Source organism: Streptomyces sp. bgisy159 (assembly GCF_057707805.1).
Window position 1 is genome coordinate 1 of the sequence record NZ_JBYIQX010000023.1, and the last position, 55,802, is coordinate 55,802.

The window sequence follows — 55,802 nt, forward strand, 5'->3', positions numbered from 1 at the left end:
AAGCGTGGGGCCGAACAGGACGTTGTCGGTGTGCAGGTCTTGGCAGTACGCCGGGGAATTGGTCTTGCCCATGATGACGGCGCCTTGGTGGCGGAGCCGGGCGACGGCGTCGGCGTCGTGTGCGGGAACGTGATCGGCGAGGTCCTCGGCACCGCTGGTGGTGCGCAGGCCGGCCGTCTCGAAGCTGTCCTTGATCGTGAGGGGAAGGCCGTCGAGGATGCCGGTGCTCTCGTTGCGGGCGCGGCGTTCGTCGGCTGCGTGTGCGACGGCTCGGGCCGTGCTGTCGTCGCGGGTGACGACGGCGTTGATCTGGCTGGCGTCGATCTGCGCCAGGTGGAGGTCGAGCAGTTCGCGGCTGGAGATCTCGCGGCGATCCAGGGCCTGGAGCTGGACGTGGGCGGGCTGGTGGGTGAGGTCGGTCGTCATGCGGAGACCTGCTCAAGGTGGGGGGCTCGTGCGGGCTGGCGGGGCAGGTGGCGCGCTACGTCGAGGAGAGCGTCGATGTCGTCCATGGGCCTGCTGGTCTGGCGTTCGGAGTCGGCGAACTCGGTGAGCTGGTCGGACTCCGGGCGGGTACCGGCGGCCCGGGCGGCGATTCCGGCGAGGATCTGGTCGGCGGTGACGGCCGCGGACAGCTCTTCTCCGTGAAGCCCTCGGGCCCGGTGGCGGGCTTCGCTGGCCTCGCGGACTGCGGCATCAAGGTACTGACGGATCACGAACCGTCCGTCTCTGATCTCGACTGCTCGGCGGTAGAGCCGGATCGAGATGCTACGGAAGCGGCGCCTCTGGGCCGGGTCAACTCGGTCGATCGGCAGTGCGATCTCGGGCGCCTCGCTGTAGAACGCCAGCCACAGGGGGCGTAGGCCGTAGTAGCTGCGGTATTGCTTGATCCGGTACTGGAGGCTCTGAGCCTGATCGTTGATGGTGGGCACTAGCCAGCCGATGAGCGTGAGCATGGCGCCGACATCGCCGCAGGTCCACGCGAAGCCCTCCCAGTCTGCGAGCGACGTGTTGAAGGCGCCGGCGATCACGTTGCCGATGCGGACAGCGCTGTATCCGAGCGTGACAGTGGCCCCTAGGGCGACGATGCGCAGGCCGACGCGGACGGACCCGCGTGTGCTGCGGTGGGCCAGGCGCCAGCATGCGCGGGCGAGGGACAGTTCACCGATGGTGTAGGCCGTGACGTACAGGGTGAGATACGCGGCGTACCAGCCATCATGCGCGTAGTACAGCGTGAAGTTGATCGGTCGCGGCGCGTTCGGCGTCAGCAGGACAAACAGCACCAGCAGCCCTGCGATCACAGCGAAGCAGGCGGCTAGCCACCCCCGTGCCCTCCTCCGGGCAACTTCGGGGGGTGATCCCCAGTAGGTGAGGACGATCTGCTGGCAGGCGAGCAGCGCGACCACGCACCCCATCGCCAGGGGTACGGACAGGTTCACCACACCCAGGACATGGTCGAGGTACTGCCACATCAGTGTGATGGAGAACAGGAACGACAGCCCTGACAGCAAGAAGACGGCGGCCAGCGCGGTGAAGGCGGGGTCTCGGCGGCGGGTCGGCACGTCCCGCAGCAAGCAGAGGAAGCCGAGCGTGGCGACGACGAGGCTGATCGGGTGGAGCAGGTCCTTCACGGCCGGGCCACCCGTCGGCGCAGCAGCGTGTGCGTGACCCGGTCCTGCACTTCGTCTCCGGAGGACTCGTCGCTTCGCAGCCACCGGTCGATGATCCGGCGCTGGATCAACGAGGCGAGGAGCTCGGTGTCCCGCTCCTCGTCCTCGTCGTACTTGGTACGGCCCAGCATCATCTCGACGGTGGCCGAGCCCACCCTGGTGAAGATGGTTGAGGAGAGCGCGGACGCCGGGCGGTTCTCATGGTGGCCGAGCAGCAGGTGGCTGAACTCGTGGGCGATGATGTGGTCCTGGTGCAGGGAGCTGGTCCGCGGGTCGTAGTACACGTGGAAGGCACTCTCCGTGACGGCGCATGCCCCGCACACGGAGGGCGCCTGCTCACGGGCCTCCAGGACCACCTTCCGTCCCGTGCGGCGTGAGACCTCGTCGCTGAGGTCGCGGATATTGGTGACATGCGGGAGCTGCAGCTCGGCCAAGAGGTCAGGCCGGCGCAGCCTACGTGCGGACCACATTGCTTTCCTTGATCACTTACTGAACGCGGCCGTTTTACGAGCCAGTTGAGGGCGGCAACCCCTCGGATTTTCGTACGCTCTCGACGATTCCCAGGACGGCATCCTTTCCGTCTGCGGAAACGTCAGACAGGCGAAGGAGAACGTTTTTGATCTTCGTGTCGCGAAGCAGTGCGAGCAACTCAAGTTCCTGCACGGTCTTTTCGGCGACGCCGTCGTCGAACCAGTACGCGGGGTCCACACCGAAAAACCCTGCTAGCGCTTCGAGGTGACGCTTCGTCGGGTTATCTCGCTGCCCAGTCCGCAGGAGCCAGAGGTACTGGGCCGACAGTTTGCCCAGTCCGCGCTTCTCCATGAGTTCGGCCACCTCGGCGTTACTGAAGGGGCCGCGGTCCGGCGGGTGCACTGTGTCGAACAGGCGGTTTAGGCGGTCCATGAGCCCCCTGGGGCTCACCTGGCCTTCGGTCGAGTCTTTCATGATCCTTTCCTGGGTGGACTTCGTCGTCACTTCAAGCACCCTACCCCGCGATAAACGTGAGTTGACGAGCTGATCCACTGTATGGAAAGTTCTTCCTCACCAGCACGTTTCCGTGTGACGCGTACCGCCTGTTTCAGGTCGGCCTGTCCGTTTCTACCGGCAGGAGTATGCCGGGTGGCGGCAGAAGTCCTGATCTGGAAGTCCCGGGTTCTCCCGGTCGGTGAGGTCGAGGATACGGATATCCTCGCCCGCCTTCACGTGGTGCCGGTAGTAGTACTCGAATTCGAACCGAAGGTAGTCCGAGAGCGGGCGGGTCACGACGTGCACCCTGCCGACTCTCTTTCCTTCCGAGGCCCACTGCCGGACCTCATCCATCCAGGCCGATGTGTAATCGTCCGGCGACTTCTCCCCGGCGAGGAATCGCTTCAACTTCTCCGCTTCCTGGGGCATGGTGTAGACGGGCAGCGTCTCCAGCCTCCACGCCTCACGCTCCATGGAATCGAAGCAGTCGTTCCAGGCGTCACCATCCAAGTGCACGGAACGCCTCCCTGAGAACCGCCTCCGGGATTTCCACAAGCCCTTCCCCGGCGGGCGGGGTGAAGGCGTCGGACACGTCACCCTGCACCACGAACGACCCCGCGGCCGTGCGGTACACGTTCGGGCAGTCCTTCTCTCCGCACTCGCCGTTGCCATTGCCCGTGAGCCGGGTGAGTGCCGAACGCTCGGACATGCCAAACCCCCTTGCTCTGGCCCCGATTGGGCCGCCCGCCCATGACGTTAGAGGGGGCGGGGCGCAGCGTCTATGCACGAACACGACTATGCGTGTCCTCGCATAAACCCGTGCGGCCGGAGGGGCGCAGCCGAAGGGGAGGAAGAGGAGCGGCAGGGTGCGGGGGCTGACTGAGGGACCCCGTCCTACCTGCTCCCGGCAGCAGGCCACCCCGGTGCAGGCTGCCTTCAGGGCCGCCTACCACCTCCCGCCCGTGAACGCGGTAGCGGTCGGCACGGACAACCCCGACCACCTGCGAGAGCTGACCAACGCCCAGAGCTTCGCGGTGGACGAGGAGGCCGTCCGCCACTACCGCAGCCTCGTGCGCAACCGCCGTCAGGAGTGAAGCTCGGCGATGAGCCGCGCCGCCTCCTTCCGGGCGGGCTCCAAGCGGGGATCCTGGGGATGGGCGTGCGGCCCTACGACCTTCGCACAGAAGAACAGGGCCATCAGCCGGCCAGACCTGCTCTCCAGGTCTGGCCGACGCTCCGCCCACACTCGTTGGGCCAGGGCGGGGACGGCAAGGGAGTTCCCCCAGAGGGTGGCCGCGTCCAGTCCGCGCGGCGCCATCCCCCAATCCTCCCAATCGAGGATGCAGAACTCGGGCCCGGTCACGTTCGCCCACGTCAGATCCGCATGTGCCGGCGTCCACTCATCCACGGTGGCGTCTACTTCGGGGAAGACTGCTCGGATCGTCCCAGTCACCAGTTCCTGGGTGGCCGTCTCGGTGTCCGGAGTGGCGATGCGGTGCGTGCGCTGCGCGGCGAGTGCGTCCAGCGAAGCATTGAGCGCCGCCCACCAGCCGTCCGACAGTTGAGGATCCTCGATCACCAGGGCGGCTTGCCCTACGGGCGGGGCGGTGACCAGCGCCATTTCGTCTGCCCGCCACATCACCGGTTCGCCCCGCTCGCGCCACGCCAGCCCCGCGTACCACTTCGGCATAGACACTCCATGCAAGACCGCTGCGGCCTCGGTGCCGTTCCAGCCCTGTGCTCCGATCCGGTCGAAGCTGCGCCGCTCAACCCTCACCCAGGTTCCGCGGTCCGTCTGCGCCCCAACCGAGCGCCGCTTGCACAGCACGGTGTCACGGAGCAATTGCATCTGAAGGGACCGCTCCACGTGTTCGAGAACGTCATCAACCGACTCAACGCGCAAGTCCACGGCCCGTGCACCAGGCGAAGAGAGCGTCATCTGGACTCCTTGGGCTCTCGCTGTGGGGTCCTGGCGACCTGCCGTCAGGTGAAAGCATCCGTAAGTTGATTAATGTAGTGGGTGATGTGCGGCATCCTGTGCGGCAGTTGATCGAGCGGGAAGAGGCGGAGCGCCTGGCATTCGCCAAGGACGAGGTCGGTTGCGGCAACTTCCCCCCTCTACGGAGCGAGGAACAGCTGCGGCGGGATGATCTGCGGCAGGAGGGACCGCGGCTGCCCGCGAGACGCTGGATTAGACGGGCGTGTGCTGTGCTGTACGGCGCGGTCTGGTTGAGCGGATCCATCCGGCGACGGGTGTCCACTGCGTGTACCTGGCAGGGGACGCAACGAACAATGATGCGGTTGAAGAGCGGCTTGGGTGGCGAAGAATGCGGCGGGCCTGTAGGTTCTCGATTTCAGTGTCAGGCGCCGACCCTGTGACCTGGATATTTCCCTTGAGTCTCACGTTGTGTCGGCAGGCGGCTGTCTCAGATCGGTGTCATTTCCTCAGGCTGTCCAGCAGGCTGCAACGCGGCCCGGGGCGTCACGAACCTGCATCGGCAACCATCCGTTCCACCCACTCACACACCTTCGTTGCACACGAACGTCCCGAGCGTCGTCGCTGACAAGCGCCTGCGGGACTACGGACGGGTTGATCAGCCCATAATTGGAGTCAGTGCCGAGCGACCCGGCGCATCGCACCCGCCCCGGGTGCACTCACCGCGATCGGAGAGCATCGTGAAGAACAGCGCGTTGTGGCGAGTGGTTGACAACGAGAGTGGTACCCAGTCCATCGTCAGCTCGCCCTCCGAGGCGGTCGCGTTCGTCAACAGCCGGTTCGACACCGATGACGACGACGAGCCGTTCAGCATCACCGAGGTCGGTCCTCTCCTTCCGAAGCCGCTCGGGGTCATCACTGCATGGGCTGCCGAGAAGGACGGCGAGCGAACCGACGGGCGTACTGCCCCGATCACCATCAGGCCGGTTGTGACGGACAACGCCAGCGAGTGCGATGACGTCGTGCTCTGGGGCGATGTGTACGTCTCCTGGGACCACGACATGTACACCGTCGAGGAGCCGGACAGCTCCGAGTACAGCGAGGCTTACAGCGCAGCCGAGTTGAGCGCGATCCTCGACGAGTACGCCGATGACTACGAGTACGCGCCTGAAGGGCCTGAAGGGCCCGACAGCCACAGGTGGCCGAAACCGGAAGAGTTGATCACCTACGGCGCCCAGGAGTGCGCCAAGCGGTTCGGGCACCTCGACGACGACGCCCTGCTGTGGCTCGCTGCCACCCGCATCACGCTCGCCGTGTGGCGCAACACACCCGTCGAGAACTGGCATGCCGGGAAGAGTCCGCTGCACGACGGCACAATGATGCGGATCAACGCGGCAACCACCCGACTCGTGCGCTCGATGCTGTCGTTCGACCATGTCGACTGGATCGGTCTCGGTCTCGCGATCGTCAACCCGTCCCGGGTTCTACCGACCGGGCAGTCTGTGCTCGAGCTCGGGCTGGCCTGCCACAACCCTGACGACCCGGCACACGAGGATGATCCGCGCGTAGAACTCGCGGAGATGGCACAGGTCGCGATCTCATGGGGGCGAAGGTACTGCCTTAGCGAGAAGGAGTTCGGTCTGCGAACCCTGGTCGAATCCTTGTGCGCGTTCGACAACGGCTGGTTCGGAGCACCGAGTTGGGGGCGCATCGTCGATCGGTTCCTTACGGCCGTCGACGACCGGGAGAATGCCCACTGGCGCATACACCGGGACAAGCCTTGGTTCGACGAGTGGTTCACCAACCGGCCGGCCGACATTGCGGACACCACGGAATTTCGTCGGCTGCTCCTTGCCGGGCCCGACCTGCTGTCCGAGGAGGCCGCCGAATGGTGCGTGGATGGCGCCATCGGCTACGTCTGTCAGGACGACCACGCAAACGGCTGCCCGCTGTGCGGTATCCCGCTGGCAACGGAGTCCTCAAACGAGTGACGGCAGTGGCCAGCGATTCTCAATCCCGTGTCAGTTCGGCCAGTCACATGACATCGCGACTGAGAAAATGACACGGGATCTGAGAACCTACAGGGCCGCTTCATGTCCGTCGACACGATCTACCCGCCGATGCTGGCAGCACTGGAGGAAGACGTATGACCGAGCAAACGGCACAAGAGCGACCGGGCATCGCAGCCGCGATCGTGGTCCAGGACGGCGCCGTGCTCATGGTTCGTCGCCGGGTCGCGGAAGGTCAACTGTCGTGGCAGTTCCCTGCGGGCGAGATCGAGGCGACGGAGACCCCTGAACAAGCAGCCGTGCGAGAGACGAGCGAAGAGGTCGGCATGGAGGTGACCGCTCTCAAGGTCCTCGGAGAACGGGTTCACCCCAAGACTGGCCGGAAGATGACCTACGTGGCCTGTGTCGTAGAGTCCGGCGCTCCTTACGTCGCGGACGAGGATGAACTGGCTGAGGTGGCATGGGTCCGGCATGCCCAGATTCCCGCGTACGTGCCATACGGCCTCTTCGACGCGGTGCAGGTATATCTCGACGCCGCACTGAGCCGGTAACACCTCGGTGCGTCCTGCGGACGGAGGACGAGGCAGCGTCGGGTAATCAGACCGCCCTCCCGACGAGCTAAAGAACTGGTCGTGGACACTGAAATCGGCCTGATCTGCCTGCGGTTGGTTAGCGTGGCGTCGCCATTGCCTCGTCGACCAAGTGTTCACTCATGGAGTGCCAGGGCTTCAGGTTGTACAACTCTCGTACCACCTTCGTGTCACCCCGGACCGCGCTCGGCGGCCGACGTCTCATCTGTGTGCGTCCGGTGGCGTAAGACGCTGCCGCCATGGGTGGTCCGGCACGGTTACCGCGATAGCGTTCGCCAACCAAATGCGTTGAGGTTCGCCGAGCAGCGGCAGTACCGCTTCGAAGTCTGTCTCATCCTTCTCCCGCGTCGCCTTCGCCTTGTAGTAGAGCTGCACCTCGGGCGCCAGGTAGGGGATGCCAGTCCCGCTTCTTCGTCCCAACCGCTCGATCGGAAGCCGGATCCGTGGGGTACGCCGAGAGACCCAATGGGTGCCCTCCGCCTCGTCCAGCATGAGCTGCACGGACCAGGGTGCCTCAGGCGTGCGTCGGCACCAGATGTCGTGGAGGGGCGGCTGAAGAGTCTCCCCAGAACGCCACGGGCGCAGCCGCCCCATGCCAGGTGGGTCCGCCACGTACAGGTCCCAGTCGGTCAAGAGACCGCGCACGCGAGCTTGGTCCCGTCGGAGGACGAGGACATCGAGATCGCCGTGCGGGCGTAGCTCACGGCCGACGGCGAGTTCGATCGCGTACCCGCCAGCGATCCACCACGGGAAGTCGGCCGCAGCGAACATGACAGCTATATCTTCGGGACGAGCCGGCACCCAGCGCCCCACTCCCTCAATACTCACCTGTCCATGCTCTCAGTGAACGCGACCCCTGAGGGGAAACCCGACGCTAGGCCAGCCATACACAGAGGCCAGCTATGGGGTGAGCCGGTTCGGTCCGCGGAAGAGGAAGGTGGCCTCGCGGATCGACTCCAGTCCGAGCAAGACCATGAGTACGCGTCCAAGGCCCATGCCCAGCCCGCCGTGCGGTGGGCACCCGTACCGGAACGCGTTCAGGTAGTCCTGCATCGGCTCCGGACTCACGCCCTTCTCGGCGGCTTGCTTCAGCAGCACGTCATAGCGGTGCTCGCGCTGGGCGCCGGTGGTGATCTCCAGCCCCTTCCACAGCAGGTCGAAGCTCAGGGTCACGCTCGGGTCGTCGGCCGGCCGCATGTGGTAGAAGGGCCGGATGCCTACGGGGTAGTGGGTGATGAACACGAATTCGTGGCCGGTGGCCTGTTGGATGTGGGCGCTGATGCTCCGCTCGCCTTCCGGGTCCAGGTCCTCCTTGGTTCCTTCCGAGTCCCAGCCGCCCTTGCGCAGGATGTCGTGCGCCTCGGCCATGGTGATGCGGGGGAAGGGCGTCGTGGGGACGGTGATCTCCACGCCGAACTGCTCCCGGACCGCATCGCCGTGTGCACCGACGACCTTGGCGATGGCGTGGGCGAGCATCTGCTCCTCGAACGCCATAACGTCCTCGACGCCGTCAATCCAGGCCAGCTCGACGTCGACGCCGGTGAACTCGGTGGCGTGCCGGGAGGTGAACGACGGCTCTGCACGGAAGACGGGGCCGATCTCGAAGACCTTCTCGATTCCGGCCGAGATCGCCATCTGCTTGTAGAACTGCGGCGACTGGGCTAGATAGGCGCTGCGATCGAAGTAGCCGAGTTCGAAGACCTCCGCGCCAGACTCCGAGGCGGTGCCCATGAGCTTGGGGGTGTGCATCTCCGTGGCGCCCTGGGCATAGGCGTACTCGCGCATCCCCTGCTCAAGGGTGGTCTGCACGGCGAACATCAGCTGAGCGGCGGAACGGCGGCGTACGTCCAAGAACCGCCAGTCCAGGCGGTGCTCCAGGCCCGTCTGCTCGTCGATGGGCAGCGGTGTCGCGGCCCGGTTCAGGACCTCGACCCGCTCCGGGATGATCTCCAGGCTGTGGAGCTTCACGATCGGGTTCTCGGCGACGCGGCCGGTGATCCGCACCGCGGACTCCGGCGTGAGCTGCTGCAGGGCGGCCTCGATGTCGTCGCCTGCGCCGCCGCGCCGGTGGGTGACCTGCACCATGCCTGTGTGGTCGCGTACGACGACGAACTGGACCTTACTCAGCAGGCGCAGAGTGTGCGCCCAGCCCGACACGGAAACGGTTCGACCCAAGTGCTCGCGCAGGTCGGATACCAGTACACGATCGGTCGTATGGATCATCGCAGCCCTCCAGGGCGTCATGGTGATCCCTTGGGGGCGCGGGCGAGAAGGGGACTCGCGGTTCCACCACGCCTTCACCACCACTCGACAGTGGCGGCCTCATTCGTGGCCGGTAACGGGGCCAGCCGGCGGGGCATAGGACCACATGGCCGTTCCTCCCCGCACTCAGGAGGGTCTTCGCCCTGGGGCGCGAGTCTGCCTTCCCAGCTGCCAGCAGCTCTCTCGGCTCGCGTGATCCCGGGCTACTCGTCTCCGTCATCGCGTTGCGACGGAGGATAGCGAGCCGGGCCTCGAGACGACAGCGAGATTTCTGCGTAGATCATGATCGTGCCAGTGGGCAGGTTCGGAAGCAGGTGCGGCCACCCGACGATCAACGGCGCCAGGAAGGAGGAGGTGCAGTCGCACTGATGATGACGCTACCCGGGGCGCAGCCTACGAGGCTCAGTCAGCGAATGCACGGACACGGATCCGCGTGACAATTTCGTGGCGCCGGGAAACACAGCTCCCCCATCCTGACGGAATGCCCGACATCATCACCTCGCGCCTTCAGTACAACGCCACAGCGGTACGCCCAGACTGGAAGGACCTCCCACAAGACGTTCGCCAGCTCATCACCCGACGCCTCGGAGGCTCGGTACATGCCGGGCGCAGCGCAGGGAGCGGATTTACCAGCGGCTTCGCCGCTGTACTCCGCGGGGCCTTCGGACCTCTGTTCGTCAAGGCGGTCAAGAGCCTGGACAACAGCGTGGTGGCCGACTCCTACCGCAGGGAAGCGTTGATCAACCAGGCGCTCCCGGCAGAGATTCCGGCGCCACGCCTGCAGTGGATTGAGGAGCACGACGGATGGGTCGTTCTCGGCATCGACGCTGTCCCCGGTGGCCGCATGCCCACCACACCGTGGAAGCCTGATGAGCTAACGGCCACTCTCGACGCGTACAGGATCACAGCAGAGGCACTCTCCACCCCACCCACAGCACTCCAGCATGTGGGCCTCAAGCCGGTGGGTGACGGCGGTGACTTCGCCGACTGGCGCAACCTCGCCCGCGGCGCCACGCCCACGAACGCCCTGCCTTCCTGGGTACCACTCGACCTACTGGACGTGCTGGCCAGCCTGGAAAGCGGATGGCGGGAGGCCGTCGCAGGCAATGCCGTCCTCCACCACGACCTACGACAGGACAACGTGCTGATCGATGCGTACGGCGCCGCGTGGATCTGCGACTGGAACTGGCCCTGCCTGGGTGCAAGCTGGTTCGACCTCGTCCTGCTCCTGGCCACCGCCTACGCCGACGGACACGACGCCACCGCCCTGTTCACCCAGCACCCCACCGCCCGCGGAGTCGCCGACGAACAACTCGATGCGGCGCTCGCCGCTCTCTCCGGTTTCTTCCTCACCTCCGGCGGACAGCCCGCAGCAGACTGGTCACCGCATCTTCGCCAGCACCAGACGTGGTGTGGAGAGGTCACACTGCGATGGCTGGCCAACCGGCGTGGTTGGGCACTCTGACCTGGGGCCCACCCGTTCAGTGTTCGACAGACAGCCCGCTCAGCTCAGGCCGAGGGCGGTGCTGTCAGGACGCCGCTCGGGATCCACTTGTGCAACACGTCGGGTACTTCCACCGTGCCGTCGGCCCGCTGGTGCTGCTCCAGTAGCGCGGGCACAAGCCTGCTCGTGGCCAGACCTGAGCCGTTCAGCGTGTGGACGAACGTCGACTTCCCCTGTTGGGGCCGGTAGCGGATGTTGCCACGCCTCGCCTGGTAATCGCGGGCATTCGACACCGAGCTGACCTCGACGTACGCCTCGATGCTCGGCAGCCACACCTCGACGTCGTACGTCTTGGCCATCGCTGCGCTGGTGTCGCCGGCCGCGAGTTGCGTGATCCGGTAGTGCAGGCCCAGTCCCTTTACCAAGTCCTCCGCTCTGCCGAGAAGCTCCTCGTGTGCGGCGTCCGAGGCGTCAGGGCGGGTGAACTCGAACAGCTCGACCTTGTTGAACTGGTGACCGCGCAGGGTCCCCCGCTCAGCCGTGCGATAGCCGCCGGCCTCCTTGCGATAGCACGGCGTGTACGCGACGTACTTCCGAGGCAGCTCCGACTCGGGCAGCGTCTCGTCCCGGTGCAGATTGACCAACGCTGTCTCCGCGGTCGGTAGCAGGAACCGCTCCGGACCGTGCTCCCCCTGCTCCAAGGCGAAGACCTCCTCCGCAAACTTGGGGAACTGGCCCGCCGTGTACCCGGCCGCGAAGGTCAGGATGTGCGGTGGCAACACGAACTCATAGCCGTCCCGCACATGAGCCTCCAGGAAGTGGTTCAGCAGCGCCCACTCCAGGAGCGCGCCGTCACCCCGGTAGATCCAGAAGCCGCTGCCGCCGAGCTTCGTGCCCCGCTCATAGTCGACCAAGCCCAGAGTTCGAGCGAGCTCCACATGGTCCCTGGGCGTGAAACCGAACTCCGGACGCTGGCCGGCTTCACGAATGACCTCGTTGTTCTCCTTGCCCCCGGCCAGCACGTCCGCGTCGGGTAGGTTCGGCAGCGGATCAAGGAAGACCTGACGCGCCTGCTCCAGTTCGATGAGCCGCGCCCCGACGGCGGTCAGCTGCTCGCCCACGGCCGATGCTTCACCGTGCAGACTTGCCACGCCCTCGCCAACCCACTGCCGTTTCGCGATCTCGCCCGAGATCCTCTTGCGCTCCCCACGGAGGCGTTCCATCTCAGCCCGCACCTGTCGGTAGTCGTCGTCCAGTCGAAGAAACTCGTCGAGGTCGACGTGGACCGCCCGCTTGGCTAGCGCCTGCTGGACACGGACTGGGTTCTGGCGAATCAGGGTGACATCGATCATCCTGCCGTGCTCCGTTCGATCAGTCATCATGACGTGATCCCTTGGGAGCGCGGGCGAGAAGGGGCAACTCGCGGTGCCACCGCGCCTTCGCCACCAGCAGATGGTGGCCTCATTCACGACCCGGTCACGGGGGTCAACCGGCGGGGCATTGGACCTTCCCTAAGGCCGTTCCTCCCCGCACTCGGGAGGGGATTCACCTGGGGCGCGAGGCTGCCTTCCCAGCTGCCAGCAGCTCTCTCGGCTCGCGTGATCCCTAGCTACTCGTCTCCGTCAACGCGTTGCCCGGAAGGATACGTACGCGGCGATCAGGTCCGCAATCGAGAATCGCTTCAGCGGCTCCCGCAGCGTCCAGGCTTCCCCTTTGCTCACGGCCACGGATGCCCAAGACCTCCTCGCCGTTGCTGCCATATCCTCCCCAGGTGGCAACGACCAAGGTTGACTGGGCGTACGAACTGGCTGGTGAGCTGCTGAGTCGCAGCCTCCCGCGCCGGTGGGCACACTCGCAGGGCGTTGTCGCTTGCGCCCAGACGCTGGCGCCGCTGGCCGGTAACAGCGCGGAGGTGCTGGAAGCGGCTGCGGTGCTGCATGACATCGGCTACGCGCCCCCGCTCGTCTCTACGGGATTCCATCCGCTGGACGGAGCACGGTATCTCCGGGACGTGCACGGGGCGGAGGGACGGGTTGTCCGCCTGGTCGCGAACCACTCGTATGCGCTGCTCGAAGCCGCGGAGCGTGGCCTCCGGACTGAGCTGGCCGACGAGTTCCCCCTCCTGGATGATCCGCTCCTCGTGAACGCGCTGGTCTACTGCGACATGACCACGACGCCGGACGGCCGACGGACGACGCCCCATGAGCGGCTGCAGGAGATCTTGGGCCGCTACGGCGAGGACAGCGTGGTCGGGCGTTTCATCCGCCAGGCCGCCCCGCACATCCACGCGAGTGCGGATCGGGTGCGGGCGGCTGCGGTCGAGGCCGGCGTGGAGCTGTAAGTCCGAGCAGTCAGCCGAGGTAGGGGTAAGCCCCGGTCAGGTAGTGGCCGATCTGCTCGTGCATGCTCGGGTGGATGTCGAGCTTGTCCAGGTCGTCCGGGTGAACCCAGCGCACGCCGTCGGCCTCCTCATTGACGGTGGGGTTCCCCCCTACGGGGCGGCCGATGTACACGGCCTCGTACTGCTGCCGGATCTCGCCGTCGGTGTACTCGATGATGTGCTCCGGGTTGGAGTAGACGCCGAGGAAGCCGGTGACCGCCGCGACGATGCCGGTCTCCTCCTCGCACTCGCGGACGGCGCACTGCGCCGGGCTCTCGCCGATGTCCTGGGCTCCTCCGGGCAGGGCCCACTGGCCGGTGTCGCGGCGTCGCTGGAGAAGGATGGCGCCTTCGTCGTTGACCACGAGCAGGTTGCTGGCGGGGATAAGGGTGTTGGCCTTGGGGGCCTTGGGGTCGTGGTAGTACTCGGTCCTGCCCACGGCAGTGCTACTCCTGTCTGTCGGGCGCCCAGGGGCGCGCGGATGCCCACACGGCCTCGAAGCTGTCGCCGTACCGCTGGAACCACTCCCCGCCGTCTATGTTGCGGAGCTGGAGTAGCGGGTTGGCGCTGGCCGGCTGGCCCCAGATGCGCGGGTTGACCATGAGGTGGTCGTCGTAAGGGTGAACATGGACGAACGATGGCACTCCGGTCTGACAATCGGGGCGAGATCGTGGAACGCATCGTCTGGGCAGGCAAGATGGCACTGCTGGTGGGGATTACGGGTTCTGTCGCCGCTGTCGTCACATACTGCCGTCACGGTCCGAACCCCTCAGCGCACCGGCAAACACAGCAGCATGAAGCCCGCCCTTCCCGAAATCGGGGAGGCCGGGCTTCATGCGTCGAATGAAGGACGGACACCGGCGTTCAGCCAGCCGGGGCGCGCAGGAGCCGGTCCCGCGTGCTCGCCGGCAGCACCCGGCGCAGGACCGGTGCGGTCGAGCTGAGCGAGGCGGCGAACGCGGCGACCAGGTCGTGCGGGACGCTGGCTGCGAAGGACGCCGCCCACAGGCACTGCGTGCCCAGCGCGGGCTCGGCCCATGCCTGCCATCCGGCCGGTCCCGCAGCGTCGGCCTCGGCGACCAGGGTGCGCGGGTCGGCGTCCTGGATGAGCGGCGGCACCTCGCCAAGGCTGATGTGCGAGGTGAACGTCGGGTCCGTCGCTGCCGCCTGGGGCTGGTCGATGTCGCGGAGCCAGCCGTGTGCGGCGACGGTGTCGAGGACCAGCTCGGGGCCGGCGAGCGGCAGGGCGGGCTGGTCGCGGGCGTCGAGCGCGACGAGGAAGTCGGTCACGGCCTCGCCGGGGACGTCGGGGGTGAAGTAGGCCGACCACTGGGCGAGCGGGTTGTTCGTGTCCGCACGGGCGGAGATCTGCCAGGCGATCGGCAAGTCGCCCAGGTGGAACGGCTCGTCCGCCAGGCTCCACTGCGCCCAGCAGCGCGCGTCGGGGCTGATGTGCAGGACGGTGCTGCGCAGGACCTGGCGGTCCTCGGGTGCTTCGTCCGGCTCGTGCCGTCCACGGACGATCGTCAGGCTCGTCCAGCCCAGGCCGGCGAGCGTGTCGGCGACGGTGTCGTAGAGGCGCCCATCGTCACCGGCCAGGTGCCGGGGGCCGACCCAGAACGCGAGCTGGCCGCCGCGTGGAGTGGACGGGTTGGGCGGGAATTCGGGGTACAGGGGCGCCTCCAAAGGGCTCGGTGCGGGTCTAGTTGCCGCCGGCACGGCGGCGGGGGCGGCGCGGCGGTGCCTGCGTGTCGCCCTGCCAGGTCAGAGCGACGGCGACCTCGGGCGGCAGATGGCCGAGCTGTGAGCCCTCGTCTCGGTCTTCGGCGAGGTAGACGACGGTTTGGCCGGTCTCGTCCACGGACTGCACGACTTGCGCCAAGCGGTGTGCCATCGGAAAGAACGGGTTCATGGCCTGGCGGACGGGAGCACTGCGGTCGCAACCAGACAGCAGGTCGATGAGATCGCCGACGGTCATCTCCGTGGACGTCATGAACGGCCTCCTTGGGTGAGGAAAACGGTGAGCGGTGGAATCAGCCGGCGGCCTGGCAGTCAGCCGGCCACCCTCCCAGCGAGGACTACGCGTGGGGCACTGTCATACGCGACGTGAGGTTTCCAGCACGCGCGCCACGGCGGCAGCGACGATGTCGGCCGGCGTCTCGGTGTCGAACGACAGCTGGTAGCCGGGTACGTTGGCCGTGCCGGTGACGGCGATCTTCCATCCCTCGCCGTCGGTGCCGGGACGACCGAGCGGGAACCAGCCGAGGTAGAACCGGCCGTCCTTGGAGCTGACGTGTACGTCCGCACGGTCGTCCACGATGAGGTTGAAGTCCTCCGCGGAGAACTGGTCCATGACGAGCGTGGGCTGGCCAGGACCCAGCTGCCACTCGCGCAGCCGCAGGGCTTCGACGGTGGTGGAGAATCCAGGGCCGGCGGGAGCCACGGTCACGGGTAATCACCTCTCTGACCTGGGGTTTCTTGCAAGGTCGTCTACGTTGACATGCTCCCGCGCAGGTTGGCCAGTCTTTCTGTGATCTTTCCTGTCTGCCCCCGGCGAACTGTCGTCCTTGGACAGTGAAGCCAGTCGCCCTGGCATCTGATCCAGGCGCTTGACAGCGAACCAAGTCGTGGGGGCTTCCCACACCGCCACGGGCCCGAGGAAGTCAGCGGGAACGTCGCGATGCGGGTCTCTTGTCAGCGGCACCTCCTACACTCCGCAGATGCGACAGCCCAGGATGATGAGCTGCCTGGCCGTGGCCCTCCAGGCCATCAGGGCTGATGGGCATGGCGTCTGCCAGGCGCCTGCATGTCCCACAGGTCGCCGACAGCACGCGCCGGCAGAGCTTTCACGAGGACGGTCTCCGGTGCGGATGTCGGAGAGGGTTCCATTACCGTCCTTGTCTAACAGGGGGATTAAAGCTGTGCCTTCCGCTACTGGCTTGACCGACCTGCGCGAGCAGTGGATCCAGAAGATCTGCGCGGGGATTGCCACCTCTGTCGGTCGCCACCACCCGTTGCTGGATCCGGCGCGGATCGTCGGTAACCCGAGTGACCTGGATCTATTGCGTGCCCTCCTGATCCTGCGGATCGCCGTCTTGGACGCGCGTGGCCGGTCCACCGCGCACATCACGGGACTGCTGGCAAAGCACCCGGTCTTCGCCGATCCCAAGCCTGACACGGATCAACTCACCAGCCTGGTCGAGCATGTCCGCCGGCACGTGGAGCGCGACGGCCTTGTCGGTTCCGTCCTGCTGTTCGGCCTCGGACTGCGCGCTGCGGATCCAGAGAGCACGTATGCCCTCCTCCTGGACCACTGGTCACGTCGGTCGTCCCGCGCGGCAACCGCCGCCCAAGTGGCCAGGGAACTGGCCCGGCACTGGGGCGTGGAGGCTCGCACCGGAGAGGCTCTGGTGCCTCTCTCAGTCATATCTCTTGATGCGTACTCCGACACCATCTGGTCCAGGCTGGAAGCGGAACGCGACGCTCATGTGCGGCATGCCGCCTCAGTTGCCTTGATCAGGAAGGGCAACGACGCTCATCGCCTGTGGCTGGCGCAGTTTCCCGCCGACGAGGCCAGGCACCTATGGAAGTTGGGCGCAGATGTGGCCTACTGCACCGCGGCCAAGGAGCACCTTCGAGAGGTAAGTCGACAGCTCCGGAAGAATCACGCTCTGCGGCCAGTGATCGCCCGAGCCTTGAAACTGGTCAACGAGCAGCTAGAGATGCTCGGCGAGGCGATCGGCTGCCTGAGCGACACAGAGCGCGACATGCTGCGGGCACGCACCCATCAGGAGCGCTTCCAGGACGCCTGCATTCAGACCTTCCTGAACCACTCCCTCGACTTCCGGCAGTCGTACCCAGGCAGTTCCTGTGTTCCTGATGCCGAAGCGGTACATGGCACCTTCGGCCCTCTGCCCTGGTGGAACATCATCGTCCGAACCGCAGCAGAGGCGGAGGCTGCCCTCGCCGCATTCACAGAGGGGGTGCTGCCCCTCGGTTTCGAGCGGGATCCCGAACATCGGAACCGCCTTCTACTCATCTGCCGTAAGCCCAGGACGGAGTCCCCGGGCATGCACGCCCACTTCGTCTTCGACCTGGACAACCCAGGCCACGCCTGCGAGCTGCTCCTCATCGCGAAGCGTGCCGGCGTCCCTATCGACCTCTATGCCCAAGCACACAACGAGTACGACGAAATCGAGTCCACCCACCTAGGCACTGTGTACGCACACATCGGTCCGGAGCTCGCCAGTCTGATCACGGAAGCCGCCACCAATGCACTGGCCCGATCCCTGCCAGACTTCCGTAACCGCAACTACGACGAACATGAGGGGATCGAACCGCTCGAAGAAGCGTTGCGCTGTCTGTCCCGCGCTGAGGTGGAGCACTTCTTCTCGGGACGCCGCATCACCGTCTCATCCCGTCACAACCTCGAAGGTGGGATCGAAGTACTGTCGTCCGACCCGCCAGTCACGCTCTCCGGATTCTCCAGGGGCACCAAGAGGCACCAGAAAACCGGCAGCTCACGGAAGACGGGCAACGGGACTCCTCTGCCCTCTCCTCGGACCACTGGGTTCGTGTACGTCCAGCGGAACCCTGCCTTCCCGGACATGCTCAAGATCGGCTACACAGACCTGCTCGCGGAGGACCGAGCCAAGAACCTGTCGGGCACATCGGTCCCCTTCCCCTTCGACGTGCTCTTCAGGGCCCACACATCCCGGCCCAAAGACGTCGAACAGGCTGTCCACCGCCTCCTCACCGCCCAACGCGTTAACGCAAGCAAGGAGTTTTTCCGCGTCTCCCTTGACACGGCCATCGAGGCGATCCGCCGGTGCCAGAGGGAGGTAACCGGTATCAACAGCTGGGAGCCGATCCCTGCGCTTCATCGCCTGCCCGCGAATGACCGAGTCGTCCTGCCACTGAGGGCAGGGCAGTTGTTCGTGCTCACCGCGTACCCCCATCTGCTCAGCTCGTCCGCTGAGGTTCTCGACATCTGGATGGCCCACGCGGACGGCGACCTCCTGGAGATCCACTCCACGCATGACCCCGGGCACGTGGCCGGAATCAGCGACAACGATCCCGGCGCTTACGAGGACCCCGTTCCCTTCCTCGACAGAGACGGAACCGTGCGGAACGGCATGCTCCATGGCAGGGAGCGCCTGGTAGCCGGCGACCGGCTGATCTGGTTCTCGGACGAGGAGGGGCCGACCGACGCCCGCGGCGTCGTCTTTGAAGCGAACGCGTCCTGCCAGGTCACCTACCGGACATCAGCCCCCCGACGGGGCCCGCTGGGTATTCCTCTCCTGCTGAACGATCCTGACCGGGACCTTCCTGATGCTATGGGGGCACTCGTCAAGGATGTCCTCGCACTGCGCCCACCGCGCACCTGGGCTCCCCGGAACCCTCAAGAAGAGGACGGCTGGGCGGTAGCAGCCACGGATCCGCAGCCGCCCGAGCACTGGCTCCCTCAACTCGAACGACGGCGAAACGACGTGCGCCGGGACCGACCCTGAGTACCGTGCGGTATGGGGGCCAGCTCGACGTGTCCATGTCCGGCGCCAAGACTGAATTACCAGCCGGATCGATTGCGCCGCGGCTCCGTAGACGGCTCGATACCCGGCTCCGGGAGCGGTCTGAGCACATGCCAGAGTGAACCGCATGATCCCCGCGCACATCCCCGACGAGCCGCCGCTGACCTACCCCGACAGCTTCGACATACCAGTCCTGTTCCGAAACGGACCCGCGAAGAAGCCTCGGCGGCAGTGGCGGACGGCCAAGCACAAGGCGTGGGCGGGATCGGACGGGTTCCCGGCGGCCGACGGCTGGTACGCCCCGACCACCACGTGGCGGGAGATCATCAAGGCTGCCACCGAAGTCGGCCGCGACGTCACCCCGCACCTGCAGAACCAGCCGCGCTACGCACACGGGGAACTGGTCGCTCGGGTCTCTCCGCTGTACGCCTACCTTGGCGCGCACGTCGTCGAGCCCCGTCACCCTGTGCCTGGGGCCAAGGGCCGGCGCCTGACCTGGAACCCGGTGTACGCGCACGGCACCGAGCGCAGCGCGAAGAACGCCGCCGGCTACCGGCTGGGCATGACGATGACCGAGTGGGCCTGCCGTTCGTTGCTGGGCCTCGGCCAGACCGAGCACCTCGAACTCGGCGGGCCCATCCCCGCTCTGTACGACACGTTCAAGGACCCGAAGAAGAAGCTGCCCGACCTGTGGGGGCGCCACGAGGCAGAGGAGAGGTACTGGCTGATCGAGGCCAAGGGTGGCGACGTCGGCCTGGGCACGCTCCGCAAAGGGTGGGCGCAGCTGGCGGCCGGCAGCAAGATCCTCGGCGCGTATGCGCACCGCACCGTCCTGGTCGGAGCGTCCGTACGTCCCGGTGACGATCTCTTCCTCACCATCGACCACGACCTACACCCTGGCCAGCCGCCCCTCAGCCCTGATGGGTCTGGCATCGACGAGGAGGCGGCGGGCGCGGGCAACCTGGAAGACCGCCTCGGCGACAGCGACGACGCGCTCATCGGCGCGGCCCGCGCCCAGATGCTCACCTACCTCGCCTTGCGCTCCGCTCCCGTCTCGCAACTGCGCACCGTGCCCGTGCCCGCAGACCGCACTTCTCGCCGTCGGCGCACCGGACTCACCACGCCCCTGGAGCACGACGGCCTCACCCTCGCCATGCGGGCCGATGCCCGCGGAGCAGCGCTCCAAGCCGAGCAGCACACCTTGCGCGCCGGTATCCGCTCCATAGGGCTCGACGACTTCCTCACCTGCCGCATCCCCGGAACCGAAGTGCACCTCGGCATGTCCCGGAAGCTCTTCGCCGCCTGCGAGCGCCTCCATGAGGAAGACCTCGCCATCGCCCGGCGCACTCCAGGACTGCGCGCCGAGGACGAGCCGAGCGGTGACCAAGAGCTCAGCGACGAAGCCCAGGAAGAACAGCGGCTCACCCAGCGGCGGATCTTCCGCGAGCAGCAGGAGGAAGCCCGCCCCCGGCTGCGCCTCCTGCTCCGCGACGCCTACGAGCGGGGTGCGACGAGCGACTGGAGCAGCCTGCTGCGCCGATCCCAGGAGCCGGCACTCGACCTGGAAGGCGACGAGAGCCTCCTCGAAGCGGCGACACCAGAGACCTACCTGGCGGTCAGCCGCTACGACCTGCCCCCGGCACGCGCCTAAATCTCCACATCAGCCGATACCAAGCGTTCGGGGGTGCGCCAAGGAGCGGCTCCCCTTGCCGGCATGACAGGCGGCAGCTGGCGCCTGGCGGTTGGAGCACCGAACGCACAGAGACGATTCGCTGATCTTGGGGCGCGGCCGACAGTCGTAGGCGGGAACTGATCACCGGCCGCTGGTCCTCATCGGCACCCCCAAGGGCGGTCCGAAGCGTCAAGGGCATCACGGGCCGCTGGTGTGGCGGGAAGTTCCCTACCGATTGTGCGTCCGTGAGCGCCGACTGAGCGTCAGCGTGCGTGGTGCTCAGGTGCTCACGCGCCCGCCCCTCAGTTTCCAAGGTGGATCACGACTGCGTGGCGGAACGGCAGTCTACAGAACCGCCGGCTGCACTCTGTTGGTCCTGGCGGACACACAACTCAAGCAGCGTCGCGAGGCGCAGATGGGGCCTCCTCCGGATGGCGCCGCCTCCCATCCGGGCGAAGGAAGTATCGCGTGCGCCGCCCGTCTCGCTCCCGTGTGAGGTAGCCGACTTGTTCCAGGTCCTCGATGATGCTCTGAACGGTGCGGTTCGGCGTCGATAGACGCAGCAGGCCCCCGGATTCGCTTCACGGGGGCCTGCGGCGGTGGTTGATGTTCGGCTAGTTGGTCTTGCTGTTGTCGTCGGGCTCGGACTCGGTCGTCGTACGACGGCGGACGGCGAGCAGGGTGACGACGCCCGCGATGACGAGGATCCCCGCGCCTGCGGCGATCCAAGGCGTGGCGTCGGCACCGGTGTGGGCGAGGGAGCCTGCCGGGGTCGGCGGCAAGGAGTCGCCGTCCGGGGCCATGGCTGCGGTGGACGAGGAGTCAGCATCCGCTGTGCCGGTGTCCGGCGCTGAGGGCTTGACCCCGCCGGTCCCGTCGCCCGGCGTGTCCGCAGGAGTCGGGGTGCCGGTGGGCTTGGACGTAGGCTTGTCCGAGGGGTGGGGCTTCGGGCTGGTGGCGGCTTTGGTGTTGGTAACGGTCACCGTCACCGGAGCGCCGGGGCCCGCGGTGAATGTCTTGGACGGCTTGTAGCGGTCGTATCCGGCGGGTGCCTTGACCTGCTTGACCCAGAACTCCATGTTGCGGCTCGACACCGGCAGCGCCCCTGAGGCCGTGCCCTTGTCCCCGGTCGTCAGGGTGAGCAGCGTCGATGTGCCGGTGCCGATGTTCACCGTTGCGCCGGGCAGGAGCTTGCCGGTCTTGTCGTCCTTGGCCTGCAGGAGAACCTTGGCGGCCTTGAATGGTTCGGTGATCGTCAGTCGCGTGGTGGCGCCAGGCGTGATGATGACGTCCTGGTCGGCGACAACCTCGTGGAGCGGGCTGTTGGAGGCGGTCTCCTTGAGTCGGTAGATGCCCGGGGCGAGGTCGGGGAAGGTCAGCTTGCCCTGCGCGTCGGTTGTCCCGTGTCCGGCCTCCTGGCCAGCTGAGTTGAGCAGCAGGAACGCGGCGCCGGGGAGCCCATCGCCGGCCGTGTCCCTGGTGGTGATCTCGACGCTGCCCGCGTCCGGGGCCGGTGTGTCGGCAACGGTGGCCGACGCGGAGGGGGTCGGTTCGGAGGGTTGGGCGTTCGCGGCCGGCGCCCAGGTGAGGGTGCCGGTCACTGCGGCGACGACTGCGGCGGATCGGACGGCGCCACGGACGAAATGAGCGTGCACGAGGAAGGGGGCTCCTTGATCGGTTGGTGGAAGGTCGGTCACCGCACGGGGATTCAGCGGGTGCGGGCTTGGCTGCGGGTGGCTGGCGGGGCGGGCGCCCGGTGCGCTGCGCGGCTCGCCGCGGGGCTTGGCGTGGTCGCGGCCCAGGCGCCGGGGAACCAGACGGTGGTGTACTGCTCGATGGCGTCGCGCAGCCCGGTGGTGACGGCTCCCTCCCAGGGGGGCCGACCGGGGCGGCGGTTGGTGCTGAACGTGCCGTACTGCTTGGTGTTCGGCCGGGTGTTGTGGGCTTCGTCGCGGCGGTGGAAGGTGCCGTGATCGAGGAAGCTGAGGGAGACCACGTCGATTTCACCGCGGTCCGGGTGGATGACCGCCACACGAAGTCCGCCGTAGGTGTCCGCGTGGATGGTGGCGGTGAAGTCGATCCGCAGCCGCAGCGGTGCGCCCGGGACCGGGGCGGCGAAGTAAGTGGCGCCCACGACGGCGTGGTCGTGGAAGGGGAGGCACAGTTCGGCGAAGAACTCGGCGGCGTGCAGGGACAAGGGGGATCTCCGGTCGGGGACGGGCCGGCGCTATCGGCGCGGGCCGGGCAGGGCCGGTCGGCTGTTGGTGCTCCACCGAGGGACACTCGCAGCCGGCAGCGCGGCCGGCCGGCGAGAGGCAGCCCGCTGCACGTCGAGCGGAGTTGGGGCCTGCGGCTGCGGTGGGATGATGGGGGTGAGCTGGGCCATGCCCTCGATGTAGCTGAGGGTGTCCTGGCGCCACCGGGGAAGCGGAGCCGGATCGGCGACGCACTGGGTGACTGCGGTGAGCAGGGCGACGGGGGTGTCGGTGCTGGCCGTCGCGTACCAGACGGGCCGGTCGATGGATCTTCCCGCCCACAGCTGCCAGCGAGCGTCACGGGTGGTCAGCTCGGCTTCCCGATCGAGGTCCCCGGTGGTGAACTCCAGACCGGCGAGGCCGTCCGGGGCCTGGACGGCGAACACGCCCCAGCGGGGACGGTCGATCTCCCAGCCTTGTTGCAGGAGAGGCACGACGGCGAGGAAGGGATCGTGCTCGTCGGTTCCCGAGACCGGTCTGGCGAGGTAGGCGTCCGGCCCCTGTTCGTAGGCGGTGGCGAGGGCGGTGGTGAACGCCTGGACGAACTCGGTGGGGACGCGGTCGTTGAAACAGACGCCCCATGTCGGCGGGCCAAACTGGTCCTTGTAGGCGTTGATGCGCCAGAGCCCGTCGTCCTCGCCTTCGGGCAGGTAGCCCAGGCGCATGCGCCGGTCGGGAGCGTTGACGTACACGTTGCCGAGGTCGTCGTGCTGGACGTCCCAGCCATGGTCGATGAGCGGGGTGAGGGCGGGGTCGCCGGTGTTGGTGCTGCTGGCGAGATGGCGCGGTGAGACGAAGACGTCTCCGTCAGGCGTGTGAGGGTCGTCGTGGAGGGACACGGGTTCCTGATTGGCGGCGTGGGCGGATGAGTCAGTCAGCGGGCAGCAAAGCTGCTCGTAGGGCGTCGGTCGAGCCGGTGTAGTGCAGCGTGCGAAGGCCCAAGCGGGCGGCGGCCTGGCAGTTGTCGGGGCGGTCGTCCACGAACAGGACACGTCGTGGATCACCGGCCCCGGTGGCCGCCAGCGCCTGCTGGTAGATAGCCGGGTCGGGCTTGCACAGCTGCAGGCGGGCCGAGTAGAGCGCCTGGGTCATCATTCGGCGCCAGTCGTAAGTGTCCAGCACCGTACTGAGGTGGGTGGGTGCGTTGGACAACAGCACCATCGGCAGTCCGGTGGCATGGGCGCAGCGCGGGACGGACAGGACGCCCTCGTCGGTCGCGGTCCACATGTCGGTGTCTGCGGCGAGGAGTTCGCGCAACAGGCGGGGGCCCGGATGGAAGCCGAGGACGCGGGCCCAGTACGCCAGGTCGCTGAGCTGGCCGGCGTCGTAGAGGTCGCGGGCGTTCCAGAAGACGCGCTGGAATGCTGCGAGATCGTCTTCGGGCCAGGAAGCGGTACGGGCCAGCCGTAGCCACTGGGCGCGGGTGGGCTGCAGGCCGAGGACGCCGTTGTAGTCAAGGATGACGGCGTCGGGGCCGGTGGGGCGGGTCAAGGGGCGGTGTTCTCCAGGGCTCGGCGGGTGAGGGCGGCGAGAGCGGCTGCGAGGAGCGCGGGCAGCAGCAGGGCCGTGGGCAAGGTGGTGGCGCTGGCGAGGGCGCCGATGACGGCGGGGCCGGCGAGGAGGCCGAGGTAGCCGGTGACGGAGACCGTGGCGACGGCCCTCGGGCCGTGTCTGCCGGCGGCGGTGATCAGGGAGGGGACGGTGCTGGACAGGCCGAGCCCGAAGACCGCCCAGCCGGCCAGCGCCGCAAGCACGCTGCCGACCAGGACGCCGGTGGTCAGTCCGCCGGCGGCGAGCGCAGCGCCGGTGCGGACCACGGCAGGAGCGCCGAAGCGGGTCGTGAGCCAGTCGCCGGTGAGCCGGCCGATCGCCATGCCCATGCTGTAGAGGGCAGACGCTGTCGCGCTGAGGGCGGATGTGGCGTGCAGCGTGTGCAGGTGCACTGCGGCCCAGTCGGCCGCCGCCCCCTCCCCCAGCAGGCTCGCAGCCGCCAGCGCACCCAACAGCCACACACCTCCCGCCCGGCCCTGACCGGCCCCCTGGGGCTCCGGCAGCTTGGGCTGGTCGGCGCCGCTCAGCGCGAGGGTGCGCGGCCCGGCGACGAGCACGGTCGCGGTCAGCGCGAGGCCGGTGGCCATAAACAAGGCGCTGTGGGCTGTGCGCGCAGTGGCAGCGGCCATGGCGGCACCGCCCAGGGCACCGATCGAGTACGCGGCGTGCAGGGAGGACATGACCGGCCGGCTGGCGGCGTTCTGGCAGCGAACCGCCGCGGTATTGGCGGCGACGTCCAGGACACCGTGCGCGGCACCGAAGGTGACAGCCGCCGCGAGTAGTGAGGTCAGCGTCCGGCACTGCCCCAGCACGGCGAGAGCCGCTCCCAGTGCGACAGCTCCGCCAATCAGAAGCAGGGGAAGTCGGTCGGGCCGGGCGAGTCGGCCGCCGGCCTGCAGTCCGGCAACCATGCCGACAGCGGCGGCGAGCAGGACGAGCGACAGGCCGGCGGTGGTGAGGTGAGCGGCGTGCTGGACGGCCGGCATCCGGGCGCCCCAGACCGCCATCACCACGCCCAGGCCGAGGAAGTAGCTGGTCAGCAGGACACGGCTGCGGCGCACGGAAGCGTCGGCGCGGGTCATGCGGGGCGGCCACCCGCAGCAGGCTCGTCGGCCGTGTGCGGCACCAGGGCGACCTGCAGATGGCGCACAGCCTGCTTGGCGCGGGCCTGTGCGAGGTCCGCGGTGGGCGCGGTGGTGATCAGGTAGCCGATACGGGCGGTGAACATGTTGCCGCCGTCGGCCGGGAGGAGCAGCTGGTCGCCGACCTGGTGCTGGAAGTGCACGCGTTCCAACCAGCGCGGGCTGACGCCGTCGAATCCGAGGCGGAGCAAGGTGCCGGAGGTGTCAGGGTAGAGCAGCAGCATCGCGGCGGCCGAGGACCGGGTCGGGGTGAGGTCGGGGGCACGGCCGCAGGCGATGTCGGCGGCGGTGCGCGGCAGGTCGATGCCGGTGGCGAGCTGGACGAGATGGCCGATCATGTCACCGGCGATCCGGCCGTTGACCTCGACCAGCCGCGGCCGGCCGTCGACCAGCCGCATCTCGACATGGGAGACGCCGTCGGTGATTCCCAGGGCGTGGATCGCGGCGCGTGCCGCCGGTGCGACCACGTCGAGCAGTGGGTCGGCGGCGTCGACCGAGTGGGCCAGTTCCTCGAAATACGGCGGGGCGCTGACCGTCTTGCGGGTGACGGCCACCACGGTGGTCTCACCGCCGTAGGTGACACACTCGGCCGACACCTCGGGTCCGTCGAGATACTCCTCCACCAGCACGCTGGTGGACTCGAGTCCCAGCCCGGCCGCCTGGTCGGCGAACGCGAAGGCGGCGGTGAGCTGTTCGGGGGTGTCGGCGCGGATCACCCCGATGCTGGCCGCGTGCGCGGCGGGCTTCAGCACGACCGGGTAGCCGATCCGCTCGGCCGCCACCTGGGCCTCGGCACGCGTGCGCACGCTCACCGAGGCTGCCGACGGAACCCCGTGCCGGGCGAACAACGTACGGGAGGTGGCTTTGTTGCGGCATGCCTGCATGGCTTCCGGGGCAGTGGTGGGCAGGCCGAGCTGGCGGGCGAGGCGGGCGACCGGGACGAGGTACCACTCGGTCCAGGTGAACACGCCGGCAAGGTCGTAGCGGTCGGCCAGGTCCCGGCCGGCGGCGGACAGCGCCGCCTGGTCGGTCGGATCGGACACGACCACGCAGTCCCGCAGGTACGGCGTCTCCCACGAGGGCTCTTCGCCGGTGATCAGGACGACGTCGTAGACGGCGGCCACGGACTGAAGGCAGTACCCGCGGTACGCCTCGGCCTCCATGTCGGATGCGGCGACGACCAGGACGACAGGACGGTCGGGCAAGAACAGGCTCCTCAGAATCTAAAGAGGGGGGCAGGGATATGTGGACGGCGGCCCTCGGCGGCGCAGGGCCGCTGAGTGTCCGGCGAGCAGCCGCCGCGAGCGGGGCCGGCGGAGCAGAGCGGCGAAGTCGGTGCCGGCCGAGGATGCTTAGGCGGGAGGAAACCGAGAGCTGTCAGTCGGCACGACGGCGGCGCAACTCGAACGCCGCAGCCCAGTGCGGGTTTTCGCTGATCAGCCGACGGGCGTAGAGGGCGGTGAAGTTGTTGTTCAGCCCGGCGACCCCGTACGGGAGTTGGCGGCGCAGGTCCTCGAAGAGGTCCTTCACGCCGACGCGTGTGGCGCCGGAGGCCAGACGGCGGGCGGCCATGCGTTCCAGGGCCCGGTAGACGTTCGGGTTGTGGGCGTCGAAGGCGTGGAACTGCTCGGTGATGGTGCGACCGGTCGCGCGGTGCGATCCGAGGGCGGCGATAGACATGAAGTTCTCCACAGGCTGAGGACGCAGCAGGGTCAGGTGCGCAGGACGGGATCGGTGCGAAGGCGGGCGAAGGAGCAGAACAGGCCGATGGCCTGCAGGGCGGCGCATGCGGTGATGACGTGTCCCAGTGCGTCGGGCGGGGCGAGCGCGGTGAGTACGCCGGCGACGGGGAAGGGCAGCAGGAGGATGAGGATGGTCGCCGACAGGGTGCTGCCGAACTTCTCCGGAGGGATCAGGCGGGAGCGCAGGGTGCGCAGGACGACCGTCATGCCTCCTTCGCCCGCCATGAGGACCGCGACTAGGACGAGGTAGGACCGGTAGTCGGGGGCCTGGGCGGCGGCGAGACAGCCGAGTGAGGCGAGGGCGGCGCAGGCGGCGCCGACCGGCCACAGACCGAGGCGGTCGATCGCAAACCGGCAGAATGTGACGCTGAGGAGCGTCGCTGCGGCAGCGGCGGACCAGACGAGGCCGACGGCGGTGGTGGACTGCCCGAAGTGCTTGACGACGATCACGGGGCCGGCCGCTTGGAGAAGGCCGGTGGCGAGGTTGGACAGGGTCAGCCCGGTCACGAGCCAGCCGAGCGCGGGCAGCGAGCGGATGGTGCGCCACCCGGTGAGCAGTCCGGCGCTGGACTGTCCCTTCGGCGCGCGGGCCGGTGCCACGGGCGAGGGCGGGGTGCGCAGGGCGAGCATGGCAGCCAGCAGCGAGAGCACGCTGATCATTGCGAGCATCGGCGGCGGCCCGGCGAGCAGGAGCACTGCGGCGAGCGCTGGCCCGGCCATGGTTGCGGTCTGGTCGATGCCGAGCAGGACGGCCTGGACGCGGTGGGCCCGCCGTCCTGCTCGCCGTCCGGCGGCGGCGCCCGCGGTCTCGGCGGCGATATAGCTGAACTCGGTGAGCACGCCGGTCGTCGCCGCCAGCACCATCACGGTCGCGCTCGCCACGGTGCCGGACGGGTGGAGGTGGAGCAGGACCGCGCCAGCGGCGAGGGCCAGCGCCCTCCCCAGGGAGGCAAGGTGGAAGACCACCGAGGCACCGCGCCGGTCAACGACCGAGCCGGCCCATCCGAACGCAGCCAGCCGCGGAATCCACTCCAGGGCGAAGGCGGCGCCCGTCAGCGCAGCGGATCGCGTCGTGGCTAGGACAAGCAGCGGGATGCCGTAGGTGGACATCGCGAACGCCAACGCGTCCGCCGTGCGCGGCAGGTAGATGCTGCGCATCAGCCCGCCGGTGTGGCGTGCGTGCCGCGGTGTGACCGCTGCGCTCACGCGACCGGCTCAGGCTCGGGCACCCTGGCCACCTGGGGGTTGTCGGCCAGCCACTGGATCAGGAGGGTGCGGGGACGGGCCAGCCCCGCCTCGGCACCGTCGCCGGTCAGCGGAGAGAGAGCGTCGGCGCGCTCGGTGGAGAGCGACGGTGCCAAAAGGTCGAGGACGTACCGGATACGGCGGCTGAACTCGCAGACTGGGGCCGGGACGGCGTGACGCCGGGCCCAGCGAGCCATCGCGTCGTACAGGTCGGTCAACTCCGCTCCTGCCTCGGTAAGTTCGAGACCGGAGCCGGGTGCGATCCGGACGAGGCCGTGGGCGCGGGCCGTGTCGGAGGCGCTTCGCAGTTGGTGCGTGGAGAGGTCGGGTAGGGTGCCGGCCAGCCGTCGCGGCGGTATGGCGCCGTTGTCGTCGATCTCGGTGACCAGGCGGATCAAGGAGCGCGAGGCGAGAAGTTCGACGGCGTGGCGTACTTCGGCAGGGGTGAAGGGGGTGCTCATCGGCGCGGGCCTCCCGCCGGGATGGCTGCCTTCGGGCGGGCGGTCGTAGCGTGCGAGAAGAGATCGCGGTGGTGCCACGCCGGAGAGGATGCGGTCGTGCGAGCGGGTGGGAGCGCCGCGGGGGTCGGCCGTGGCTGGCTGCTGAGCCACGGCCTCGGCGCGGGCTTCGCCTGCGGGTGTCCCCAGACCGGGTGTTGGGCCGCCTGGTCGAGGCTCTGCCCGGCGGACCAGGCGGACAGGGCGCCGAGCACGGGGCCAAGGCCGTCGCCGGCTGCGGACAGCCGGTAGGGCTGGCCGATGCCGTCGGTGTCGACCAGGCCGTCGGCGACGAGCTGCCGCAGCGGCGGATAAATGTTGGTCCAGTCGCTGCTGGGCATCACGATCCGGGCCAGAGCCCGGCCGCTGACCTCCTGTCGGGACTTGAGCACCCACAGGATGGCGGCGGCGTGGCGCCGGGTGAGCAGGGTGAGGCTGTCCTCGATCTGCTCGATCGCGGGCAGCGGACCGTCCGCCTTCTCCAGGTGTTCCTCGGCCCAGGTGACGATCACCGGCAGGACCGGCAGCAGGGCCGCGCCACGTTCGGTGTGGCGGTAGCTCACGTGCCGTGCGGTGTGTTCGGTGCGTTCGACGAGTCCGGCGTCGCACAGAGACTTGAGCTTGGGGTGGAGCTGGCCGTTCTGCAGCCAGGACACCTTGGCCGCCAGCTCGCTGTAGCGCAGCGGCGGGCCGGAGAGGGCCAGGAGGATCCTCACGTTCCAGCGTGGGGTGATCATGGCGAGGGCCTCGGTGACCCGGGCGATGTCGGCGTCGGTGTCAGGGGGCAGAGCGGTGATGGCCAAGGGAGGAACTCCTGGGTGAAGGAAAGAGAGAGATCGCCTGGGTCAGCGGCTGTGTGCCGGGCTCGGCACCGGTAGAGGCGGAGCTGGAACGGACGGCGAGGGAGCCGGCGGGGCAGGCGTCGGGGCCGGGACGCGGGCCAGGCTCTGCAGGACGGCGGCGACCGACTTGGCCTGGACGTCGCGGACGGCGACGGCTTCGGCGAGCCGGCGTGCACCGTCGAGGAGGTGGGAGACCTCGTGCGGGTCGATCTGCCGCTCGGGGTGGATGAGCCGGGCGAGGTGGTCGCGGTGGACGTCGATGCTGCGCTCGGCGAGGGCGAGGTCGTCGTGCATGCCGAGCAGGGCGGAGAGCATGCCGGGCGGCTGGTCCTGGGCGTGGGCTTCGAGGTCGGCGAGCGGCGCGCCGTACAAGTCCTCGATCCGTCCGGCTATGTCGGTGGACGTGAGGTGGGGCAAGCGTGGGCTTTCACGGTCGGCGGGCCCGGGCCGCCCCGGCACGCTGCGGTGCCGGGGCGGCAGACGGGGGCAGGGTTGCGGTGGCCCTGAGCTGAGCCGTTCGTACGGGCCGAGCCTGCTGGGCAGGCGGGGGCATGGTGCGCAGCAGTCCGCCGAGGGCGGCGCGGTAGCCTTCGCGGGCCTCCAGTGCGGCTTCCAGCCACTGCGCGTCGAAGCGGAGCTTGTCCGCCGACAGTTCGCCCATGTCGCGGTCCGGGTCCATGTCGGCGTGGACGCGGTCGCGGACGCGGGCGACCTGCTCCTCGGTGAGCGCCAGGAACGAACGCAGCTCCAGGGCACGGGCGAGCGCGGGCGAGGCACCTGGGCTGGCAGCCGTCTCGTACAGCTCGGGTAGCGGGTTGCCGAAGACCTTCTGCAGGTCGGCGTCCATGGTGCTGGCCTTGTCCCGGCTCATCGGGCGGTCCTTGCCGGCCGCCACGCCGATGCCGGTGCGGCTGTGCCGGCGGGCCGGTGGGGAGCGCTGGTCTGCACCGCCGGGCCGGTTCGGGGCCGGAGGCGGGCGAGGCGCTGGGCGGCGAGGTCCTTCTTCCCCGGGGCGTCCGGGTCGAGGAGCCAGCGCACGACCATGGCTCGGCCGTCGCGGGCGGTGACGGCCGCGTTCACCCGGTGGGCGAGGCCCATCGTCGGATCGTCGATCTCGCTGGGCTGGGTTTGCAGCGCAGCGAGGAGGTCGTCCTCCGCACGCTCCAGCACGGACTGGGCCTCGACGAGAAGGCCATGCCACTTGACGACGTCGCTGGCATCGGGATTCGCGGTCGGCGCGGCGGCGACCGCGGCCTTCAACTGGTTCATGCCCATGTCGAAGCGCGCTTCGATCCGTTCGGTGAGCACGCCCACGACATCCTCAGACTCATCGGATATGCTATCGGGCAAAGGGAAATCTCCTGTTCTGGAAAGGCCGATCCCTGGGGTGGGAGGGGCTGCCGTACCCGGTGGCTGAGCCGCTTACGGGCACCTGCTGGGCTCTGTCAGTCCAGGCACATTCGGACGTCGCGGTAGACGTACGTGCCGGAGACCCAGCCCTTGACCCCGGTGGTCTTGTCCGTGATGTAGAGCCAGTTGCCGCTCTTCCTGTGCACGGTGAACTTGTGGTTCTTGTAGAGCACGCCGAGCGCGGTGGACTTCGTGGTGGCCTTGGACCGGATGGTCACGGCCTTGGTGTGTACCTCGTACGGCAGCGGCGGCTGGGACGAGCAGCTGCTCGCGGGGGTCGCGCTGGCGGTGGTGGCGGACAGCACAGGCAGAGCGAGTGCGCCGAGCATGGCTGCGGATATGGCAATTCGGGTGGAGCGCATGCGGAAGAAACCTCCGTGAAGGCATAGGGATTGCGGGGAAGGTGCCGCGGGTGTTGTCCCGGCGGCTGTATAAGAGTCCGGATATTCGCCGGTTTGGCTAACCGGCGATCGTCGGCTATGTTGCGCCGCCCTGGTCGGCTTTGACGCTCAGCGTGAGCGGCCGGGCGGGCGCGGGGCAGGAGCCTTCGGCAAGCCGGCCGGGCGGCTAACTGCGGCTGCCGGGCGGACCGGCGGAAGAGGGCCGGCCTCGCCCGCGAGGCGGTCGTCGCACCACTGCAGTGCCTCGCCGAGCGTGTCGAAGCCGCCCTCGCGCAGGGTGTGCGTCCACGTCTCGGTGTCGACCTCTTCAACCACGACGCGGAACGGCGAGGGAGCTCGCTCGTCCAGGGCACGCAGGGCCACGACGATGACCATGTCGTCCGGGTCGTCGCTGGTGTAGGAGTAGCCCATGGCGTAGTGGTCGCCGTCGCCGGCGAGGCGCAACTCCAGCGCGCGCGTGGCCTCGTCCGCTGGCGGCGGGCCCAGTGGGGCGAGGGCGATGGCATCGGACGGACAGCCACGGTGGATGAGCCAGGACTGCGCCATCGCGGGCAGCGGCAGAGGGGCATGCTCGAAGCTGAACGTCCGCTTCTCGTGGTCCCGTTGCAGATGCACGGCGAGCACCTGCGGCATGCCGGGGTGTCCCCAGGTGGCGGTGCGGTCGAACAGGACGTAGTAGCTGTGCGGGCCGTCGTGGTGTTCGGCGAGGGGAACGAGCATGTCCTCGTGGACGGCGACCTTGCGGTAGAAGTCGAGGTACTTCTCCTCGTCGGCGTCGAGGTCGTCCAGATTGAAGTCGACTTGGGGGATGGACTTCCGGTCCGGCGCCGGGTCAGTGGGAGACAACAAGAGCCTTCCGGTGAAGTCAGCGCCGCTGCGCCGGGGTGGGCCGCGATGCGCCGGGGCGAGCCGAGACCTTCGGCGCCTGCACCGTGGGAGCCCGGCGGGCGGCGAACAGCGCGGCCCGTCCGGCGTCGGTGAGCGCGACCGGCTGGCCTGCGTGCACGGGGTGGCCGGTGTCCCGGACGACCAGGCCGGCGTCCTCCAACTGCTGCAGCTTGGCGTGGGGGATGCGGGTACCGGAGGCGGCTGTCACGGACATCCGGCCGGTCAGCAGGTGTTCGTAGAGCTTGGCGCCGCCGGCGATGGCGAGCAGCGCCGCCTGGTCATCCGTCGAGAGCTGCCGTGCGTCGGGCGCGGAAGCCGCCGCTGCGGCTTCGATGGGCTCCAGGGCGGCGAGCACCGCCCGGGCGGCGGCGTCCCGCGCGGCGGCGGCCTCCTCCAGCTGGTCCACGGTGCGGTCGATGCGCGTGAACAGGGCGCTGTCGACGTCGAACTCGCCGCTGGACAGGCGGTTGAGGAGCCGGAGGTAGAAGGTGACGCTGGTCTGGGCCTTGGCCAGTTCACGGTGCCGGTCGGCCAGGTGGGCGTGCTGCTCGTCGAGGACGCCGCGGTCGCGGTAGGCCCACAGGGTGTCGATGTCGTGCCCGGTGACGGCTTGGAGGCGGTGGTCGAGCGGGGAGACCGCGCGCCGACCTGGTGTCGGCGCGGGTGGAGGGGGCATAGGCGGACCTCGGTGCGTTCAGCGGGTGTGATGGTGCGCGGGGTTTGGGGCGGGACGGGGCAGCCCCGGCAGTGCGGTGGGCGGCGGACCGGGCCGGGGCACGGGAGCGCGGGTGGTCAGCTGCGGGGAACGCGAGCGTGCCGCGTGGGTGCGGGCGCTCAGCGGCCGGCGGGTCATCCCCAGGCGGCGGCCGACCTCGTCGTAGACGTCGTTGCCTGCTCGCGGCCGGATGGCGACGACGTGGATCTCCTTGGGATGCGCGGACTCCGCGGGTGCCGGGCGGACGCCGTAGACGACGCGCCAGTCCTTGCGCGAGTCCACGAACAGCTTCCGGAATCCCTCCAGGTCACCGTCGAGACGCAGACCGAAGCGCTGCGCGTTCACGACTTCCTGCAGGTAGGCGAGGGTGAGGTCGCGGATGTCGCTGGGGGCCTGGAGGAGATCGGTCAGCGCGCGGGGGTCGAAACTGAGTCCGAAGGCGGGCTGTCCCGCTCCCGCGGTCATGACGTCGGCTCGTCCGGTTCGGCGGCTTGTGTCGTGTTCGCCGTCTCCGTGCGCACGGACGGCGGCGGACCGGGCAGAAGGCGGTGCGCGGGCCGGTCGGGCGAGGTCATGCAGGCCGACAGCGGCCCACCCGGCGCGCGGATCGCCGCGACGGCGTGGGTGAGGAAGTCCCGGTGCCACACGAACAGGCCGGACAGCCCGGCTTCGGGATCCTTGTGCTGCTGGTAGGCGAGCCATAGGGCGTGGAGCCAGGCCACGACGTCGTCGTGCTCCTGCCACTGCAGGCACCAGGGTGCCGCGGTGGTGACCTCCGCCCCGTACACCGGGAGGAAGAAGTCATCCACCCAGTCGGACAGGGCGTCGAGTTCGTCCTCGCGTTCTTCTCCGTCGAGTTCCAGGATCGGGCGGGGCTCCGGTGGAGCGGCGGGAGGCGGCCCGCCGAGTCCTGGCATACCGAAGGCGGCGAACGGTGATCCGCTGGGCGGCGGGGCGGACGCGAGGTGGTCGAGCTGCTGAGCCTGTTGCGCCGACTGCTCCATGAGCCGCCGCACGCTCGCCTCGATTCCCTCCAGCTGTCGATCCGGAATACGAACCGGCTCCAACTCGCCATCGTCAGGCGACTTTGTTGATTCGGGCATTGAAAAGCTCGGCCTCCTACGAGACACGGGATGAGAAAAGGACGGAAGCGTCTGCGCGCGGCCCATCCGGCGAGCTGCACGGCCACTGCGGCGGTATTGCGCCGGCGGCTACGCTTGGGGAGCCGGTCGCCTTGGCAGCAGGCAAGGACGGGGCTCAGCCGGTAAGGTCCACGTCGTCCTGTTTGAGGGTTTCGCGGATCGTCTCGGTGAGCCGGTCGGCCGCGATCGACGCGTAGTGCTCGGTCTTCTCCACGCCGATGAAGTCCCGGCCTTCCAGCAGAGCGGCCACGCCCGTGGAGCCGGAGCCGGCGCAGAAGTCGAGGACCGTGCCGCCCTCGGGGCTGATCTTGACCAGCTCGCGCATCACCTCGACCGGCTTCTGCGTGATGTGCCGGCGCTGCGCGCCCGAGGGCTGCGACGCCGAGTACATGCCGGGCAGATAGACCGGGTTCCGGGAGCCGTCGATCGCCCCCTTCGACGCCCAGACGATGAATTCGCAGTTCTGGGTGAACCGGCCCTTCTGCGGCCTGGCCTGCGGCTTGTGCCAGGCCAGCACACCGCGCCACAGCCACCCGGCGGCCTGGATCGCGTCCGTCGTCGTCGGGAGCTGACGCCAGTCGGTGAACAGCAGCGCGGTCCCGCCGGTCTTCGTCAGACGGTGCGCTTCGGTCATGATCTGCGTCAGCCAGAACGCGTAGGACCTCTGGTCCATGTTCTCGCCGGTGAAGTCTGCGAGGTCGTTCTTGGCATCGGCGGAGGTGTACTTCTGCTTCGCGGAGCGGGTGGTGCGCTCCTTCGCGGTCCGGCCACCGCTGTTGTACGGCGGGTCGGTGATGACGGAGTCGACGCAGCCGTCCGGAAGGCCGGAGAGAACGGCAAGGGCGTCGCCCTGGTGAAGGGAAAAAGGCAAAGAGGGGCCCCTATTCGGGTGCGGATTCACGGTGGGAACTAGCCGCCTCGCACAGGAGTCCTCGCAGGCCGGAAGTGGGCGTGCAGAAGCCCAGGGCCGCAGACCGAGGAGGCGAGGGGAGTCCAAAAACTGTAGAGGCGAATCCGCCGACGACCAAGAAGTGCCGTGCGAGGGTGCCGGATTCCGGCACCTCGCGCCAGCTTTTTGGTCAACCGCCAATCCGCATCTACTGTTTTTGAACCGCCCGGCGCACACCGCCGCTGGCTACTCCCCCGCCACACCTCACGGAGGTACCCCCTTGCCCCGGCACACCTAGCTCACGGCCCGGCCAGCTGGGAGCGAGCGGCAACTCGCCCCACATCGGTCCGCCTTGATCGCCCACCCCGGCCGCCGCGCCCTTCCACCACGCCTCGCGCACGCGGCACGCCGGACACCGCACCCCCGAAGGACACGCTCATGACGTCTCGCTACCCACCCCTGCCCGACCTCGCTGACCCACGAGCGGTCCGCTCCGGTTGAAGGCGCTCGCCGCCGGCATCGGCGTCGTCTTCCTCTCCCCGCTTCTGCTCGCCGGCACCGGCATGATGATGGCGTCCTCCGCAAACGCCGTTCAAAGCAGCAGCAGCTTCCTCATCTGCCTGAACGACATCAACACCGGCAAGGTCGCCGAGCAGGTCACCAAGATCCTCGACGGGGCGTCCGGCAAGAACGTCCACGTCGAGGGCCTGGACCTGCCCGCCGAGCAGGTGCCCAATGCCCAGACGATCGTGGCCACCGGTATCAGCCTCGACGTCCCCAAGAAGGGCCAGGTCATCGCGCTCGCCACGGCGATGCAGGAGTCGAGGCTGCGCAACCTCAACTACGGCGACAGGGACAGCCTTGGGTTGTTCCAGCAGCGTCCCTCCCAGGGCTGGGGCACCGCCGAGCAGATCCGTGACCCGACGTACGCGAGCGAGCAGTTCTACAAGCACCTGCTCAAGGTGCACGGGTGGCAGCAGATGACCGTCACCCAGGCCGCCCAAGCCGTCCAGCAGTCCGGCTTGCCGGACGCCTACGCGCAGTGGGAGCACCTGGCCACCGCGCTGCAGGAAGCCATCGCCAAGACCTTCCCCGGCGCCGGCAACAACAAGGACGCCAAGGAGCCGAACCCAGGCAAGGACCCGGGAGCCGGCACTACCGGCTGCGCTCCAGGCCAGGACGGCTCCGGCTTCGGCCCGATCCCCGAGGGCAGCGTCCCGAAGGGATACAAGATCCCCAAGGACGCCGACCCGAAGGCACGCAACGCCATCGAGTGGGCGATGCACCAGCTCGGCACCCTCTACCAGTGGGGCGGATCCTGCACCAACGCCCACGGCCCCGACCCGATGGGCCGCTGCGACTGCAGCTCGCTGATGCAGCAGGCGTACGCACACGCCGGCGTCACCCTCTCCCGCACCACGTACACGCAGGTCAACGAGGGCAAGGCGGTCTCGCCCGCCCAACTCAAGCCCGGTGACCTCATCTTCAGCCGCGGCACCGCGAGCCGTCCCGAGCACGTCGGCATGTACATCGGCGAGGGCCTCGTGATCGAGGCACCGCGCACCACCAAGCCGGTCCGGATCACCCCGATCAAGGACTGGACGATTCTCGCCGCCCGCCGCGTCATCTGACGCCACCCGCCCGGACACCGCTCCGGACAGGCCGGCCGGTCACGGCGATCTTCCGCGCCCCGCGCGCATCTCCCCGCCCCCCCTTTGCTTCCCCTCTTCTCGCCGGCCCCTCGTCTGGCCCGCGTATGCAAGGAGCCCCGCCACACCTATGTCCCTCCCTCTCGCAGACCGCGTCATCCAGCTCGCCTACGACCCAGGGATCTCGCCCAAGGGCGGCGGCCTGCCCGGCCTGAGCGTGCTGAAGAACGTCGTCAACAGCATCAACATGTTCGGGATCATCGCCGTCGTCGGTGCCCTCGCGGTCTCGCTCGGCGTGTGGGCCTGGGGCCACCACACCGGTGGCCACCAGGCCGAGGCCAACGGCAAGAAGGGCGCCGTCGTCGCCGCGGGCGCCGCCCTCGGCCTCGGCGCCGCGAACGGAATCGTCGCGTTCTTCTCCACCCTCGGCTCGCAGGTTCACTGATGCGGAACCGATTGCCCACCCTCTCGCTGTCCTCTTACGGCGTCGGCTGGTCGGCCAACCGGCGCGTCGCCATCGTCGCTCTGGTCGTCACCGTCCTGCTCACCATCGCCGCAGCCGTCGCCTGGCTGTCCGGCAGCGGCAACGCCCACCGGGATCCGACCGCTGCCGGGCCGGCCGCGACGCACAGCCCGTCCTCCTCCGAGGCCCCCGCCCCGAAACCCGAGGCCGACTCCGGTTCCGTGCCCAAGCCTCCGCAGATCGCCGAGCCGGTCGCGTACGCCAAGGCAGCAGCCCAGATGCTGTGGTCCTACGACACCCGCGAGACCAGCCGCGACCAGCAGCTCGCCGGCATGCGCCCGTGGATGACCAAAGAGCCCGCCTACGCCGACTGGGCGTCCGTCTCCGGCCAGGTCCCTGATCCGTTGCTGTGGTCGCGGATGGCCGACCAGGACCAGCACGCCACCGCCCGCGTCACCGAAGGCCACTACCCGGGCGCGTTCAAGCAGGCCCTCGCCGAGGACCCCTCGGCGATCACCGAGGCGTACGTCTACGTCGTCACCGTCAACGGCACGCAGCAGATCGCCTGGAAAAAGGGCGGCGGCGGAGCCGAGGACCGCGCCGTGACCCTCGCCGTGCAGTGCCGCCCCGGCCACGACTGTGCCCTGGCCGCCATCGCTCCGAGCGTCACGCAGTGACCCGCGCCTGACACGATATAAGGAGGAGTAATTCCCCGTGGGTTTCTGTGATTACCCCCTGGCGGACAAGCTCTGTGCCGTCGGCGACGCGGTCGATTTCGCCTCGGACCCTGGCAAGGCCATCGGTGACTGGATGGCGAAGTCCGCAGGTGAGCTGGCTGCGGCAGCGGCCGACTTGGCCACCAAGGCGGTCAACACCACCACGAGGGTCGACCTGAACGCCGGATGGTTCCGCGACAACTACGAGATGCTGCTGCCGTTGGGCCTGGTCCTGCTGGTCGCCACCTTCTGCGCGCAGCTCGTCCGGGCCGCCGTCAGACGCGACGGACAAGCCCTCACCCAGGCGTTCACCGGCACCATGTCAGGGGTCCTGTTCGCGTTCTGCGCCATCGCCCTGACCACGGTCGCCGTCGAAGTCGTCGACGCCGTCAGCGACGGCCTGTTCAAGACCGCGCACCTGAGCATCGAGTCGGCCGTGCGCCGCATCGTGAAGGTCAGCCAGATCGGGTCCCTGGCCGGACTCGGCTGGCTCGTCCCGGTCGTCGTCGGTCTCGGCGCCGCCATCGGCGCCTTCCTCTACTGGTGCGTGATGATGGTCCGCAAGGTCGGCATCCTCGTCATGGTCACCCTGGCCGTCTTCGCGTCCGCCGGCGGCGGCTGGGAAGTCGCACGCCGCTGGCGCAAGGGCTGGATCGAAGCCACCGCCACCCTCGTCGTCAGCAAGCTGCTGATGACTGTGATCTTCGTGCTCGGCATCGCCGCCATGGGCAAGACCGACGCCACCGACGGCATCGCCGCCCTCGCCGACGTCATGTCCGGCATCGTGATCATGATCCTGGTGCTGCTGTGCCCCTATGCCGTCTTCAAGTTCGTGCACTGGGCGGCCGACGGCACCGACGGCGAGTCCATCCACCGCGCCGGCGGCGCAGGAGCGCAGATCGCCAAGGCCCACGCCGAGAACGTCGCCCGCAAGGCCGCGGCAGCAGCCGCCACCGCCGGAACCGGCGGCGCGGCAGCCGGAGCGGGTGTCGCCGCCGCGCAAGGCCCCGACGCCGCAGGCGGAGGCGGATTCCCCGGCGACATCGCCGCCAACCCGACCGGCGACAGCGGCGGCGGCAAGGACGCTTCGCAGGGTGGCGGAACGGGCGGCTCGCCCGGTGGCGGTGCCATGAAGTCCGGCCTGGAGAAGGCCGTCCAGCCCGCGCCGACGAGCGTGTCGGATGACACCAGCGGCCAGGTGGGCGGCAGCCCGGGGCCGGGTGGATCCGGCGTGAGCGCCGCGTCCGGCCAGCAAGGCGGCTGGCAGTCAGTGCCGCCGACCACGACCCCGCCGCCGCAGGGCGCACCGCCGTCCCCTGGGGCACAGAACGCCACGCCCAGCGGGACGGCCTCACCGCCGCCGCCTGCGACCGGCCTCTGATCCCCTGTCCGTCTACCGGGGGCGGGACGTGTACTGCACCCCCGCCCCCGGGTTTCCGCCCGCGTCTTCAGGACCCGCCCCTTGACTGATCTCTCCGTCGCTCCGGTCACGGTGAAGTTTCCGCACCGGTCCCGCCGCGGCATCCTCCTCGGCCTCTCCCTGCCGCAACTCGTCCTTGTTTCCTGCACGCTGGCGCTGCTGCTGATGACGGTGGTCTCCACCGGGCTGGTCGGCGCCGTCGCCCTGGCACCGCTGTGGGCGGCTTCCGGTGCGCTCGTGGTGATCCGTCGGCACGGACGCTCCCTGATCGACTGGGCGCCGATCGTCACCCGCTACGCACAGCGCCGACGCACCGGCCAGACGCTCTGGCTCGCCCGGCCCGTCACCCGGCCCCGGCAGGATGGCATCCTCCACCTGCCCGGCACGGCCGCCTCCCTCAAGGTGGTCACACCCGGCGACTCCGCCAACGGCGCCGCGGCCGTGCACGACCCGCACCGGCAGACCCTGACCGCCATCGCCCGGGTCAGCAGCCGCGCCTTCGCCCTCCTCGACCCCGCCACCCAGACCCACAATGTGGGCAGCTGGGGACGCGCGCTCGCGGGCATCGCCCGCACCGGGCACATCGCCACCGTGCAGGTGCTGGAACGCACCGTCCCCGACAGCGGCGACACCCTCTCCCGCCACTGGGCTCAGAACGGGCAGCCCCAGACACCGGTCGCCGGACAGATCTACTCCGAACTGGTCGCCTCGGCCGGTCCCGCCGCCGCACCTCATGAGACCTACCTCGCCATCTCCCTCGATCTGAAGGCCGCCCGGCGGCTGATCTCGCAGGCTGGCGGCGGGCTGCCCGGGGCGTTCACCGTCATGGAGCAGACCACCGCGTCCATCGCCCAGGCGGCCCGCAACGCCGGACTGATGGTCACCGGCTGGCTGACCGCGCGGGAGATCGCTGCCGTCATCCGCACCGCCTACGACCCGGGGGCCCTGGCCGCACTCCAGCAGTGGTCCGACACCGGCCGCGCCGAGGCCGATCCCGCAGCCTCAGGTCCCGTCGTCCAGGTCGAGGAGTACGACCGCCTCGCCACCGACAGCGCGCGACACGCCACGTACTGGGTGGAGAACTGGCCCCGCACCGAGACGAACGCCGGCTTCATGCACGGCCTCATGTTCACGGCCGGCGTGCGGCGCAGCCTGTCCCTCATCTACGTGCCGCAGGGGCTCGAGTCCGCGCTGCGGGACGTCCAGCGCAAGAAGGCCGCGATCATCGCCGACGCCAACGAGCGCGCACGCCGCGGGCAGGTCGACAGCGAGGAAGACTCCGTCGAGTACGCCGACGTCAAGCAGCGTGAGCGCCAGCTCATCGCCGGGCACGCGGACGTGGCCCTGACCGGCCTCGTCACCGTCACCGCCGAGACCGACGCCCTCCTGGACGCCGCCTGCGCCCAGATCGAGACCCACGCCGTCACCTCGGGCGTCGACCTGCGACGGCTGAACTACCAGCAGCCCGACGCGTTCGCCGTCGCCGCACTTCCCCTCGCCCGCACCACCCTGTAGCTGCCAGTTCGCCCCCGCACCCCGCTCCCGCCTCTTTGGCGGCAAGGACCTCCCATTGATCCCTCCCCGTCCCAGCGAGCCCGACGCGCACCCCTACCTTCGGGCCGCCACCGCAGGCGTCCGCCACCACGCTCGTGCCCTCAACCGTGCCGCGCCCCCGGATCGCGGCCACCTCGACACCCTCCACGCCCACCTCACCGAACTACACCGGCTCATCGACCAGTTGGCTGAGGTAACGCGGCCCCCGCATCCTGCAGCAGGCCGCCACCTCGCCACCGCGCACACCCGGTTGTGGCAGGCCACCACCGAGATCCACGCCGCCTTCCACCTGCTGCCCGGCAACCCAGCGCAGGCAGACACCGAGACGAGCGCGTGCCATCCGGAACGGCTGCCCGAAGGGCCGCCCGTGCTGACCATCTGCCAACGCCACCTCGCCGCCGGGCACAGCATCCGGCGCAAGACCACCCCCACCGACCTCCGCCCGCACACCACGTCCTGCGTGCGATGAGCACCACCCGCAGAATCGAGGGCCCCCGATGAGTCACCGGCCCGCTCGCCGCGCCCGCCGCGCCTCCGCCAGCCCGCTGTTCACCCCGCACGGCACCGACCGGGCCAGCCGCAAGGCAGCCCGCCGCCAGCTCGCCGAAGCCACCGCCAAGGCCCGCGCCGAAGCCAGCGCCCACCAGGCAGAGAGCACACCCGCCGAGCACGAGATGCCCGCTCCGCTCTACCCCCCGAGCGGACGCCCCGGGCCCGCCTCCGCCCGCAACAACCGGCTGAAGCTGCCCGCCCACCGCATGACCACCGCCGTGGCCGCCGGCGCCTACCCCTTCCTCGCCGAAGGCGGGCTCGGCGCCGAGGGCATCTACATCGGCCGCGACGTGCACGCCGAGGCATCGTTCGTCTTCGATCCGTTCGCGCTGTACGGCAAGGTCGAGGGCTTCACCAACCCCAACCTCCTGCTCGCTGGGGTGATCGGCCAGGGCAAGAGCGCGCTCGCCAAGTCCTTCGCGCTGCGTTCGGTGGCCTTCGGCTACCGCGTCTACGTCCCGTGCGATCCCAAGGGCGAGTGGACACCGGTGGCTCAAGCCCTCGGCGGCCGGTCCGTCGCTCTCGGCCCCGGACTGCCCGGACGCCTGAACCCCCTGGACGCGGCCCCGCGACCGGACAGCGTCACAGAGGCCGACTGGGTCGGCGAGATCCGCAAACGGCGCCTGCTCCTGCTCGGCTCCCTCGCCCGGACCGTCCTGGGCCGGGACCTGATGCCCATGGAGCACACCGCCCTCGACGTCGCCCTCGACGCCGTCGTCACCCGCGCCGCCGCCACCGGCCGCACCCCGCTCCTCGGCGACGTCGCCGCCACCCTCAACACCCCCAGTGCGCTCGACGAAGCCGCCGGCGTGATGTCCGGCCAGCTCGGCGACGCCGCCCGCGACCTGGCCCACGCGATGCGCCGCCTCGTCCACGGTGACCTGGCCGGCATGTTCGACGCCCCATCCACCGTCGCCTTCGACCCGCACGCGCCGATGCTCACCATCGACCTGTCCCGCCTCGGCGGATCCGGCGACGACACCGCCCTCGTCCTGGCCATGACCTGCGCAAGTGCCTGGATGGAGTCCGCCCTCTCCGACCTGAACGGCGGCCGGCGCTGGATCGTGTACGACGAGGCGTGGCGACTGATGCGGCACGTCGGCCTGCTGCAGCGGATGCAGGCCCAGTGGAAGCTCAGCCGCGGCCTCGGTATCGCCAACCTCATGGTGATCCACCGGCTGTCCGACCTGCTCACCGCCGGCGACGCCGGATCACAAGGCCGCGCCCTCGCCGAGGGCCTCCTCGCCGACTGCAGCACCCGGATCATCTACCGCCAGGAGACCGACCAACTCCACGCCGCCGCCGCCCTGCTCGGCCTGACCTCTGTGGAAATGGACGCCATCGCGCACCTCAACCGGGGCCGTGGTCTGTGGAAAGTCGCTGGCAGATCCTTCATCGTCCAGCACCTGCTGCATCCCAACGAGCTGGCGCTCTTCGACACCGACGCCCGAATGCATTGAAAAAGCGTCTAGTTCACGAATCCTGACAACACCCCATCGAAGGACTCTCGCATCTCCCCGCGTGACCCGGACTTCGACCTGTACGACAACGTCGGCCGCGACGCCGACCAGATCCACGCCGCCCGGTACAACCTCGCCACCCGCGGCGACCTGAAGCGGTGGGCGCGACGCGACGCGCAGCCCTTCCGCGACGCGCATCCGCTGCCGGACCAGCCGTGGCCCGCACCTGATCTCACCCCCTACCTGGACGCCCTCGCCGCGGCTCAGACTCCGGCAGAGATCGAAGCAGTCACCGACCACGTCCTGGACGCCGCCGAACCTGCACTGCGCGCCGTGAGCGACTACCTCGTCGCCGCCGCCCGGTGGCGGCGGGAGAACCGCGGTGCGGCCAAGGGATCTCCCTCAAACCTGCTGATGACGGCGGCCAGCCGGGCGCTGTCGGTCCTGGCCCTCGCCGACGAGGCCGGCCTGAGCAGGCTGCGCGCCGCCTACGACCCGGCTCCCACCCCCGCGACACCGACCGGCGGCCAGCCTGGGGCCAGCGCAGGCGTCCCGCCCGCTCCTCCGTCCCCCGGTACCGCACCCCGCCGATAGCTCTCTTTCTGCGGTTCCAGTCCCGCCCGACTCTCGCAAACGCGATCCCGAGGGACCACCACTGTTGATCGACACGGCACCGCCACCGCCTGCACACGGAGTCCTCTTGAAACGTCCCCCTCACCTGAACGCCACCGAATGGGCCGAATACCACCAACGCCGAGCCGAAGTCGACGACCTCATGGCACAGGTCGCCGACCAGGACGCCCAGATGGAACACGACCTGATCGCCACCCACGACGAGTACGAACTCGGCTTCAGTCAGGAGTCGCAGCCGGGAGTCACCCCCACTGGACGGACGCCTCCACCGCACCGATCTCCCGCCTCCTCCCGCGGGAGGAACCGTGGCCGCTGACGAAGCGAGCACCCCAGACTCCCGCCGCGTTGCCTCGCTCGCACCGCTTCCCGACCACCGCAACGTGGACACCCCGTGGTGGCAGGAGCTGTGGCGTCGCCACGCGCACATCACCACGCCGCTGCGGGCGCGCGGCCTGCAGTGCGACATCGAGTTCGGCCTCAGCGCCTACATCGTGCGCGTCTCTCTCCCCGACGACAGTTACCTGATCATCGGTCCGCCGCAGGAGCCGTCCTCCGAGCGCCCGCCCGGAGACCCCGAGGGCTGGATCGCGACGCGTGAGCACCCCGACGACCCGTCGCTGTTCGAGGTCCTCTACGACTCGGCCCCCTCCGACGACCCCGGCGCTCCTCAGCGGCCCGAAGCCCGCCACGGCGGCAGCGCCCAGCCCCTGATCGAGGCGATCAACCACCGCCTGGCCAAGCTCGGACTGCTGCCGCACCCCGTCCTGCCCGGCGAAAGCCCACACGTGCACTCAGCCCAGCCGACGCCCCCGCCCCAGGCCCAGGGCGTCCCCGGCACATCCGACGACGCTCCCATCTACGTCTACGGCGACGCGCTGCGCGCTCTGACCGACCGGCTCAACGGAGCGGAGTCGCATACGGATGCCGCTGCCCTGCTGCACCAGATCCTGGAGCCCACCGACGGACTGCTGGCGCAGCTCGGCGAGTTCTTCGAAGCAGCCGGGGAGAAGGCCAAGGAAGCGGAGGAGGACGACGGCTTCGACCTGTCGTACGACCTCGCCGACGCCGCCGCCGAGATCCGCAACCTCGGAGAGGTCCTGCACGTGGCCGAGGACAGGATGCGGGCCCTCACTCCGCTCGCGTCGGCACCGCGCCTGCCCTCCAGCCCGGCCCGTACACCGTCCCTGCCCCCGCGAGTGCTCCCGCCGGCACAGCCGCGGCACACGCGCTGACCCCGGACCACCGCTTCCCTCCCGGAACACATGACTTCACTCCGCACCGACCTGGCCGCCTTCGCCGCCGCCCTTTCCGCGCGCCTGCCCGGCACCTGGACCAGCCAGTACCAGCGCCACTCGCAGTACGCGGACCAGTTCCCCCGCACCGAACAGCTCTGGGACACCGGCCACGTCGACTACGTCGTCAGCCAGTACGTCCTCACCCACGACGCCGTGCTCCACGGGCCGGCCGACCAGAGGCTGTACGTGGCCGACCGCCCCCGCTTTCTGCACCAGTTCGTCGTCGCCCCGCTCGCACCCGACAGCACGCACATCAAGCCCCGCCACTTCGCCGGAGTCGAGGAACCCAACGGCATCGCCGTTCCCAAGGACCCCGCACGCGCGGCAGCACGAGTCGCCCGGCGGCTGCTGCCCCGCTACGAAGAAGCCCTGCAGGCCGTCCTCAACAACGCGGCGCACCAGCCCCAGCCACCGCACCGGCCCCAACCGCCACAGGTCGACCAGGTCCTCACGCTGACCCTCTACAGCGACGGCGCCCTCGGCGCGCCGTACGAGAGCGTGCCGGTCGATGCCCGCATGACGCTGTACGCCCACGGCTTCCAGTACCACCCGCACCAAGCAGCGTTCCTCCTGCCCACCGCCTACGGGGACACCGGTCGCGCCCTTCGCGTCCACGCCGTGGTCCAGCAACTCACCGCCCAGGGCATCGGCGTGAACCTGCGCCACTCGGCGCCCACCACCAGCGCCGCCCTTCCGCCGGCGTCAGCGAAGGCCGCGTCCCCGATCCGCCGTACGCGCTGACCCGCCCCGCCCCCAGACCTTGGAGTCTCCATCCGCATCACCCGCCGCACCCTGCCGCTGCTCGCCGGCGCCGCCTGCCTCGCCCTGGCCCTCACCGGCTGTGCCGACGACGAAACCGCTGTCGCCAAGCAGACGCCCAGCGCCAGCAGCGCGCCGCAGCCGGCACCTGCCCTCAGCGCCGCCCAGGCCCGCGCCGTCATCACCCACTACTCGCAGATCAACAACGAGGCCAACGCCGACCGCAACCGCGCCCTGCTCGACACCATCGAGGACGGCCCGCTGTATGCCATGTCCGTCTCGGACTACACCGAGACCGAGGGGCTGCCCGCGGCCGACCGCACGCCCTACAAGCCCTGGTCCTACGACACCGCCAGCGCCAAGCTGTACATCCCGCGCCTGGCCGCTGGACAGGACCGCTGGTTCGCCGCCGCGCTCTCAGACGACAAGGAAAAGGCCCCCTCGCGTCTGGCGGTGTTCGCGGAACGACCCCAGCACAAGCGCTGGGAGCTGGTCTCCGTCGTCGACCTCGACAGCCCGAAACTGCCGGACATCGCACTCGACCACGACGGGTACGCAACGGCCGTCGCCGCCGACGGCAACAAGCACCTCGCCGCCGACGTCGGCGTTTTGCGTGCCGCGGTGCTCGACAACTTCGCCACCGGCGGCACGCACACCGGGACGAAGGTCTTCACGCCGACCACGGCGAGCAAGCGGCAGATCGAGGTCCACGACAAGACCGGCACCCGTTTCGGGGACCAGGGCACCACCGTCTTCGCCGGCGCCGCCAACCGCTACACGGACGCCTACGCTCTCAAGACCGCCGACGGCGGCGCGCTGGTTCTCTTCTCCCACATGCACACGCAGACCGACGCCGTCGCGCACTCCGGCCTGCAGATCAACCCGGGCAAGGAGGACCGGGCCTGGCTCCACGACGTGTCCCGCACCTCCATCAGGTACACGTTCGTGTGCAACGACGCCGCCGCTGTCCCCGCGAAGGCCGCCCCGTCCCGGCTGATCGGCTACACGTGTGCCCGCACCGATGCCTCCGGCCCGCCGGTCTCGTCCTGGTCAGACCGCGTATAGACGCACCCGCGCGCTACCTGATGGCCGCCGAACATTTCCCGCCCCCTGCTTGCTGCGGAGAGCTCCCTGTCCACTCGCTCCTTCATCGCCCGCCCCACCGTCGGCACGGGCTACACCGGCATCCACGTCCAGCTCGACGGCGTGCCCAGCCACCACCTCCCCCTCCTCCTGGCCGCCTACCAGTACAAGTTCGGACGCGACATCGAGGCCATGTGCCGGCACCTCATCGACGACGTCGCCGTCGGCTGGGACGAACTCGGCACCGATCTCCTCGACGATGCCCCGCCCGCACTAGTGACCGCGCTGACCGGCGGCGAGCACTGGCCCAGCCGAACCCTCGACCACCTGGTCACCCCGGACGGCTCGCCGCCGGTACGCATGTCGGTCACCGACGAGACCGCCGACGACCAGGACATGCAGTGGGGGTACGTCCTGCACAAGGAGGGCGTCGAGGTGATCAGCCTCCTGCACGAGGACATCGGCCCCATCGTGAGCTGGTCCATCGACCCGCGCACCGCCTTCAGGCGACCACCCGGCGGCCTGGTCCTCCCTCGACTCCCCGCCCGCTATCCGGGCATCGCGCAGCACGCCGACTCCGAGCGCTCCTGCCGCAGCCCCGGCGAAGGCCAGCCCCTCTCGCCCCACCGCCCGCCGCTAGCTTTCCCTCGTCTTCCCGGAGCCTTCCCTGCCCCCGCACACCACGCCCCTGATCACCGTCGTCATCGCCAGCCGCCTGCGCGAAGACCGGCTCGACTACCTGACCGCCATGCACGCGAGCCTGACCCGGCAGTCCGTGCCGTGGGAGGCCGTGATCGCACTCGACGGTGCCTCGCCCGACCGCCTGCCGGCCCCGCTCGCACAGGATGCCCGCGTTCGCACCCTGTCGCTGCCCCGGCCGGTCGGCGCCGCCTGCGCCCGCAACCTGGCCCTGAACCACGTACGCACCCCGTACACCAACTGGGCGGATGACGATGACGAGTTCACCGACGATGCGATGGCCGTACGGCTGAACACCCTGGAGTCGACCGGGGTCGGCTGGTGTGCGGGCTGGAGCGAGGACCACTACCCCGACGGCTCGACCACCCTGTGGCGCTGTCCAACGCCGCCCGGCCGGCACGAGGCCGGCGACGTGTGGACGTACTGGAAGTCGCCGGCGGACACCATCCCCATCGGGCCGACCACGATCCTCGCCCGCACCGACCTCGTGCGCGCCGCGCCGATGGGCGGCCTCGTCCAGGGCGAGGACTACTGCGCAGCCCTCGGCGTCACCGCGCTCGCGCGCGGGATCCTGCTGCCAGTGCCCGTGTACAGGTACCGCAAGTGGAACGGGCAGATGACCGCCCAGGTCGGATACGACCAGCTGGAGGTGGCGGCCCGCGAGCACGCCTGGGCGTACGGCCGCAGCCTGCGCTCCGTCCTGCACGGCGAGGACCTTCTAGGATCCGCGAATTCGTGAGCATTTCCGCGTGATCATGAGCATTGGCAACGTTCAGTAGTTGTCACTTTCTCAAGCCCGGGTGTCAGCGCGGGCGCGGCCGACCTCCTCCTGGATGCGGTCGCGCAACCAGGGCGGCATGTCCACCGGGGCACCCTCTGCGTCAGCGAGATAGATGCAGAGTTGCCCACGCATCTCGTCCTGGCGCGGATGACCGAAAGCTTCGACGACCCGACGACCCACCTCATTGAGATCTTGGTGTGGAGCATCCACGTCCGACTGGTCATAGAACATGTGCAGGCCGGGAACACCGGGCAGGGGTCGAGTCACCTTCGGCCCCGCATCCCCGACAATCCGGCTCTCGGCGTCCCAGTACCGGATGAAGCGCAGGTTGTACGCGCTAACGACGGCCACCATCGCCAGGTCGCTCATAGCCAATCTCCTGCCTCGCAAGGGAGTTTGGACTCTAGCCGCCGCGCCGACCTGCTGGGCCGAGAGCGACCTGGTCCACCAGCGTCAAGGCCGACCCTGGTTACCGGAACCAACGTTCACCGCGGCCATTAGTACCTCACTCGCCGTTACCTATCCGAGCTAGGAGAACCACCGATTGCTCAATCTCCACCTACAGCGCCACTGCTCACTGCGTGCGGATTTCGATGTTTCTGCGGGAGCCCGTGCTCACGAAGTCGCGCTCCCTACAGACCTGGTCCATGGCTGAGGCGCAGATCATCCTGACGCACAGCCGAGAGTCCGGGATCGTCGCCATCGCCTCGGGCGAGCAGTACCCCTGGGCGCACACCGCCCTCGCGGAGAACGGCTTCCAGCGGGACGACGACGGCGTCTGGCACCTGCCCGCGGACGGCACCAAGACCACCGTGGTCGACCTGATCAGGTGCGCGAAGCGGCACCACACCAGCGTGCACACGAGCAGCCGCCGGTTCATCGGCGACGCCGCCCGCGACCTCACGCGCCTCCTGCCCGGCCAGTGGCGCGCCTCGTTCGAGATCTACTCGCACCCCGCCTGGCAGGAAGACCTCGTCCCCTGGATCTGGGACAGCGGCGAACTCGGCCGCGCCGTCCAGAGCGAGCGAATCCCCTACGCCGCGCTCCTCACCGACGCGGTGCAGGGCACCACGCTGCTGTTCATCGAACGCCCCGGCCGTCAACTCGACTACCTGGTAGGGGCCTTCTCGCCCGAGGGGCTAGAAGGGGGCTACGGCGATCCCCACGCCCCGCGCAGCATCGTCTTGCCGCCGTTTGCCGGACGGGCTGCCCAGGCCCTCACCGGCCGGTACCTCCCCGCCTACGAGCAGGCCGTCCACGCCCGCCAGACGGCGGCCATCGCCGCCGTGCTCGGGGACATCCGCTGCGAGCACGACACCTGGCAGGCCATGAACGCCTCCGGCCGCTACAGCGACGCCACCCCGCTGAGCGCCGCCGCTCTCGGCGCCGCGACGGGGTTGTTCCTCGACCACGCCTGGAGCCGTTTCCTGACCGTCGTCGACCACGCCCCGGCGCTGCTGGACCGGTGCCGACCCGCGAGCAGCCCGTGGCCCGACGACGCCGCGGCCCTCTCCCGTCTGGCCGACGCCGTGATCGATGCCGAGACCCTGGTCGACGAGATCGTCCACGGCGGTTTCGTGCCGGAGCAGGAGCGCCGAGCACGCGCGTGGCCGGCCATCGAGACCTGGCTCACTGACGGCGAAACGTTCTTGCGGCAGACCCGCATCAGCGCACCCCACCGCCGCCCGGCTCTGCCCGTCGCCGCGCCGGCCCGCCCCCTCACCGCGGCCCGGCCCGCGCACCGCGGCCCCTGACCTTTCCGCCCCCGCCCCGAGGAGAACACCGCCCCCTTGCAACCCGGCACCCACTTCGCCTTCGGCGACCACGAGGAACACGGCTTCGTGGCCTCCTTCACCGCCTCTATGCCCGCGCACCTCGCCCACTGGTACCTGGAGCGCGAGCAGTTCGAGCCCGTTCCCGGAGAACCCGGCCTGTACCGGCTCAGCGAGCCCGAGCGTGACGGAGTCCGCCGCACCCGCCAAGCCGTCCACGACCTGCGCCGCCACGGCTACACCGTGCAGGCCGACATCCGCCTTGACCCGTCCCTCTCGGCCGGCCCGGCACACCCCGCCCGGCCCCACGGACTCGAGGAGCGCCGCAGCCGTCTCGCCCAGGCCGCCGCCGGCCGGACGACGCAGCGCTCTACACCGCCCACCACCTCCCCGCCTTCGGCCCGGCCGATCCCGCCGAAGCCCATGTACGCTCCGACCGTCCATCTGACGGCCGCGACCGGCGGGCGGTCCCGATGACACCCGCGAGCAGTCCGACCCCCGACGGCCCCTTGCCGACCGCTCCCGAACTGGCCAACGCGGCACGCGACTTCCGTTTGCGGCTGGCGGTCATCGACCGCGAGACCGAGGCCGCGCTCGACATGACACGCGACCGCTACGGCCGTACCGTCCACGCGGGCGCCGCGGCAGCCGCACGAGCCCACCGCGACAAGGCCGCGGTGGAGGCGTACGCCGCCCACCTCGCCCCGCACGCCGAGGCTCTCCTCGATGCCGCCCGCCTGGCGCTCGATGAGCTGCCACCCGCTCGGCACCTGGCCGGGTGGCGGGCCGTCCTGGACGGCCTGGCCGTTTCGGCCGCCGAGATCCGCCGGGCGCTCGACCGGCCAGCCGCACCCGGTTCCCCGGCCGAGCGCGCTCAGCACGCGGCCTTGTGGCCGCACCTGGCCGCCTGGGCGGACCACGGCTCCATCGCCAGCAACCTCGCCGACCAGCAGGGCGGCCAGCACCACAAGGCTCCGCTGACCGACGAGGAACAGCAAATGTGGACCAAGAAGGCCCAGGCCGCGCAAAGGCGCGGCGAGCTGGAGCTGACCGAGTCGTGGTACTCCGCCGACGGGCAGCCGATCACCCTCGCCTATTTGGTCGAGGATGACGACTCGACGGTGGTCGCGCTGCGCGGCGATCCGGACGCACCGGGCTAGCAGGTGATCGGGCACTACGCCCACGAGTACGAGGCGGGCAAGGTGCTGCCCGCTCCGGTTCCGCCCGGCGTGCTGCGCGCGGACGTCTCCCGGTTCAACCGCCCGGCACCGGTCCCGGAGGTGTCCCTGCAGGACCTCATCCGCGATGTCGTCGAAGGCCACAGTGCCGGTGACGCCTCCAATGCGCTTCTCAGCGCTGTCCAGCGCGGCTATGACGCCGGACCGATGGTCCGCCTGCAGGAACTCCTGGAGACCAGCGGCCAGTTCGCCAGCGCCCTGGAGACCGTGCAGGGCCGCCAGATCGCCGCCCGCCTGGCAGCGCTGAGCCGGCAGATCGAGTTCCTCACCCGCGAAGCCGAAGAGGCGGCCGAGGACCTCGGCGCGACCGTCGCCGTCCTGCCCCCGCACCGCACCCCCGTGCTGCGCACCCGTCCGCGCCCCGCCGTGGACACCACACCGCCCAAGCCGCCACCCCGCGCCAGCACCACCGCCCGACACCGCTAAGTGAGCGTTTGATTCTCGGTTGTCTGTTTCATTTGGCTTAGCTGTCGCGCCAGTTGGGGGTGGCTTCGTGGGTGAGGCGGCGGGTCATGAGGTTGATGGCGGCGAGCTGGATCATGGCGGCTGAGCGGTGGGGGTGGGTTTCGTAGTCGCGGGCGAGGCGGCGGTGGTGCATGAGCCAGCCGAGGGTGCGTTCGATGACCCAGCGGCGGGGTTGGACGTGGAAGCCGCGGACGGTGGGGTCGCGTTGGACGATCTCGAGGTCGATGCCGAGGTGGGCGGCCTGTTCAACGGCTTTGGTCTTGTAGCCGTTGTCGGCCCAGGCCTTGGTGATGGTGGGGTGGCGTGCGGCGATGCCGGCGAGGAGTGGGGTGCCTGCGGCGGAGTCGTGAACGCTGGCGGCGGTGACCGTGACGGCCAGGAGGAGGCCGAGGGTGTCGGTGACGATGTGCCGCTTGCGTCCGATGATCTTCTTGGCGGGGTCGATGCCCTGGCTGGTCAGGGGGACGGTGGCGGAGGTTTTGATGCTCTGGCTGTCGATCAGGCAGGCGCTGGGCTCGCTGGTGCGGCCTTCGGCCTGACGGACTTTGCCGCGTAACAGGCCGGTGAGCTGGTCGAAGATGCCGTCGGCTTCCCAGCGGGCGAAGTAGCCGTAGACGCTCTGGTGGGGCGGGAAGTCGTGGGGTAGGTAGCGCCAGGGGATGCCGGTGCGGTCGACGTAGAGGATGGCGTTCATCAGGGTGCGCAGGTCGTGGGTGGGTTTGCGGATGCCGTTGCGGGCCTGGCGCCAGGCTTCGAGGGTGGGGCGGATGAGTTCCCAGCGGGCGTCGGACAGGTCGCTGGGGTAGGGCCGTGGAGTTTGCATAACGGATGCGTATGGGGCGGCAGCTGGTCTGGCCAGGGCGTGTGCGGGTTTGCCGGGTGCACCGGGGCGTGCGTTCTCGACACGGCGCGTACCGGTAGATTTCCAAATGAGACAGGAGCACTTACAAGGAAACCGGCGCACTACAGCTCTGCCGATTGCCGCAGAAGCGATGTTTCCGGCGAATCGCTTCGCTGAGCGCTCGATCCGGCTCCTGGAATTCCCCCTGAACCATCCAATACCAGAATCAAACGCTCACTAAGCCCATGTCCCACCTGGTCTTGACGAACACGAGCCCATGGAGCAGTACGCGATCAACCTTGCCCTCGCAAAATACGAGCACGATCGTGAGCTGTCTTGAGCGCTCACGGCCTAGGGGCGGCCATGCCAGCCGCCCCGGAGCAGCGACTACTGCTGACGCTTACTCACGTGTGACACGGCGGTCATGCCGGCGCCGTAGGTGAAGGCAAGGACCGCACCGCCAGAAGCGACGGCGGTGAGGGCAGGCTGCCCCAGAACAGCGGAGCCGATCCCCGCAACCAGCCCAGCGATGACGGATACCAGAGCAACGACGACAACGTGATACACGCGGTGGTCACAGGTAGAAGTGGTGGCAGACAAGTAGGGCCCTCCCATACTCCGTCGGAGCGCCGTCACCTGAATCAGGGCAGGGTGCAGCCTGCGCTGGATTCACGTCACAGCGTCGCCGCCCAGCGGGCGTCGCGATAGGGAAGCGCCGGCCAGGCGCGCCTATCGCTCCTCGGATGGAGCGCCGTAGCGGTTGGCCATCATCACCGATGCACCATGCCTTTCAAGGATCTCGTCAACCACGTCCATGGTAGCCAACCCCACTGACACCCAGGCAAGTTGGTAGCCGTTTCTTGGGGGCCCAAGCTGCAGCGACTCCCACTCACCTGGTCTTCACGCGCGAAGCCTCGTTGCAGGCACACCTCTCCTGGTGGCCGTGTTTCCTGGCCAAGCATCCCGCCCGCCGCGCCGCCCTCGCCGGACACCTCGCCAAGCAGCCGCTCGCCGGCCCGGCGCTCCCTGGCACCGGCGCGGCCTTCGCTCTCACCGTCCTTCTCGCCGCGCGCCGACATCTGGGCCCCGCGGGCAGGCGCGGTGCGGCTGGCGCCGGTGCCTGCTCCGTGGCCGGTACATGACGCCCTGATCAGGGCGCAACCCCACTACTTCCAACCCCTTTGAGGAGATCGAATTATGGCCGTGCGTACGCACTGGACCGTGGAGCACGCCTGCTCCCACCGAGTGGATCACGACCTGTCCAATCGCCCTGCCGACAAGCGGGCCAGCTTCGCCCGCTGGCTCGCGTCGAAGGACTGCACCGACTGCTGGAAGGCCGCACGCGACGCCGACTCCGAGTCCAAGGATGGGTGGCTCGCGGCCAAGCGGGCCGAGGAGCAGGAGGCAGCCCTCGCGTGGGCGAAGCAGTTCGACATGCCGCAGTTGGAGGGCCCGGCCAAGGCCCTGGACTGGGGTGAGCGCTCCCGCCACCAGCTGATGACATCCGCGCACACCGCACTCGTGGTCGAGGGCACGTGGGACGAGGCGGACTGGGCGGAGCTGGAGGAGAAGGCCCGCACCATCACCCGTGCCGGATGGTGGATCGACCAGCGCGACGCCGAAGGCACTGACCTGCTCGAACTCCTCGACGCAGCCGATGAGGCGGACCGCGGGACGGAGAACCCGTTCCGCTGACGGCGGGGCAACATAGCCGGAGAACGCCGGTTAGCCAAACCGGCGTTCCTCCGGACTATTGATGCTCCCACCCCGCCAGCATCTGCGTGGAAGGACCTCATGTCCCAGCCCCCGCCCCACCTCGGCGTTCGCACCGACGCCCGACCCGCTCACCCCCGATCGGGACATCACTCACGCCCACTTCCAGGCCGGTGACACCGTCGTCGTCCTGAAGGGGATGGCCGGCGGCGAACTGTGGGGCGATGCGATGCGCGTCGTGGCCCCGTCCTGGCACACCCCGACCGACGAGGACGGCTGGCGGCTGCGTGATGCGACCGGCGGCGCCCAGTCCTACGTCACCGCCCACCCCCGCTACCTCGTGCACCTCTCGCGCCGCTGCCCGGACTGCCTGATCTACCTGCGCGCCATGGAGGATGCCCTCTTTACGCGGTTCGCCGACCGCGACGAGCTGATCGACTGCGGCTGGTACACCACCACCGCCCTGGGCCAGCTCGTGCACATCGCGGACATCCGGAGTGGCCGATGACTTCCCCCACGCACCGTCCCGGCCGTTCCGCCGCGCTCGACAGAGCCAGGGCCCAAGCCACCGCATCTCCGGTCGATTCTTCCTGGCCGCTTCACCTGGCCGAAGACCTCCGCGACATCGAGGCCGACTGGAGAACTTCGGCCGAGGTGTGCGCGGATGCTGCCTGGGCGGCACGGTCGGCCGGCCACAGCGTCCTGACCCTGCTGTCCCCGCAGGACGTCACCGCAATGGGCCTTGACCCGATCACCGCCCGCACCTTGGCTCATCTGTACCTGAGCGCCCTGCGGTTCGACTTCCGCTGCCCCACCCTCCAACGCCTCGTCGAACAACTCGCGGAAACCGCGCGTCAGCCGCTGGACTGCTACACCCGGGCCTTGTACGCCTTCGCGCTGCTGGGCCAGTCCCGCCCGGAGGGCCTGGCGGTCATGGACGAGGTCCTCGCGGAGGCCGGGCAGCACACCAAGACCCTGCACGTCCTGCTGCACGGGCTGTGGCTCGGCCAGGACCTGGACCAGGACGCGGAGCGTCTCCTGGCCCTCAGCTCCCGACCGGCCCTCGCCACCGGCAGCGACCCGATCGTCCTCTTCCGCGTGGCGGGTGCCCTGCGCCGGCTGGGCCGGTACGACGAAGGGTTGGGCGCCATCGACAGGGCGATCGACTGTCTCCCGCCGGGGGACACCTCGGTGCACGCCGACCTGGTCCGCGAGCGCTCCCTGCTCTGCACAGCCCGCGACCTTCATCAGCACCGGCCGCCCACCCGCACGTCGAGCGGGGTGCCGTCATGATCCCCCGCCTGCACGCGCGGACCCACTCGCCGCGCGACCCGCTCGCCGAGGCACTCGGGCGGCCCCTTTCCCCGAACGAGGGTCTGACGGAGTACACCATCGTCGCCCACTGGCCGGACCTGGACTACTACACCCCCAACGACGAGCAGAGAACCTGGACATCCGCTCAGTGGGCCGAGCACCTCGAAGATCCCTACCTGGAGCATCCGTTCACTGCCAGTGCGGACGACGACCGACGGG

At 69.3% G+C, this 55,802-nt stretch carries 62 protein-coding genes and 1 pseudogene (1 of these 63 running past the window's edge); 27 read left to right on the forward strand and 36 right to left on the reverse strand.

The features are described from left to right. From AC3ET3_RS21805 to AC3ET3_RS21830, 6 genes are all read right to left on the reverse strand, one after another. A partial coding sequence (locus tag AC3ET3_RS21805; RefSeq protein WP_435612689.1) for an amidase family protein occupies positions 1–426 on the reverse strand: 426 nt, incomplete at its 3' end. Next, the gene (locus tag AC3ET3_RS21810) at positions 423–1,631 is read right to left on the reverse strand and encodes an MAB_1171c family putative transporter (RefSeq protein ID WP_435612690.1); all 1,209 of its coding nucleotides are present in this window, start codon (positions 1,629–1,631) and stop codon (positions 423–425) included. The genes AC3ET3_RS21810 and AC3ET3_RS21805, both read right to left, overlap by 4 nt. Beyond that, on the reverse strand, positions 1,628–2,140 hold the full coding sequence (locus AC3ET3_RS21815; protein WP_435612691.1) for a hypothetical protein: 513 nt from the start codon (positions 2,138–2,140) through the stop codon (positions 1,628–1,630). The genes AC3ET3_RS21810 and AC3ET3_RS21815 overlap by 4 nt, the downstream gene beginning before the upstream one ends. Before the next feature lie 34 nt (positions 2,141–2,174). After that, positions 2,175–2,645, reverse strand: a complete 471-nt coding sequence (locus AC3ET3_RS21820) for an XRE family transcriptional regulator (protein ID WP_229840011.1) — start codon at positions 2,643–2,645, stop codon at positions 2,175–2,177. A gap of 123 nt (positions 2,646–2,768) precedes the next feature. After that, positions 2,769–3,152, reverse strand: a complete 384-nt coding sequence (locus AC3ET3_RS21825; RefSeq protein ID WP_435612692.1) for a DUF6879 family protein — start codon at positions 3,150–3,152, stop codon at positions 2,769–2,771. Next, entirely contained in the window at positions 3,136–3,345 is a 210-nt protein-coding gene (locus AC3ET3_RS21830; protein WP_055493664.1) for a hypothetical protein, read from the reverse strand. The genes AC3ET3_RS21825 and AC3ET3_RS21830 overlap by 17 nt, the downstream gene beginning before the upstream one ends. A 253-nt stretch (positions 3,346–3,598) precedes the next feature. Between AC3ET3_RS21830 and AC3ET3_RS21835 the strand changes: the two genes are divergently transcribed. Further along, on the forward strand, positions 3,599–3,730 hold the full coding sequence (locus tag AC3ET3_RS21835) for a hypothetical protein (RefSeq protein ID WP_435612693.1): 132 nt from the start codon (positions 3,599–3,601) through the stop codon (positions 3,728–3,730). Here the strand turns inward: AC3ET3_RS21835 and AC3ET3_RS21840 are convergent. Then, positions 3,721–4,575, reverse strand: a complete 855-nt coding sequence (locus tag AC3ET3_RS21840; protein WP_435612694.1) for a hypothetical protein — start codon at positions 4,573–4,575, stop codon at positions 3,721–3,723. The genes AC3ET3_RS21835 and AC3ET3_RS21840 overlap by 10 nt on opposite strands. 737 nt (positions 4,576–5,312) lie before the next feature. Between AC3ET3_RS21840 and AC3ET3_RS21845 the strand changes: the two genes are divergently transcribed. Then, a complete protein-coding gene (locus tag AC3ET3_RS21845) occupies positions 5,313–6,563 on the forward strand; it encodes a hypothetical protein (RefSeq protein WP_234377037.1) in 1,251 nt (416 codons plus the stop codon). A 155-nt stretch (positions 6,564–6,718) separates the two neighbouring features. Further along, on the forward strand, positions 6,719–7,132 hold the full coding sequence (locus tag AC3ET3_RS21850) for an NUDIX hydrolase (RefSeq protein ID WP_435612695.1): 414 nt from the start codon (positions 6,719–6,721) through the stop codon (positions 7,130–7,132). Positions 7,133–7,372: 240 nt separating this feature from the next. Here the strand turns inward: AC3ET3_RS21850 and AC3ET3_RS21855 are convergent, their stop codons facing one another. Together AC3ET3_RS21855 and aspS are read right to left on the reverse strand one after the other, a co-directional pair. Then, positions 7,373–7,942: a nucleotidyltransferase domain-containing protein gene (locus AC3ET3_RS21855; protein WP_435612696.1), complete on the reverse strand. Its 570-nt coding sequence runs from the start codon at positions 7,940–7,942 to the stop codon at positions 7,373–7,375. Positions 7,943–8,071: 129 nt separating this feature from the next. Next, the gene (gene aspS / locus AC3ET3_RS21860; protein ID WP_435612697.1) at positions 8,072–9,394 is read right to left on the reverse strand and encodes an aspartate--tRNA(Asn) ligase; all 1,323 of its coding nucleotides are present in this window, start codon (positions 9,392–9,394) and stop codon (positions 8,072–8,074) included. Between the two features lie 520 nt (positions 9,395–9,914). Here aspS and AC3ET3_RS21865 point away from each other — a divergent pair. Beyond that, positions 9,915–10,898 (forward strand): phosphotransferase family protein, encoded by a 984-nt coding sequence (locus tag AC3ET3_RS21865; protein ID WP_435612698.1) that lies wholly within the window; start codon positions 9,915–9,917, stop codon positions 10,896–10,898. A gap of 44 nt (positions 10,899–10,942) precedes the next feature. Here the strand turns inward: AC3ET3_RS21865 and serS are convergent, their stop codons facing one another. After that, on the reverse strand, positions 10,943–12,229 hold the full coding sequence (serS, locus tag AC3ET3_RS21870) for a serine--tRNA ligase (protein ID WP_435612699.1): 1,287 nt from the start codon (positions 12,227–12,229) through the stop codon (positions 10,943–10,945). Between the two features lie 419 nt (positions 12,230–12,648). On the opposite strand from serS, the gene AC3ET3_RS21875 reads away from it, so the two are divergent. Next, the gene (locus AC3ET3_RS21875) at positions 12,649–13,218 is read left to right on the forward strand and encodes an HD domain-containing protein (protein WP_435612700.1); all 570 of its coding nucleotides are present in this window, start codon (positions 12,649–12,651) and stop codon (positions 13,216–13,218) included. A gap of 10 nt (positions 13,219–13,228) precedes the next feature. Here the strand turns inward: AC3ET3_RS21875 and AC3ET3_RS21880 are convergent, their stop codons facing one another. The 5 genes from AC3ET3_RS21880 to AC3ET3_RS21900 all read right to left on the reverse strand — a co-directional run bounded on the left by AC3ET3_RS21880 (position 13,229) and on the right by AC3ET3_RS21900 (position 15,706). After that, positions 13,229–13,696, reverse strand: a complete 468-nt coding sequence (locus AC3ET3_RS21880; protein WP_435612701.1) for an NUDIX hydrolase — start codon at positions 13,694–13,696, stop codon at positions 13,229–13,231. A 7-nt stretch (positions 13,697–13,703) separates the two neighbouring features. Next, positions 13,704–13,859, reverse strand: a complete 156-nt coding sequence (locus AC3ET3_RS21885; protein ID WP_435612702.1) for a hypothetical protein — start codon at positions 13,857–13,859, stop codon at positions 13,704–13,706. A gap of 262 nt (positions 13,860–14,121) precedes the next feature. After that, a complete protein-coding gene (locus AC3ET3_RS21890; protein WP_006143135.1) occupies positions 14,122–14,943 on the reverse strand; it encodes an SPDY domain-containing protein in 822 nt (273 codons plus the stop codon). 16 nt (positions 14,944–14,959) lie between these two features. Beyond that, the gene (locus tag AC3ET3_RS21895) at positions 14,960–15,250 is read right to left on the reverse strand and encodes a hypothetical protein (RefSeq protein WP_435612703.1); all 291 of its coding nucleotides are present in this window, start codon (positions 15,248–15,250) and stop codon (positions 14,960–14,962) included. Between the two features lie 102 nt (positions 15,251–15,352). Next, entirely contained in the window at positions 15,353–15,706 is a 354-nt protein-coding gene (locus AC3ET3_RS21900; RefSeq protein WP_435612704.1) for an SPDY domain-containing protein, read from the reverse strand. A gap of 490 nt (positions 15,707–16,196) precedes the next feature. On the opposite strand from AC3ET3_RS21900, the gene AC3ET3_RS21905 reads away from it, so the two are divergent. After that, a complete protein-coding gene (locus AC3ET3_RS21905; protein WP_435612705.1) occupies positions 16,197–18,767 on the forward strand; it encodes a GIY-YIG nuclease family protein in 2,571 nt (856 codons plus the stop codon). A gap of 145 nt (positions 18,768–18,912) precedes the next feature. Next, positions 18,913–20,436, forward strand: a complete 1,524-nt coding sequence (locus tag AC3ET3_RS21910; protein WP_365154796.1) for a gamma-glutamyltransferase — start codon at positions 18,913–18,915, stop codon at positions 20,434–20,436. Positions 20,437–21,071: 635 nt separating this feature from the next. Here AC3ET3_RS21910 and AC3ET3_RS21915 read toward each other — a convergent pair. The 19 genes from AC3ET3_RS21915 to AC3ET3_RS22005 form a co-directional block, all read right to left on the reverse strand. After that, positions 21,072–22,112 carry a SpaA isopeptide-forming pilin-related protein gene (locus AC3ET3_RS21915; protein ID WP_435612706.1) on the reverse strand — a complete coding sequence of 347 codons (1,041 nt, stop codon included), beginning with the start codon at positions 22,110–22,112 and terminating at the stop codon, positions 21,072–21,074. 53 nt (positions 22,113–22,165) lie between these two features. Next, complete coding sequence (locus AC3ET3_RS21920; RefSeq protein ID WP_435612707.1) at positions 22,166–22,654, reverse strand: hypothetical protein; 489 nt, start codon at positions 22,652–22,654, stop codon at positions 22,166–22,168. A gap of 30 nt (positions 22,655–22,684) precedes the next feature. Then, entirely contained in the window at positions 22,685–23,551 is an 867-nt protein-coding gene (locus AC3ET3_RS21925; RefSeq protein WP_435612708.1) for an SPDY domain-containing protein, read from the reverse strand. Positions 23,552–23,582: 31 nt separating this feature from the next. Beyond that, entirely contained in the window at positions 23,583–24,203 is a 621-nt protein-coding gene (locus tag AC3ET3_RS21930) for an HAD family hydrolase (protein ID WP_435612709.1), read from the reverse strand. Next, positions 24,200–25,345 (reverse strand): MFS transporter, encoded by a 1,146-nt coding sequence (locus AC3ET3_RS21935; protein WP_435612710.1) that lies wholly within the window; start codon positions 25,343–25,345, stop codon positions 24,200–24,202. The genes AC3ET3_RS21930 and AC3ET3_RS21935 overlap by 4 nt, the downstream gene beginning before the upstream one ends. Further along, entirely contained in the window at positions 25,342–26,568 is a 1,227-nt protein-coding gene (locus tag AC3ET3_RS21940) for an ATP-grasp domain-containing protein (RefSeq protein ID WP_435612759.1), read from the reverse strand. The genes AC3ET3_RS21935 and AC3ET3_RS21940 overlap by 4 nt, the downstream gene beginning before the upstream one ends. Before the next feature lie 214 nt (positions 26,569–26,782). Further along, positions 26,783–27,085, reverse strand: coding sequence for a hypothetical protein (locus tag AC3ET3_RS21945; RefSeq protein ID WP_040896681.1), 303 nt, complete (start codon positions 27,083–27,085; stop codon positions 26,783–26,785). Positions 27,086–27,117: 32 nt separating this feature from the next. Beyond that, on the reverse strand, positions 27,118–28,353 hold the full coding sequence (locus tag AC3ET3_RS21950) for an MFS transporter (protein ID WP_435612711.1): 1,236 nt from the start codon (positions 28,351–28,353) through the stop codon (positions 27,118–27,120). Next, positions 28,350–28,853: a regulator gene (locus tag AC3ET3_RS21955; protein ID WP_435612712.1), complete on the reverse strand. Its 504-nt coding sequence runs from the start codon at positions 28,851–28,853 to the stop codon at positions 28,350–28,352. Before AC3ET3_RS21955 ends, AC3ET3_RS21950 begins: the two co-directional genes overlap by 4 nt. Continuing rightward, a complete protein-coding gene (locus tag AC3ET3_RS21960) occupies positions 28,850–29,692 on the reverse strand; it encodes a winged helix-turn-helix transcriptional regulator (RefSeq protein WP_435612713.1) in 843 nt (280 codons plus the stop codon). Before AC3ET3_RS21960 ends, AC3ET3_RS21955 begins: the two co-directional genes overlap by 4 nt. 42 nt (positions 29,693–29,734) lie before the next feature. Further along, positions 29,735–30,148 carry a hypothetical protein gene (locus tag AC3ET3_RS21965; protein ID WP_006143149.1) on the reverse strand — a complete coding sequence of 138 codons (414 nt, stop codon included), beginning with the start codon at positions 30,146–30,148 and terminating at the stop codon, positions 29,735–29,737. Positions 30,149–30,158: 10 nt separating this feature from the next. Continuing rightward, positions 30,159–30,602, reverse strand: coding sequence for a hypothetical protein (locus tag AC3ET3_RS21970; RefSeq protein WP_435612714.1), 444 nt, complete (start codon positions 30,600–30,602; stop codon positions 30,159–30,161). Next, complete coding sequence (locus AC3ET3_RS21975; protein ID WP_435612715.1) at positions 30,599–31,081, reverse strand: hypothetical protein; 483 nt, start codon at positions 31,079–31,081, stop codon at positions 30,599–30,601. Before AC3ET3_RS21975 ends, AC3ET3_RS21970 begins: the two co-directional genes overlap by 4 nt. 95 nt (positions 31,082–31,176) lie before the next feature. After that, complete coding sequence (locus AC3ET3_RS21980) at positions 31,177–31,503, reverse strand: SH3 domain-containing protein (protein WP_435612716.1); 327 nt, start codon at positions 31,501–31,503, stop codon at positions 31,177–31,179. A 147-nt stretch (positions 31,504–31,650) separates the two neighbouring features. Beyond that, positions 31,651–32,391, reverse strand: a complete 741-nt coding sequence (locus tag AC3ET3_RS21985; RefSeq protein ID WP_145870817.1) for a hypothetical protein — start codon at positions 32,389–32,391, stop codon at positions 31,651–31,653. A gap of 16 nt (positions 32,392–32,407) precedes the next feature. Continuing rightward, positions 32,408–33,106: a hypothetical protein gene (locus tag AC3ET3_RS21990; protein ID WP_435612717.1), complete on the reverse strand. Its 699-nt coding sequence runs from the start codon at positions 33,104–33,106 to the stop codon at positions 32,408–32,410. Between the two features lie 18 nt (positions 33,107–33,124). Further along, positions 33,125–33,610 (reverse strand): hypothetical protein, encoded by a 486-nt coding sequence (locus AC3ET3_RS21995; protein ID WP_061915839.1) that lies wholly within the window; start codon positions 33,608–33,610, stop codon positions 33,125–33,127. Beyond that, entirely contained in the window at positions 33,607–34,149 is a 543-nt protein-coding gene (locus tag AC3ET3_RS22000) for a DUF4913 domain-containing protein (RefSeq protein WP_061915836.1), read from the reverse strand. Before AC3ET3_RS22000 ends, AC3ET3_RS21995 begins: the two co-directional genes overlap by 4 nt. 253 nt (positions 34,150–34,402) lie before the next feature. Next, positions 34,403–35,158 (reverse strand): DNA-methyltransferase, encoded by a 756-nt coding sequence (locus AC3ET3_RS22005; RefSeq protein ID WP_435612718.1) that lies wholly within the window; start codon positions 35,156–35,158, stop codon positions 34,403–34,405. A 515-nt stretch (positions 35,159–35,673) separates the two neighbouring features. Here AC3ET3_RS22005 and AC3ET3_RS22010 point away from each other — a divergent pair. The 13 genes from AC3ET3_RS22010 to AC3ET3_RS22070 all read left to right on the forward strand — a co-directional run bounded on the left by AC3ET3_RS22010 (position 35,674) and on the right by AC3ET3_RS22070 (position 48,198). Next, entirely contained in the window at positions 35,674–36,807 is a 1,134-nt protein-coding gene (locus AC3ET3_RS22010) for a C40 family peptidase (RefSeq protein ID WP_435612719.1), read from the forward strand. 148 nt (positions 36,808–36,955) lie between these two features. Then, a complete protein-coding gene (locus tag AC3ET3_RS22015) occupies positions 36,956–37,270 on the forward strand; it encodes a DUF6112 family protein (protein ID WP_006143162.1) in 315 nt (104 codons plus the stop codon). Beyond that, on the forward strand, positions 37,270–37,965 hold the full coding sequence (locus AC3ET3_RS22020; RefSeq protein ID WP_435612720.1) for a dihydrolipoyllysine-residue succinyltransferase component of 2-oxoglutarate dehydrogenase complex: 696 nt from the start codon (positions 37,270–37,272) through the stop codon (positions 37,963–37,965). Before AC3ET3_RS22015 ends, AC3ET3_RS22020 begins: the two co-directional genes overlap by 1 nt. Before the next feature lie 37 nt (positions 37,966–38,002). After that, positions 38,003–39,385 (forward strand): SCO6881 family protein, encoded by a 1,383-nt coding sequence (locus tag AC3ET3_RS22025; protein ID WP_435612721.1) that lies wholly within the window; start codon positions 38,003–38,005, stop codon positions 39,383–39,385. Between the two features lie 81 nt (positions 39,386–39,466). After that, a complete protein-coding gene (locus AC3ET3_RS22030) occupies positions 39,467–40,939 on the forward strand; it encodes an SCO6880 family protein (RefSeq protein ID WP_404733350.1) in 1,473 nt (490 codons plus the stop codon). A 55-nt stretch (positions 40,940–40,994) separates the two neighbouring features. Next, entirely contained in the window at positions 40,995–41,447 is a 453-nt protein-coding gene (locus tag AC3ET3_RS22035; protein ID WP_435612722.1) for a DUF6238 family protein, read from the forward strand. Between the two features lie 28 nt (positions 41,448–41,475). Next, a complete protein-coding gene (locus AC3ET3_RS22040) occupies positions 41,476–42,990 on the forward strand; it encodes an ATP-binding protein (RefSeq protein ID WP_435612723.1) in 1,515 nt (504 codons plus the stop codon). A 333-nt stretch (positions 42,991–43,323) separates the two neighbouring features. Next, positions 43,324–43,584 (forward strand): hypothetical protein, encoded by a 261-nt coding sequence (locus AC3ET3_RS22045; RefSeq protein WP_006143170.1) that lies wholly within the window; start codon positions 43,324–43,326, stop codon positions 43,582–43,584. Between the two features lie 106 nt (positions 43,585–43,690). Beyond that, positions 43,691–43,939, forward strand: coding sequence for a hypothetical protein (locus tag AC3ET3_RS22050; RefSeq protein ID WP_435612724.1), 249 nt, complete (start codon positions 43,691–43,693; stop codon positions 43,937–43,939). Then, entirely contained in the window at positions 43,929–44,855 is a 927-nt protein-coding gene (locus AC3ET3_RS22055; RefSeq protein ID WP_435612725.1) for a hypothetical protein, read from the forward strand. The genes AC3ET3_RS22050 and AC3ET3_RS22055 overlap by 11 nt, the downstream gene beginning before the upstream one ends. A gap of 30 nt (positions 44,856–44,885) precedes the next feature. Beyond that, entirely contained in the window at positions 44,886–45,659 is a 774-nt protein-coding gene (locus AC3ET3_RS22060; protein ID WP_435612726.1) for a hypothetical protein, read from the forward strand. 84 nt (positions 45,660–45,743) lie between these two features. Continuing rightward, on the forward strand, positions 45,744–46,742 hold the full coding sequence (locus AC3ET3_RS22065) for a DUF8094 domain-containing protein (RefSeq protein ID WP_488191835.1): 999 nt from the start codon (positions 45,744–45,746) through the stop codon (positions 46,740–46,742). A gap of 706 nt (positions 46,743–47,448) precedes the next feature. Next, the gene (locus tag AC3ET3_RS22070; RefSeq protein WP_079088142.1) at positions 47,449–48,198 is read left to right on the forward strand and encodes a glycosyltransferase family 2 protein; all 750 of its coding nucleotides are present in this window, start codon (positions 47,449–47,451) and stop codon (positions 48,196–48,198) included. A 51-nt stretch (positions 48,199–48,249) separates the two neighbouring features. Here the strand turns inward: AC3ET3_RS22070 and AC3ET3_RS22075 are convergent, their stop codons facing one another. After that, the gene (locus AC3ET3_RS22075; protein WP_058082628.1) at positions 48,250–48,609 is read right to left on the reverse strand and encodes a hypothetical protein; all 360 of its coding nucleotides are present in this window, start codon (positions 48,607–48,609) and stop codon (positions 48,250–48,252) included. A 278-nt stretch (positions 48,610–48,887) separates the two neighbouring features. Between AC3ET3_RS22075 and AC3ET3_RS22080 the strand changes: the two genes are divergently transcribed. From AC3ET3_RS22080 to AC3ET3_RS22090, 3 genes and pseudogenes are all read left to right on the forward strand, one after another. After that, a complete protein-coding gene (locus tag AC3ET3_RS22080) occupies positions 48,888–49,994 on the forward strand; it encodes a hypothetical protein (protein WP_435612728.1) in 1,107 nt (368 codons plus the stop codon). A gap of 36 nt (positions 49,995–50,030) precedes the next feature. Next, positions 50,031–50,489: a hypothetical protein gene (locus AC3ET3_RS22085; RefSeq protein WP_360965057.1), complete on the forward strand. Its 459-nt coding sequence runs from the start codon at positions 50,031–50,033 to the stop codon at positions 50,487–50,489. Beyond that, positions 50,486–51,676: pseudogene (locus AC3ET3_RS22090) on the forward strand (hypothetical protein). Before AC3ET3_RS22085 ends, AC3ET3_RS22090 begins: the two are co-directional and overlap by 4 nt. A gap of 37 nt (positions 51,677–51,713) precedes the next feature. On the opposite strand, the gene AC3ET3_RS22095 reads toward AC3ET3_RS22090, so the two are convergent. Continuing rightward, a complete protein-coding gene (locus AC3ET3_RS22095; protein WP_435612729.1) occupies positions 51,714–52,538 on the reverse strand; it encodes an IS5 family transposase in 825 nt (274 codons plus the stop codon). Positions 52,539–53,753: 1,215 nt separating this feature from the next. On the opposite strand from AC3ET3_RS22095, the gene AC3ET3_RS22100 reads away from it, so the two are divergent. The 4 genes from AC3ET3_RS22100 to AC3ET3_RS22115 all read left to right on the forward strand — a co-directional run. Next, positions 53,754–54,251, forward strand: a complete 498-nt coding sequence (locus AC3ET3_RS22100) for a hypothetical protein (RefSeq protein WP_435612730.1) — start codon at positions 53,754–53,756, stop codon at positions 54,249–54,251. Between the two features lie 61 nt (positions 54,252–54,312). After that, entirely contained in the window at positions 54,313–54,777 is a 465-nt protein-coding gene (locus AC3ET3_RS22105; protein ID WP_435612731.1) for a hypothetical protein, read from the forward strand. Beyond that, positions 54,774–55,562, forward strand: a complete 789-nt coding sequence (locus AC3ET3_RS22110) for a hypothetical protein (RefSeq protein WP_435612732.1) — start codon at positions 54,774–54,776, stop codon at positions 55,560–55,562. The genes AC3ET3_RS22105 and AC3ET3_RS22110 overlap by 4 nt, the downstream gene beginning before the upstream one ends. After that, positions 55,559–55,802: the start of a relaxase/mobilization nuclease gene (locus AC3ET3_RS22115; RefSeq protein ID WP_435612733.1), read on the forward strand. It continues 608 nt past the right edge of the window; 244 of the gene's 852 nt are visible here — the first part of the coding sequence; the start codon lies at positions 55,559–55,561; its stop codon lies off the right edge, out of view. The genes AC3ET3_RS22110 and AC3ET3_RS22115 overlap by 4 nt, the downstream gene beginning before the upstream one ends.

Bases quoted from the DNA above. Each gene is read 5' to 3' on its own strand.
- AC3ET3_RS21815 (WP_435612691.1), bottom strand. From the start codon at position 2,140: ATGTGGTCCGCACGTAGGCTGCGCCGGCCTGACCTCTTGGCCGAGCTG.
- AC3ET3_RS21830 (WP_055493664.1), bottom strand. From the start codon at position 3,345: ATGTCCGAGCGTTCGGCACTCACCCGGCTCACGGGCAATGGCAACGGC.
- AC3ET3_RS21840 (WP_435612694.1), bottom strand. From the start codon at position 4,575: ATGACGCTCTCTTCGCCTGGTGCACGGGCCGTGGACTTGCGCGTTGAG.
- AC3ET3_RS21850 (WP_435612695.1), top strand. From the start codon at position 6,719: ATGACCGAGCAAACGGCACAAGAGCGACCGGGCATCGCAGCCGCGATC.
- AC3ET3_RS21855 (WP_435612696.1), bottom strand. From the start codon at position 7,942: ATGTTCGCTGCGGCCGACTTCCCGTGGTGGATCGCTGGCGGGTACGCG.
- aspS (WP_435612697.1), bottom strand. From the start codon at position 9,394: ATGATCCATACGACCGATCGTGTACTGGTATCCGACCTGCGCGAGCAC.
- AC3ET3_RS21865 (WP_435612698.1), top strand. From the start codon at position 9,915: ATGCCCGACATCATCACCTCGCGCCTTCAGTACAACGCCACAGCGGTA.
- serS (WP_435612699.1), bottom strand. From the start codon at position 12,229: ATGATCGATGTCACCCTGATTCGCCAGAACCCAGTCCGTGTCCAGCAG.
- AC3ET3_RS21885 (WP_435612702.1), bottom strand. From the start codon at position 13,859: ATGGTCAACCCGCGCATCTGGGGCCAGCCGGCCAGCGCCAACCCGCTA.
- AC3ET3_RS21895 (WP_435612703.1), bottom strand. From the start codon at position 15,250: ATGACGTCCACGGAGATGACCGTCGGCGATCTCATCGACCTGCTGTCT.
- AC3ET3_RS21910 (WP_365154796.1), top strand. From the start codon at position 18,913: ATGATCCCCGCGCACATCCCCGACGAGCCGCCGCTGACCTACCCCGAC.
- AC3ET3_RS21935 (WP_435612710.1), bottom strand. From the start codon at position 25,345: ATGACCCGCGCCGACGCTTCCGTGCGCCGCAGCCGTGTCCTGCTGACC.
- AC3ET3_RS21940 (WP_435612759.1), bottom strand. From the start codon at position 26,568: ATGGAGGCCGAGGCGTACCGCGGGTACTGCCTTCAGTCCGTGGCCGCC.
- AC3ET3_RS21945 (WP_040896681.1), bottom strand. From the start codon at position 27,085: ATGTCTATCGCCGCCCTCGGATCGCACCGCGCGACCGGTCGCACCATC.
- AC3ET3_RS21955 (WP_435612712.1), bottom strand. From the start codon at position 28,853: ATGAGCACCCCCTTCACCCCTGCCGAAGTACGCCACGCCGTCGAACTT.
- AC3ET3_RS21970 (WP_435612714.1), bottom strand. From the start codon at position 30,602: ATGAGCCGGGACAAGGCCAGCACCATGGACGCCGACCTGCAGAAGGTC.
- AC3ET3_RS21980 (WP_435612716.1), bottom strand. From the start codon at position 31,503: ATGCGCTCCACCCGAATTGCCATATCCGCAGCCATGCTCGGCGCACTC.
- AC3ET3_RS21990 (WP_435612717.1), bottom strand. From the start codon at position 33,106: ATGCCCCCTCCACCCGCGCCGACACCAGGTCGGCGCGCGGTCTCCCCG.
- AC3ET3_RS21995 (WP_061915839.1), bottom strand. From the start codon at position 33,610: ATGACCGCGGGAGCGGGACAGCCCGCCTTCGGACTCAGTTTCGACCCC.
- AC3ET3_RS22000 (WP_061915836.1), bottom strand. From the start codon at position 34,149: ATGGAGCAGTCGGCGCAACAGGCTCAGCAGCTCGACCACCTCGCGTCC.
- AC3ET3_RS22015 (WP_006143162.1), top strand. From the start codon at position 36,956: ATGTCCCTCCCTCTCGCAGACCGCGTCATCCAGCTCGCCTACGACCCA.
- AC3ET3_RS22020 (WP_435612720.1), top strand. From the start codon at position 37,270: ATGCGGAACCGATTGCCCACCCTCTCGCTGTCCTCTTACGGCGTCGGC.
- AC3ET3_RS22040 (WP_435612723.1), top strand. From the start codon at position 41,476: ATGAGTCACCGGCCCGCTCGCCGCGCCCGCCGCGCCTCCGCCAGCCCG.
- AC3ET3_RS22060 (WP_435612726.1), top strand. From the start codon at position 44,886: ATGACTTCACTCCGCACCGACCTGGCCGCCTTCGCCGCCGCCCTTTCC.
- AC3ET3_RS22075 (WP_058082628.1), bottom strand. From the start codon at position 48,609: ATGAGCGACCTGGCGATGGTGGCCGTCGTTAGCGCGTACAACCTGCGC.
- AC3ET3_RS22080 (WP_435612728.1), top strand. From the start codon at position 48,888: ATGGCTGAGGCGCAGATCATCCTGACGCACAGCCGAGAGTCCGGGATC.
- AC3ET3_RS22095 (WP_435612729.1), bottom strand. From the start codon at position 52,538: ATGCAAACTCCACGGCCCTACCCCAGCGACCTGTCCGACGCCCGCTGG.
- AC3ET3_RS22100 (WP_435612730.1), top strand. From the start codon at position 53,754: ATGGCCGTGCGTACGCACTGGACCGTGGAGCACGCCTGCTCCCACCGA.
- AC3ET3_RS22105 (WP_435612731.1), top strand. From the start codon at position 54,313: ATGCTCCCACCCCGCCAGCATCTGCGTGGAAGGACCTCATGTCCCAGC.
- AC3ET3_RS22110 (WP_435612732.1), top strand. From the start codon at position 54,774: ATGACTTCCCCCACGCACCGTCCCGGCCGTTCCGCCGCGCTCGACAGA.